The sequence below is a fragment of the Candidatus Bathyarchaeota archaeon genome, from assembly GCA_030739585.1.
Taxonomy (GTDB): Archaea; Thermoproteota; Bathyarchaeia; order TCS64; family TCS64.
Genome location: JASLYX010000001.1, coordinates 115343 through 173013 on the forward strand (window position 1 = coordinate 115343; position 57671 = coordinate 173013).

The following is a 57671-nucleotide window of genomic DNA, read 5'->3' on the forward strand; positions in this document are numbered from 1 at the left end:
GTTAACAGTGGTTTTCTATGTCGTAGGGTTATATAGAAAGCGATCTGATCTGGAGAGGTTTGGGGACCACGGCGTTAAGGCGTCATTTGCCCTCTTCACTTTAGCATCCATATACCTGCTCTATCTCCTCCTCACCAAAGATTTCAACAACCTCTATGTTTCCACTCACACTAATCGGAATCTCCCTACCGTGTATGTGGTCTCTGCGTTCTGGGCAGGGCAGGAGGGATCCCTCCTACTCTGGGGCTGGCTAACTTCCCTTACGGCTCTTATAGTGGCGAGGAAACAAATATCGGTTGATAAGTTCAAACCCTATGTCGCTACCATCCTCATTATCGTTCAGTTATTCTTCGTGCTAACTATGATCTTCGCATCAAACCCCTTTGAGAGACAGAGATCCACGCCGGCTGATGGACAGGGGCTTAACCCTCTACTCCAGGACCCTGGCATGGTTTTGCACCCGCCGACTTTGTTTGTCGGGTATGCTCTAATTGCTGTTCCATTCGCTTACGCTATGGCGGGGCTTATGACCAAGGATGAGGAGTGGCTTTCTAAAATTAGGACTTGGACCCTTCTATCTTGGTTGTTCTTGTCCTTGGGAATTGCCTTAGGCGGATGGTGGTCTTATCACGTTCTTGGATGGGGTGGTTACTGGGCGTGGGACCCTGTTGAGAACGCTTCCCTTATGCCATGGCTCATCATCACAGCTTTTCTCCACTCTGTTGTGATTCAAGAGGGTAAAAAGGGGATGAAGCTCTGGAATATGCTACTTATCACATTCAGTTTCCTCTTAGTCATCTACGCCGCTTTCCTCACTAGAAGTGGCATCATCCAATCGATCCACTCTTTTTCCGGGTCGTCTTTAGGCCAATACTTTGGGATCTTTCTTGGGATCTCGACCATCGCCACCGTTGCTCTCATCGCGAAACGATATGTATGGCTGAAGAGTAGGAACATCTTTGAGGCCTACCTCTCAAAGGAATCGGCGTTCCTGTTCAACAACCTCCTGTTCACCGTACTTACCCTCCTTATCATGCTGGGTACCATCTTCCCCCTTCTCTCCGAGGCCGTCCGGGGATACCAAGTCAGGGTAGGTCCTGGCTACTTCCAGCAGACTGCTTCACCCCTATCGGTGATGCTGATATTCCTCATGGGGCTGTGTCCCTTGATCGCTTGGAGGCAGGCATCAGTTGCAAGTCTCAAGAGGAATCTTACCTTCCCCTTCCTCATCACCATAGCCACGACAATTGTCCTCTATTCTTTAGGAGTGACTCAGCTGGGAGGGATGGTCGTCTCGGCTTCTATCGGCTTTTCCCTGGGATCTATCTTACAGGAGTTCTATAGGGCAACCGACCCCGAAGACTCTATGCCCTTAGGAAAGCGGTTTTTGACGCTGTTTAGTGCAGCGAAACAGCATCAGAGGAGATATGGAGGATACATCATCCATCTCTCGATGATCCTGATCATTGGGGGTATCGCAGGCTCTACTTTCTACGAGAACTCCAGCATGGTTACATTGGGTATTGATGAGCCTTTCGTTCTGGGGCCCTATACAATAGAGATGACTGATCTCTACTCGACTCAGGAAGCCGAGAGACAATTATACTTCGTTCTGCTCGACATCTACAAAGGAGGATCTAAGATCTATGAGGCGGACCCCTCCGTCGCGTATTTCTTTGATAGAGAGATGACGATTCGATATCCCTGGGTGAAATCGCAAGGTCTGTCTGACCTCTACCTTATTTACGAGAGCTCCGCTGAGGGCAGGGCCACTTTTACGTTCAAGATAATTCCCCAAGTAACGTTAATATGGATCGGCACAATTTTGGGCATCCTGGGATCTATTGTGACCATTTGGAAATTTAAACGGAAGTAACAAAAAGATGAAGATAAAAGTAGGAAAAGCCGCTTTTCTAACGCTCGTGATACTGAGCTGCTTATTCCTCGTAGGTGGGACTACTTCATACGCGAGGGACCCCGTTTCCAGCGTTACGAAGGAGCTTATCTGTACTTGCGGATGTGGAAAGGTAGCATACGATTGTTACTGTGACCTCGCGAAAGAGTGGAAAGAGCAGATTGCCGTGGATCTGGCTGCAGGGAAGACCAAGACCCCGATCATTGCCAGCTACGTGGAGGTTTACGGGGACGGTGTCCTAGCTACCCCGAAAAAATCTGGGCTCGAGCTTTCGATCTGGACGTTGCCGGTGATTGCCATTATTTTAGGCACTGCTGTAATCTACACTTATGCCCAGAGAAAGTCTCCCATCCCTGACTCTGAGGTTGACTCGGAGATTCTGGACTCTGGACATTCGAGTGGGAGGAAGAAAAAGAAAGACAATGATATTTCAAAATCCGTGGAACACTACGATAATCTACTCTGGAAGGATTACCAGAAAAAGAAAAATAAGAAAAAGTGTTAGATCCAGTGAACACCTTTGCTTTTCAGCTGTGACTTCCCCATGAAAGAAGTTTATTCGTTTTTCGATGATTAAGAGCGTCATTCCTGAGAGAACATCAAAACGCTGCAGCCAGGTGTCTCCGAGTTTTACGGTTATTACTTCTAAATCCGTTATATACAGCTCTCGCGCGCCCTAATGATGCTTCTCTTTTTCTTTTGTTACGCCATCTCCATCCTCGAGCTCAAAATCAACAAAAGCGGAAGGGCTTTTGTCATTCTTGGAAGACGTGCTCAAATAACAGGAACGATACACCACCGATCGCTAGTAGGAACGCTAGGAGGAGCTGGATCTCCGGTAAAACCTCTATTAACGTATAGCCCGAAAGTATCCGCCCAGCCGCTTGGGTGCTGGGAATCAGGACCGGGACAGAGACCGGGAAGAAGAGGAAAGAGAGTAGCAATGTCTTGCCCTCTGAGTACATAACAAGGGCCGAGACCAACGAACCTACCAGAGCTAGGTCCATCACCCCCATCACGAACAGAACTAGGATCGCAGGAATCACGGCAACATCTAGGTTAAGGAATATAATTGAGGATATAATGGTGGTCAGCAGAACTAGGAGAAGGACCACGAAGCTGTAGAGCACCTTCCCCATTAGCACCACGAAGGGTGACGTTGGAAGGCTCCGGAGCCCCGCGATAGTCCCCCTATCCACCTCCCTGGAGAAGCTCGTTGTAAGGGCGAGAATATTTGAGAAGTAGATCACGATCCAGAGGGCTGCCGAGAGGACCGCGGGATTCCGGATGAATAAGCCCCCCCAAGCAAAGCTGCTCATCAGGATGGAGGTCAGCGCGAAGGCGATTATGCTCAGGAGTTCGTGGGCACGCCTCAGCTCTACAGTGAGGTCCTTCACAGCTAAGGCAATGGCGAACCTCAGGTTTTCTCCCTCCCCCATCAGAATTTTACCTCTCTTTCGATTCTTCCATTCCTCAGGAAAATCCCTCTCCCGCAAAGTCTTTTTGCCCAGTCCAAGGAGTGGGATGAGATGAGGATCGAGGCGTCCCGATTCGACTTTAAATGCTTAACCAGGAGCTCGGAGGCGTCAATGTCCAGACCCGAGAAGAGCTCGTCGAGGATTAGGACCTTAGGATGACCTAGCATAGCCCTGGCTATATCTGCCCTTTTTCTCAGCCCAAAGGACAGGTGTCGAGCCTTGGTGTTCTTCCATCTTTGCATGTCTGTCATCTCGAGAACCCTTCCTAAATCCTCTGGGGAAGCGGAAAAGAACTTGCCGTAGAACCTAAGGTTCTCGTTCACGGTGAGCTCATCATACATAAAACTCCGGTGCCCCACGAGTCCCACTAAGCGTTTTACCCTCTCACGATTTTTTCGGACATCGCTACCCATTACCTGGACCCGGCCAGAGGAGGGGGAGATCTGCCCTGCAACGATTTTCAGAAGCGTTGATTTTCCTGCTCCGTTGGGTCCTAGGAACGCCACGAAGTCACCTAGGCCAACCTCGAGATCAATGCCCCGAAGGGCGGGTAGAAGATCGTAGGTTTTGGTCACCCCTCGAAGTTGCACAGCCTGGGACATCGTAGAACAAGCGGTGGGGGGTTATTTATCAACTTTATTTCGAGAACCAGGTAACTCCGATGTAACCTACCCCCACCACGCATAGAAGCATCGCTGCTATGAAGAAATTACTAATCTGAGGCGCCTTCTCCTCTGCAGACTCGTATTTAGACGGGCACTTTACGAGGAGTTGGTCTGACTCTATGTGACCGTCATTAGTGACACTTCCTATCACTACCACCTGCGTGCTATGGTCGAAGTTCTGAGGAAGGGACCCTTGGAAAACAACTGAGAGACGCTGACTTTGGTCGAAGATATCAAACTTGACGATGCCTCCCTCCTCCTGAACTAATGAGTCTAAATCAGCCACTCCAATCACCTGAATATCCCTTCCGACGTACCTTTCCGGGTTCGTCAGGATCTGAACCACTGAGATATATGGGTTCACATAGGTGTTCAATCCGTTGTAGGCGAGGAACGCGCTAGCGACAAGGAAGACCGCGACGACGCCGTACTTTGTGAGTACGTTCAATTTATCAATCCTCAATCTCTTCAAGGCTTTTTTCTATATCAATGCCCCGCTTTCGGAGCCACAGAGCTGTTACTATTAGGCTGACCCATGTGAGAGTCAGGACGAAAATAGGCTCAATCGGCATTCTGAATCGCCTCCACCCGTTTGAGTTGTAGCTCGTCGTTGCGCAATTGGACTTTGTAAGCCTTTCTCATTAACCAACCTGTGAAGAGTATCCCCGCGAATATATTCATGATCAGTGCCTGAATCATGGTACTCGTGAGCCCGAACTCGCCATCCGCAGAGAGTCTCGGGTGAAGTGATGGCCACAGGATAAAAGACAGGTAGCTGAGGGGAACTGTGAGCACTGCAAGAATGTTATAGACCGCGGATACCGATGCCCGCCTCTCCAAGTTCTCTACCGACATCCTGAGGAAGCAATAGCCCAAGTAGGCTAGCCATAGTATGAGAGTAGTCGTTTCCCTCGGGTCCCAGTTCCAGTAAACCCCCCAGGTTGCTTTAGCCCAGATAGACCCTCCAATGAGGGTGATCATCCCATAAACCAGCCCAAGGATGGCGCATGACTGGGAGAAAGCGTCTAGCCTACGGTCCTTCTTAATCAGATAAGCGATTGCCGTTGCTGCAGAAAGGACAAGCATAATATATGTCGTGATGGCTCCCGGCAGGTGGAAATAGAATACCCTTACAAGTTCTCCCAATTCAACCTCCGCCGGAGCGATAAACAAGGCAAAATATATTGCTAATAGGTTAGCTACTGCAGTGATCCAAATATAGATGTCGTCCCTAAACTTCACGTCACTACCTCACGAACCCTGAATTGTTAGTCGTTCCGTTCATTTTGGCTTTCCTTTCCATGCTCACGTTGACAGTCTTTTTCGTTGGCTCGAACAAACATAAAAGGATATCTCATTCGTTCCGGATGGTATTTATTCCTGCGATACTTTCAATATCGACATCCCCTCAGGATGGTAAACCTTTGGACGCATGGAGCTACGTAGAGATATCCAAGCTGAAGCTGGTCTTCCTCCTGGTAATAACATCACTGGGGGCAATGTTTGTGGCATCCATTAAAACTGATATCCCCCTCACATTATCCCAGATCGTGTTAGGGAGCCTTACGGCTATCCTTGGCAGCGCGGGATGCAATGTTCTTACCTCCTACATTGACAGGGACATTGATGCGATAATGGATAGAACCCGAAAGCGACCCCTACCATCCAAGAGAATAGACCCAGCAAGTAACGCTTTGATCTTTGGGATATTTCTATCAGGCGCTTCAATTGCTTTAGCTGCCTTTCAGAACGTCCTCGCTTTCGTGTTCATCCTCCTCGGTATCCTTGACAATGTCCTAGTCTACAGTTTATTGACAAAGAGGCGGAGTTCATGGAATATTATCCTCGGAAGCTTAAGCGGGGGATTTGCCCCTCTCTACGGCTGGGTCTTCGTCACTGGCACAATTGATATCACTGCATTCATCCTTGGATGCATTGTTGTCCTTTGGGTACCCAGCCATATCTGGTCCTTAGCGCTCTACTATCGATCTGACTACGAAAAAGCAGGTATCCCGATGCTTCCCGTAATCGTGGGGACAAAGACGGCTATCCGATGTATCGCCTTTACGGTAATCCTGATGATGGTGGCCTCATTCGCTCTATATCTATACGGGGGCTTTGGCATCATCTATCTATCGGTAGCGGTTATTACCGGCGCAGTTGTGCTGGGGGCATATCTGTACCTCTTTTTACGCCCAACCCAAAAGCTTGCGTGGACCCTGTTTAAGGTCTCGAGCCCCCAACTGTTTCTACTCTTCACCGCAGCCGTTCTTGATCTCTATTTGGCTTAGAACACCATCTGGCTAATCTGATGATGATTTATTAGAATCGCCAGATAACATCATAATGCCCAGATTGAAAGTGACTTTCTATACAAAGAACGAGTGCACTCTCTGCAACTTAGTCCTTGATATGTTAAGAGACCTCAGGGAAGAGCTCTCCTTCGAATTCTATATAGTAGATATCACCAGGTCATTAGATGCCTGGAGGCTTTACTGGGATAAGGTACCCGTGATCGAGGCCGGAGAGGAGTTTCTCTCAGGTAGGATCGATGAAAGCGAACTCAGGGGCTTTTTGTTGAGAAAAACATAAGAAAAAGGGAGTGTCTGACCTGAACAAATGGAGCAGGCTTCTCAGGACATAGACCCTGTTCTCGCAAGCATCAAAACCGATATATATTTCGGGTTGGAAGCTACTCTAATCTTCAGATGCACTTCGGGGAGATATTCAATGAATCTAATGGATAATATGCTGTCGAGAACCATCAAAGAACTTATGTTAAGTGTCGTGACCCGAGGAGCTGATAGCGCCCTCGAAACCGCGTTGGCGCGCATGATCGATTGACAAGGAGTACGTTAAAGATGTCTATTGTTGGAGACTCAAAAGAGAATACGAAGGAAAAGGCGATCGAAGAGGGATTTACCCGCAGGGTTTTTCTCACTTTCCTAATGGGAGTTTCCACGGTAATGACAGTCACTCCCTTTGCACCTATGATAGAGTACTTTTTCAAGAAACCGGAGAAGAGGGGGGAGAAAAAGAAAGTTGCCAACGTGAGTGATTTAGAGGAGGGTTCCACCACGATCGTCTTCTTTCCGGGGGAAGAGACTGAAGACCGCACGTTTCTGGTCCACTTGACCCCTGAAGAGGTGGATCAAGCGATCTCAGAGGGACGGGATGAGTTCATAACCGAAGGGTTTGTTGCTTTCAATAGCATATGTCCCCATCTCCAATGCCCAGTGGGACCCCCAGAAGGGACCCCTGAGGAAGAGGAGTTCGTCTGCCCCTGCCATGGTGGGGTATACAATAAATTCGATGGCACCGTTTTAGGAGGGCCCCCGCCCGCACCTCTCCCTGCCGTGACTCTTGAGGTTGATAAGACAACAGGTGATATCTACGCCACTGGGATGATCGGCAAAGTCGGAAGGGGAAGAGTATAGTCCAAGAAGGTTCATGAGTTGAATAAAACTGAATTCCTTGTAGAGAAATTAAAGGAAATTTTTCGGTGGATAGAAGACAGATACAAAGCCACCGTTTTGTCAAGCGTCAGGCTCAACTTCCCACTCACATTCTCTTCCATTCTCTCTAACTTGGGGATGGCGACTTTCATCAGCTTTATGATAGCATGTGGAACCGGTCTTTTCCTCCTTCTATATTACACACCGACCCCGTGGAACCTCGCGTATGATTCGATTAAATTCATCACGGAGGAGGTCATTTTCGGGCACCTTATTCGAGGCCTCCATTACCACGGTTCAAACGCTATGGTCCTGTTTTCTATCATCCATATCATCTACGTCTTCTTCAAGAGAATGTACAAAGGGAGATTCGACTTCCTATGGATTACCGGTGTCCTCTTAGGGGTTATCACGGTAATGGTGGCGTTTACGGGATACACTTTAATCTTCAACGAGTTGGCTGTTGAAGCACAGAATATAATGATGGGCATTGCTGAGGCTGTCCACCCCCTTGCGAAGCTTCTTATGGCGGGGACTAACCTCACGGACAGGTCCTTAAGGCTCTACGCTTTCCATATTGGTCTCATTCCCGCAATGATGCTCGCGCTTATGGGACTGCATTTTCCCAGGGCCCTCAAGATAAGCATACCTATGATCATTGGGATCCTCGCGGTTATCTTCCTCGCCACAGCAGTGTACCCCGCTGAGGTGGGCATAAAATTCGATCCGTCGATCTCGACGGAGTTTAAACCTCCTGAATGGTACTTACTCTGGGTGTTGACCCTCCTCAGGACCTGGGCTCCCGTGATCATCGTGGGGGTCCTAATCCCAGGAGCTCTGGTTATGGTCACTATGGGGGTTCCCTGGATCGACCGGGGACGTAAGCCCAAGCTTACTGACAGGCCGGCGTTTGCGGTGATGGGTATGACCTCTATTATCTACTGGATATACCTTACCTTGAGAGCGGGCTATGGGGTAGGCCCTCCAGCTCTCCAAATTCCAGTTCATGAAGTCGTAGGAGTCTTTCTGCTTTTCCTTGGCGGATCCGCATTCATCTTCAGATTGCTGACCCCCTGGCTCAAGAGTAGACCCAGGGCGAAAAGGAGACCGGCAACTGGTTATCTCAAGGGTAACCTATCCCTCGGGATATTGTCCCTAATTGTTCTTATCCAGGCAGCTCTCCTATGGGTTTTCTCCTCGGCATATATCCATAGCAACACGGAAATGATGGCCTTCTCCCTAGGATTCGTCATCCTGGGCTTTGGTATAGCACAACATGTCTATGCTGTGGCAAATCCAAAAACGTGATTCTACTTTTTCAACTTTTGAACATTTGGCGTAATCTTATAGTTATGTAGTATTGGATAGCGTTTCTTAGTTATCCCTAAAAATAAATTGATATTTCTTTAGCTCCACGTTGGGGACTACATTAAACTAGTTAATCTCTACGTGCTAATCATCATTTGATCTTGTAGTAATAGACCGCCACGATCACTGCTACAAGAACTATAAGTGCTCCTCCCCCGTATGCAACGTAGGTAATCAGTGTGGCCTTCCCCTTATCCTCTTCGAGCCCCTCTTGGAGCTCCTCTAAATCCGCTAGAATTTCTTGGTGCTTGTCCGCGGCCTCAAGTTTTTCGCCTTGGAGCGTGAGGATCATCCGTCTGTCGTGGATATCATCCTCTGTGTGACAGACTGCGCAGGCTTTCGACTCAATCTCAAAAGTATGACTCTTTTCGTATAGATGACAATCGCTACATTTGACTCCTGAGCTGGCATGAGTCCCATTCAGGAACCCCTCGTACCTATGTTCACCTTCTGAGCCCGTGTGGCATCCCCCACACAGCTCAGGGGATGTGTTCACCGTCATCGTCAATCCCGCCTCATGGCAGGCCTCACAGGTGACTCCCTCTGAGGCGTACTTCCCTGATGCGGCGTCGAATCCCGTGGTATGACACTCGAGGCATTCTGATGGGCTACCCTGTGATTGCCACTCACTTTGAAATGCCTCATTCGCGAAGGCATTAGCCATGGGCGAATCCTTCCACTGCTCGTATTCGACCTCGTGACACTCTTTGCAAGTCTCAGAGCCGACATACTCATCTATGCTCTGAGCTATCACTGTAAAATTCGCCCCCAGCAATAGGATACCTGAGAGCGATATTGCAATTAGACAGGCGCTGACCATGAATCTCATACGGTTTCTCTTGGTGCGCGCAGACATGAACATTAGATGTCATCCTCTGAATTCTAAGGAGTTATCGTGTTTCAGCATTTATGTATTTCTTTCCTTTCCCTTGTTTTTTTTTACTAAGATGAAAGAAATACTTCCTTAACCTTTCTTAAAATGAGATTTGATCCTTTGAATGATTTACAGATTGATCATAATTCATATCTTGACTAGAAGAAAAGGCATAACATCCCTAGTTCTCCTAAATCCCATGTTAACAGATAGATTCAAAAACTTGGGGTAATGTTCAAGGTATCGATCCGAATGCTGGAAACAAAAGGCAAACAGACTACCATTTATCTACTATTCTCACTTATGATTTTTATGTTAGTTACCAACTCATCTTCAACTACCGAGAGTAGAGCTATACCTGAATATGTGAGAGAACTCCCGAAGGCGTTAAAGGGGGTCTGTAAGGTCTGTCACGTAAGAGCCTCCGGGGGACCTTTGAACAGCTATGGGGACGATTTCGAATCGTCCGGTAGGCGCACCAGTGCTTTAAACGATCTTGACTCCGACGCCGATGGTTTCAGCAACGCGGAAGAGCTGGCGGCGGGGTCCCTTCCAGGAGATCAGGATTCTACGCCAACGAGTAAGAATAAAGGAATCAACTTATACCTGCTGATGGGCGGGGCAAGTGTGCTCCTCATAATAGCCAGTGTGGCGTTTAGGGCGAGAAACCCCCCTGACTCCTAGCCGAGAATACCACATAATGGACATTTTGTCTTAAGCAATCTTATTATTCTACTTCTCCGGGCTAGATAGTGGAATCCCCCCCTGAAAATAATCCCAACCTCGGTGAGTCATCTGGTTAAAACTAAAGGATTGGCGCTCCTCTCGGGCGGTCTCGACAGCACCCTCGCAGTCAAGGCAATGGTGGACCAGGGATTAGAGATCGAGGCGGTCCACTTTACGACCCCATTCTGTAACTGCGATAAATGCTCCGTGGATGATGTAAGCGAGCAGTTTGATGTCCCCGTTCACCACATCTTTATGGGGCAGGAGTTCCTGGACTTGGTGGCTGATCCCCCCCACGGATACGGGAGCCACATGAACATTTGCATCGACTGCCGGATCAACATGTTTCGGGGAGCTAAAAAGCTGGGGGATGAGATCGGGGCCGAGTTCTACGTGACCGGGGAGGTCCTAGGCCAGCGCCCCTTTAGCCAGAGGAGGAAGGCAATGGAGCTCATCGAAACTGAAGCTGGGCTCGACAGAAAGATCCTGAGACCCCTATCGGCCAAGCTCATGGGGAAAACCGAGGTAGAGGAGGAGGGGATCGTCGACCGGGACTCGCTCTATGCAATCCAGGGGCGTCGGAGGATCCCCCAAATGGAACTCGCAGAGGAACTTGGAGTCTACGATTATCCGTGCCCCAGCGGCGGTTGCCTTCTCACCGATCCCCAGTTCGCGATAAAGCTCAGGGATTATCTTCACTACAAAGGGAAGCTGAAGCTGGATGACATGATTCTTCTTCGCATCGGCAGATATTTCAGGATCGGCAAGGCCAGGGCCATCGTGGGACGGAATGAGAAGGAGAACAACGTTCTCAGCGCCCTAGCCGAGAGACGGGGATTCCTTCGTTTCGAGGTTAAAGGGCACATGGGACCAGTCTCGATCCTTCTTGGGGACGCCGAGGTGGGAGTTGTCGAGAAGGTTTCCGCCCTCACCGCGCGATACTCCGATGCTCCCAGGGATAAGGTCGTAGAAGTCGAGTGCATAGGTGGTGACACCGGTGTTCTAAGGGTCTCCTCTATGGGAGACGAGGAAATCAAGACCCTTAGGATTAAGGAGTAAACCCATTCGCGCGTGTAATCCAATGCATGGGGCCCTCAGCTTTTTTATTATCCTCTGACCCGAATTTTTCCAATTCTTGTAAATGATGAAAAGATAACCTGTTTGGCTGCAGGATCCCTCAAAAATGGGAATTGAACAGGCTACTTTGATCATTGGTTTTTTCTCTGACATAACGGGTTAATCTCATGATACCCGCCTACAGGGAGCCGAACATTATCTTTTTCTATCCACATAATCTCACTGAGCTCTGGAATAGGATCCCAGTATCTTGATGAAGTTGGTATGCCCCCCCAGCTCTTCGATAGCATCCCGCATCAACGGTTCATCCTTATGCGCCTCAATGTCTATGAAGAAGGTATACTCCCAAGGCCTTCCGGGGATAGGGCGGCTCTCGATCTTTGTTAGGTTGAGTCCTCGGCTTGCAAAGACTCTCAATGACTCGAGGAGGGTCCCCGGTCTGTGATCTACAATATAGGCAATGGTGCTGCAGTCTTTACCGGTAGCATAATTTTCACCGCTTCCGATCACGAAGAACCTTGTGTAGTTTTCGCTGTCGGTTTCTAAGCCCCGTGCAAGGACGGCCATATTGTAGACTTTTGCTGCCCTGGCACTAGCTATTGCAGCGGCATCGTGAAGACCCTTATCCCTGATCATTTTGACGCTCCCGGCAGTATCATACCAGGACACAGGATCAAGGTCGTGGCCTTCCAGGTAGGCCCTGCTCTGACCAAGGGCTTGGGGGTGGGAGTAGACTCGCTTCAGGTCCTCGAGGGTTACTCCCTTATTCGCGATGAGACAGTGAACCACCCTAAGGACCGCTTCTCCCTGGATCTTAAGGCCCCGCTCCAAGAGGAGGTCAAACGTGCGCACGATGCTCCCCTCAAGGGAGTTCTCTGCCGGGACTAGGCCCAAGTCAGCTTCACCGCCCTCCACGGTTTCGAAGACGTCCCTTAGGTATGGTCTGGGGACTGGCTGAGCTTTGTCCCCGAATTGCTGGATAATGGCCTCTTCACTGTAGGCGCCAAGCTCTCCTTGGAAGGCGACTCTCATTACTCCTGCTCCCGTTCAGCCCTAGTGCATAGCGCTATGATCTCCATGAAAACTCTCTCCACGCTCTCGGAGTCGATCCCCGCCTCCTCTGCGAGGCCTCGGACCTGCTGGTGGATTTTCTCCTCCCGGTTTCTATCCTCGATTGGCTTATTATGGCGGTGCTTTACTGCCCCAATCTCCATTGCGACCATAACTCTTTCTGCGATGTTTTTCACGATCTCGACGTTGAGCATATTGATCTTTTCTCGTAGGGCCCCAATCTCCTTTTCATAGGTCATTTTATGTCCCTTCCTAATACCTTAGGGATCATCCCCACCCTGATAGCGTGATCTGCGAGGATGAATGCAACCATCCCCTCTACGACCGGGACGGCCCGGGGTACTATGCAGGGATCATGTCTTCCCTTGATGAGCAGCTCAGTCTCTTCCATCTTGAATATATCTACCGTTTGCTGGGATTTCCTAATCGAGGGTGTAGGTTTGAACGTGACATTGCACGTGATGGGCATCCCTGTACTAATGCCGCCCAGCACCCCCCCGGCATTGTTAGTCTCCATTGTTATCTTACCCCTCTCGAGTTTGTACGCGTCGTTGACTTCATATCCTCTCGCCTTTGAGTAGGCTGTCCCGAGGCCGAACTCGATGGCTTTAACCGCAGGGATCGCGAAAAGAGCCTTAGAGATATCCCCCTCCAACGTGTTAAAGACTGGGCCGCCCACCCCAGGGGGCATATTCAAAGCGATGCACTGGATAGTCCCCCCAAGACTATCCCCCTCTTTGGCGGCCATTTGGATCGCCTCTACCATAAGGGCTACCGCCTCAGTGTCGGCGCATCTTACTGGGTTGCCCTCAGTATTTTCTTTGATCTCCTCAACGGTCCTATCACCCGCTACGACATTGCCTATCTCGATGGTATGGGCAAAGACCTCCACCCCAAGCGTCTTCCTTAGCAAAATTTTAGCGACCGTCCCGGTCATAACCAGTCCTGCAGTGATCCTCCCCGAGAACCGCCCCCCGCCCCGGTAGTCATTAAAGCCCCCATATCTTACGTGGGCTGTCCAGTCTGCATGGCCGGGCCTGGGGGTCCATCTTCTCTCCTCATATCCCGAGGAATCCCTGTCCTTGTTCCAAACCAGCATACAGATGGGCGCCCCCGTTGTGCGGCCCCTATGCATCCCTGAGATCACCTCTAGTCGGTCTCCTTCGTTCCTGCTCGTGGTTAGACCGCTTTGGCCAGGGCGCCTTCTGTCTAGGTCCCTCTGGATCTCCTCTGGATCGACCCTGAGTCCTGCTGGGCATCCGTCCAGCACTACGCCAATGCATCGTCCGTGGCTCTCTCCGAAGCTGGTCATCTTGAGTGTTTTTCCTATGCTGTTATCCATAGTTTCATCTCCCGATTCTTGCGCCGAGAACCTTGAGGTCATCCCAAAAATCCGGGTAGGACTTGGAGACGCATTCGGCGTTCTTGATCGTTGTTTCTCCTCCAGCTACGAGCCCTAGGACCCCAAAAGACATGGCGATTCTATGGTCATTATATGGGTTGATCGCGGCGCCTTGAGGCGACCCCCCGTTGATGGTAACTGCCTCGTCCGAGGTCTCCGTCTTCACACCCATCCGGTTTAATCCCTCCATCATGGATGTTATCCTGTCAGATTCTTTAAACCTGAGACGCCTTAAACCCTCAAGTTTGCTCTTTCCTCTCGCGACGGAGCAAAGGACGGCCACGATTGGGAAAAGATCAGGACTATCAGTGAGGTCCCAGTCAATCCCCTTCAACTCTGCGCACTTTATGGTAATCTCATGTTCATGGAATTGGAGCTCTGCCCCCATCTCTCCTAGGATTTTGGTAATCGTTGAATCTGGTTGCCTGCTCCCTTGGCGGAGGTTCTCAACGGACACTCTCCCTGCAAGAGCCCCTGCCGCCAGCATATAGGCACCAGAAGACCAATCGCCTTCCACCGCGAATGTGGTTGGCGTGTATACTTGTCGTCTGACCGTAATTTCTCTATATCCCTTGGAGACCTCCGCGTGGGCCCCAAAGGCTTCCATTGAGTCAAGTGTCATCCCGACATATGGCGCCGATTCCAATCTCGTAGTAACCTTCACCCTAAGCTGTTCCCGAGCGAATGGGGCTATGAGGAGAAGCGCCGAGACGAATTGTGAGCTAATATCCCCCTTTATGGTAACCTCACTCCCGTCGAATCCTCCCTTTCCATGAACCTTTACGGGGGGATTGCCGCCATGACTCTGGCAGAAAATACCCAGCTGCCTCAGCGCATCCAAGAGAGGCTCCACAGGTCTACCGGAGAGAGAAGGTCCCCCCTTTAGTATTATCTCCGCATTCAGTAGGGCACAAACTGCAGTCATAAGCCTGAGGGTAGTCCCTGATTCTCCGCAGTCCAGGGCCTCTGTAGGAGGGTTGAGTTCTCCCCCTGTGATGAACCAAGATTCTTTTTGCCTCTTGACGCCTGCCCCGAGGGCCTGGACGGCCCTAATGGTTGCCTCTGTGTCATCTGCAGAGAGGGGGTATTTCACCTGGCTCTCTCCCCGGGCGAGTGTGGAACAGATTACCGCTCGGTGAGTCATACTCTTTGATGATGGGGCTATGATCTTTCCATGGAGCTCGCTTCTCCTGATTGTGGCTCTTATTATTCATTTGCCCCCGCGATGTACTCAATGATTTCCCGGGCTACCAGTGCTTGGGTCTTTTCACTGGTATCCACGACTTTGTCGGCAGCCTCATAGTATCTGGTTTTCCTCTGGCGTAGTAGGCGGGTGATGGGCTCCACCTTTTCCTCTCCGCCAAGGAGGGGGCGCGTGTCCCCGTTGATCTCAACCCTTTCCAGTATGGTTTTGGGGTCGGCAGTGAGGAGGATCATCCTACAGTTCCCCCTGAGGGCTTCCAGGTTATCCTCGTCGAGAACGGTTCCCCCACCGCATGCGATCACGACATTCTTCAGAGCTGTTATCCTCCCGGTGACTTCCTTCTCGAGTTCCCTGAATCCTGCCTCACCTCGCTCCCTGAATATGGCAGGTATGCCCTTCCCGACTGCGGCGACAATGGTATCATCTAGGTCCACGAATTTCATGTTCAGAGCCTCAGCCACGAGCCTCCCTACCGAACTCTTCCCCACTCCCATGAATCCAAAGATTGCGATATTCAGGTCACTCCCCTCCAAGGGCCCCCAAGACCGCCGTTTTCATGGTTTCTACCGGGGGATCTATGCCTGTCCACATCTTGAATGCAACCACTCCCTGATAGACCAACATGTTGACTCCCGAGAGTATTGCGGCCCCAACCCGCTCCGCTTCTCTGAGGAGCCTCGTCCTTATGGGATTGTAGACAAGATCGAACACGAGGAGATCTGGGTGAAGCACCTCTATTGGTATGGGAGTTTCATCCGTTTTTGGATGCATCCCTAGGGGGGTCCCGTTGACCAGTATATCCGCATCCTCTATGGCAACTCGAAGGGAATCCCTCTCGAAGGGGATCGATCTCACGGTCCCCCGACACTCGGGGTTCGCTGAGAGGCTAACTGCTAGCTCCTCTGCTCTATCCATGGTCCTGTTGGTGATGGTGAGCTCCTGAACAACCGTTGAGAGCTGATAGCCGACGGCCCTAGCGGCCCCACCAGCACCGGCTATGACGACTCTTGCATCCTTGACATTTCCGTAGACCTCGGTTATCCCCCTTAGGGCTCCAATACCATCGGTGTTATACCCTTTCAGCCAGCCATCCTCGTTGACAATGGTGTTCACAGCCCCTATCCTTAACGCGGAGGAGTCGATTCCGTTGAGATGCTCCATAATGGCAAGCTTGTGGGGAATAGTAATGCTCCCCCCCGCATACTCGTTTCTCCGAAGCTCTGAGGCGACGAGGGCGCCCAGTTCATCCGGGGGCACGGATTTTAACTTGTATCTGTAGTCAAGTTCCAGTTCTTGGAAGGCGGCATTATGCATCACCGCGCTCATAGAGTGGCTCACGGGGTAACCCAAGAGAAAGCAGACTTTCAAATTAGACCCCCATGATCGTGTAGATCTCCCGCATCTCTGCTAGGGTGAGCTGCCCGGGGGCGCTCTCCTCTCCGGCATGGGAACTAGCATAGGTGAATTCTCCTCCGGCAAGAGGTGAGAGAATCCGCGATAGGATGCCATCCCGCCCCATTCCAAAGCAGGTGAGTCCGCACTCCCTTGGTTGTCTGAAAAGACTGAGGTATGTGAGATTGTCTCTAGGTCTCTGGGCTGTTCCTATGATCTTTGAGACATCGGCGCCGCTCTTCGCCATGTATCTCATTGTCTCTCGAAGCTCCTCTAATGATGGTGTATCCTTGAAATCGTGATGCGAGATAACAAGGATTCCCCCGAGGGTTTTCACCCGAGATCCCAGGTCCTTTAGGTCTGGGGTGTTAAGCTCGAGGTCAGCGTAATTAAACCCCGCCTCGACCGCATCGAGGATCAAGGTGGTTCTATCCGGTTCATTCATCCTTGATTGACCTCCCTGATCCCACCTCCGGTTTGTAACGATCAATGGGAGGTCTGTCTTATCCCTGATAATCCCCGGGTCACCCGGGGACTCCATGTAATCGAACCTGATCTCGATGAGATCCGGGCCCTGGTACTCCACCTTTTCGAGCCTCAGTATGGCCTCAGTCATATCCTTTGCCGTGATGACAACGCAGACCTTGGGGCTACTCGTATCCCATCATCTCCATCGTGTCGGTGATGAGGTCATCTGAAATGCTCCGTAGGACGGGGGTGCTCCCTATTCCGGTGGGCAACACAAAGTTGATTGTGCCCCCGACAGCCTTCTTGTCCTTGTGCATGGCAGCCATTATCTTCTCCATAGTCACCTTCGGCGGTTCCAAGTTGAAGCCCAGGGAGCAGAGGACTTCATGCTGTCTCTCAGCATCACCAGCTTTCAAGAGGTCCATACCGTTCGCTATTTCGGCTGCAACCTCCATACCTAGAGCAATGGCCTCGCCGTGCCTGAGCCCCCCTTCTGACTGTATCTCCAGAGCGTGACCAGCCGTGTGACCATAGTTAAGGATAGCCCTTGCGCCCTTTTCCCTTTCATCTTCCTCGATGAGCTTCCCCTTAACGGCAACGGAGCGTACCACAACCTCCGAGAGTGCGTCTGGATCAGCCTTCAGCAGCCTGCTCCCCTCAGCCTCTAACCGCCTGAACAGCTCATGGTCGGCGATTACCCCGTGCTTCACCACCTCCCCTAGCCCGGAGAGGAGTTCCTTCCTCGGTAGGGTCTTGAGTATCCTAGTGTCCGAGATGACGAGGCTAGGCTGGTAGAAGGACCCTATCAGGTTTTTTCCCTTAGGGTGGTTAACTGCCGTCTTGCCTCCGTAGCTGCTGTCCACCTGGGCTAGGAGGGTTGTCGGTGCCTGGACAAGGTGGATGCCCCTCATGTAGATAGCTGCAACAAAGCCGACCAGATCGCCAATAGCGCCCCCTCCCAATGCAATGACGGCTGATCTTCTGTCTAGACCCACATCGATGAGCTCTCCGAGCAGGGCTCCAGCAACATCCCATGACTTGGCTTTTTCCCCGTCCGGTACATTCACCAATTTGGCTTCAAACCCGGCAGATTTCAGGGCCGCCTCAAGTGCTTGAACATGATCACCCGGTATACCCTCACTGGTCACAATCGCACATGTCTTAACCAGGGGTAGCCTCTCCCTAATTAGTCGCCCAGATATTTTGATTACTCCATCACCTACATAGATGGTGTAGCTCCGCTCTTCGAGGTGAATATCCATCGTGCGGGCGCCGGTCCCGGAGCCCTTCAAAGTCATTCTTTCGCTACAGCTCCCTTCCCACTGAACTTGCCACTGATCTTAGCTCCCCCATGAGAGTCCTGAACTCTGGCGGTTGAATCGATTGTGGGCCGTCGCATAACGCCTCCTCAGGGTTCGGGTGAACCTCTACAATAAGGCCATCAGCTCCAACGGCAACCGCTGCCTTGGACATAGGTGAGATTAGGCTCCGTATTCCAGTGCCGTGACTCGGATCTGCAATGATTGGGAGATGACTAACCTCTTTTATGATGGCTATAGCGGAGAGATCCATAGTGAACCGGGTCAGCTTTCCGTGTGTCCTCAATCCCCTCTCGCATAGAATGACATCTGGGTTTCCACCATGGAGAATGTACTCTGCTGCGCTTAGCCATTCCTCTATGGTGTTGGCTAGACCCCGCTTCAGGAGCACGGGCTTTTTGGCCTTTCCCAGTTTCTTAAGGAGGGGGTAGTTCTGTGAGTTTCTGGCACCTACTTGGAGGACGTCGGCGTACGCTTCAACCAGCTCTACCTTGTCGGGTTCCATCACCTCCGTCACAATAGGTAGTCCCGTCTCATCGCGGGCTTCAGCTAGGATCTTCAACCCTTCTTCTCCGAGCCCTTGGAATCCATAGGGTCTAGTACGGGGCTTGAAGGCGCCTCCTCTCAGCATTGATGCCCCCGCAGCCTTGACGGCTCTGGCTGCATCCAGCAACTGCTCTCTGGTCTCGACAGAGCAGGGCCCAGCTATCACTGTCACTTTTCTTCCACCCACCTCTCTTCCTCTTACGTTGACAACGGTGTTGTCTCCGTCCGCAATCTTTACGGCGAGTTTTATTTTTGATGATATCTCTATTCCTACCATTTCTCATTCATTTCCTCTCGATTATTCTGCGGACGGCTTCCGCTATCGTATCTGAGGTTAGCCCCACGTGGGATAGGAGCTCGGGGTAGCTTCTGCTGGACTCCCCAAAATGGTCTTTTATTCCGATCCTTTCCATTGGCGTGGGAATAGTCTCCACGAGGATTTCGGCCACAGCACTCCCTAATCCCCCTATAATACTATGCTCCTCGGCCGTGACGATGGCCCCTGTCTCCCTAGCCGCCCTCTCAATAGCCCCCGCGTCTAGGGGCTTCACAGTGTGCATATCGATCACTCTGACGTCTATTTCTTCCCCTATGAGCCTTTCCGCGGCCGTCAATGCCAGGGAGAGCATGATCCCGTTTGCAACGATAGTCGCGTCGGAGCCATCCCGCAGGACATTGGCTCTCCCCATCTCGAAATCGATGTCTTCACCATATACTGTGGGCGTTAAGCCCCTCATCAGCCTAAGGTAAACTTGGCCCCTGTAATCTATGGCATCCTTGAGGGCCTCGACGGCGGATGGCGCGTCCCCCGGCACTACAACTCGAATGTTGGGGATCGTCCTCATAAGAGCGACGTCTCCGTACATCTGGTGGGACTCCCCGTCTGCGTGAGGGGAGAGGCCCGCATGGGTGCCTACAATTTTTGCGTTAAGCCCCTGGCGGGCGATGCTGTTGGCGATCTGCTCAAATCCCCTTCCGATGATGAACATCGCGAACCCGACGGCTACTGGGGTCTTTCCAGATGCGGCGAGGCCGGCAGCGATCCCTAGCATGTCCTGTTCGCTTATTCCCACCCGGATGAATCTCGAGGGGAAGGTCTCGGCGAAATATGTGGTTTTGGTAGAGGAGGCAACGTCGGGGTCTAGGACCACGATGTCTTCACGCTCCCGACCCAGTTCCACGAGGGTTCTCCCAAAGCTCTCGAGTTGTGACGACTGCTCCATCTGATTCACCTATGCGAGCTCTGCGAGGGCTCTGGCGAGTTCTAAAGCGTCGGGAACGGCCTTGCTGAACTTGTTTCCCTCCATGAATGAGACTCCTTTCCCTTTGGTTGTTCTAGCGATGATGACGTTGGGCTTCCCTTTTGTGAGGGCACAAACGTCGAGGGCGTCCAGGATGCTAGGGGGATCGTTTCCGTCAGCTTCCACGACCTCCCACCCGAAGGACTTCCATTTCTCCCCGACGGGCTCGATGGCCTTGATCTCCTCGGTCCTCCCTGAGAGCTGGAACTTATTTCTATCCACAATAGCAACGAGATTGTCGAGTTTATAGTGCCCACCTGTAAGGGCGGCTTCCCAGATCTGCCCTTCATTGAGTTCCCCGTCCCCGATGATGGTGTAGATCTTGTGGATAGCCCCATCCATCTTAGCCGCGAGAGCCATCCCTACTGCGATGGAGAGTCCCTGACCCAGTGATCCCGTGCTCGCGTCGACCCCTGGGATGGTTTTCTCGGGATGGCCCTGAAGGAGGCCACCTAGCTTCCTAAGAGAGTTCAGCTCATCAGGGGGAAAGTAACCTGCCTCGGCTAGGATGGCGTACAGAGCTGGGGCGGCGTGCCCTTTGCTGAGGACGAGGCGATCCCTCTCCTCCCATTCTGGGTTAGTAGGGTCGTGTCGCATCTTAACAAAATAGAGGACCGCGAGGATGTCGATGGTCGATAGGCTAGCCCCGAGATGTCCCGATCCCGCCTCTGCTACCATCCGGAGAACCTTTTGCCTGAGGCCCTTAAGGACAGAACCTAATGGCCTTAGTCCCGTCGCAGTCTTGACCATGTTCCCCAGAATGGAGGTCTCCTCCCCGTCCGTCAGGTTGGCAATGAATCGCCCGAGCTCCGTGAGCTCCACCCCGGAGAATTCGGACCCCTCCCCGTAGGTTATAAGGTTCATTTCTTTGAGGGTCTGGGCATTCATCCTGAGGGTTGAGAGAGAAATGTTGTATTTCTTGGAGATGTTACGGAGAACCGAAGTGATAGAGGTCGGAACCTGTGGTATGTGGGAGAGTATCAGGACCTGATTTTTGTTAACAGTCTTTAGAATAATTCGACGAAGGGCCTCTAGCTGGCCATTGGATATTGAAATTGGTGAATTTATGCCACCACCGGACATGAAAATCAACTCCAGATATTATTTAAGGTTAATGGGCAGCCGGAAATGACCAAGTCACTTCCAGCCTAAGGGCTCCACGTCAAAGGTAAATATATTGGCCATCTCCTCCGCCTTCTCCCGGAGCTCCTTAAGGGTTCCCACCACGAGGTTCCCATAACTTGTCCAGACGCCAGCAGATTCCTCGTGGTGTAACTCATCGAGGGCGTTGAGGTTCACCTGCGTCCCTATGAGCCCGGCGAGCTTGTTGAGGCTCCCGGGTACATCATTGAGCTTCGCGGTGATCTTCACAAGCTTTTCCCCTTCTGGGTAAAAGTCTATGAACAACGCCTGTATCCTGGGCCAAGCCTTAAGGATAACGTGGGATCTAGGCCCTGTGGTTCTCCCAGAGAGCTCCGGTAGGAGAAGATAGAGTTTCTCCTCCTTGCTCCCCTCGATCCGATACGTCTCAATGAGATCGAAGGCTCTGGGAAAGAGCTCGGTGATCTCTCTGGAGGCAACAAAACCCCCCATCTCTTCGATCTCTTTGGCTACAGAGTCTGGATCGGAGTCGACTCCTTGGAAGTCTGCGATAAACTCCGAGACCCAGATGTTCCCGAATCCAAAGGCCCCCCCGCTCAGAATGTTAACTCTCTTTTCTGAGAAAAGGGAAGTCATGGATGCAAGGGAGCCCCTAATGTCTTCGAGGAAGACCCTGTAGTAGATAGTCCGGGGGGTCAGTTTGAGAGAAGAGATGAATAGACGCTTTGAGCCCTTATCTTCTACACCAAACAATGTCTGTCCAGGGAAGAAGCTCAGGGCGTTGCCAACCCTCTCCTCTATGAGGACTCTCCAGCCCTCTTCGGTTGGCTCAACTGTAGAGTGACCACAAATAATCATAATAATTCCTCTGCGAGATGTATGAAGGATAGGGTTATTGATATTTTAGCGTTCCCAGTCCAGGCTGCAGTCCGATTTTTCTTCAGGGGAGATGGGTTAAAACAAATCTCTATTTTTCCATTTTCCTAAGGCCGTCCGGGGTACCAACATATGCCATGTCCGCAAAGCCCAGAAATAACCCGGTTTCAAGGACCCCTGGGATGGACTTTAACTCCCGCTCAAGCCAAGGCGGATCTTCTATCGGCCCGAAATCTGCATCCAGAAGAAAGTTGCCGTTGTCCGTAGTCATCTTTCCCCGCTTCCCTCTTCTTAGGGTTACTGAGGCCCCAAGTCTTCCGACTCGGTCAGCTGCTGGCGCCGCTGAGAATGGCAGGATTTCGAGGGGTAGCGGAAATCCCGTACCAAGTTGCTCCACGATCTTCCTTTCATCCGCGATGAGGATGTATGTTTTCGAGGCGGAAGCTACAATTTTCTCTCTAAGGAGCGCGCCTCCTCCGCCCTTAATGGCGTTGAGGTTTCCATCGATTAGGTCTGCACCGTCAATGCACAATGAGAGTTCCGGGTGGTCATCCAGGGTTGTCAGAGGGATTCCTACCTCTTTGGCGTCTGCGGACGTCTGAATGCTCGTAGGGACGCCTAGGATATCGGTGAGTCGACCTGAGTTTAGAAATGACCCAATGATCTCGATCATGTATTTGGCCGTGCTGCCTGTCCCAAGACCTATGACTGTTCCGCTTTCGACGTGTTGAGCCGCAGCTTCAGCTGCCCTTCGCTTAGCTCCGGCGATCCAGCTCAAAAAGTCACCTCAGACTTCAAGTTCAAGCCTATCGAGCTCCTCGAGCTCCTTGATAACCTCTCCCCTGAGTTTCTCCAGTCTAGCATCAACATCGGATCGAGGACTTCTGTGCTTGGGTTGATTTTCGTCTCCCGCTTCTCCAGCCTCGTTCTCTCCATCGGGCTCTGTTTCTTCCTTTTCCCTTTCAACAGATGTTCTCTGGATCCGAGTTTTAGCTTTCTCGGCCCTCCCCGTTATCTTGAGCTCCTCCATTATGGAGTCAATGCGGCTCTGAGTGCTGTTGAGTGTGGCCTCAAACTTTTTCACGATATCTTCCCTTATCAACTCGAGCTCATGGAGAGAGACGACGAGCTCTGCCTGCTCCAGCTCCTCGTTTACCTTCTTCAAATCGCCCTCGTATCCCTTTGAGAGGTCCGCTCTCTCATCCGCTGTGATCTCTCCGTCATCCTCTGCCTCGAACAGTCGTTTTAGGGTGAGACTGAGCAGCTCGCTCTGAAGCGTAAGGGTTCTGATTTTGCTCTGGGCGCTGTTGATGTCCCCCCTCTTTAGACTGCGTTTTGGCGTGGGGGTTCTATACCCTCTCGATCCGAGCCGTGGCTCTCTAAGGCTCGTCGACGCATACTCTCTCTTGGGGTGAGTTTGAGATCTCTCCCTTCGCAGGACGCTCTGGCCACCGTTGCTCGCTCTCAAAAAGAGGTAAACCGCTAAAACCGCAACTATTCCAGCTACTATACCCACGGAAATATCCCAGGTGCTGAAGAGCGGCTCCATTCTTACTCATTTTCCTTAAATAGCCGATTATATATAAGCCTGAGCCCGCGATGCCCCCTTTTTGGAGCTGTCTCTCCAGGAGGAAATGTTTTTGGGTACAGTAGAGGAGATCTCCATCGGAGGTTGCAGCCCTTGAGACTCCGGTGGATAAAACGTTATCCCTTCCAAAGATCATTCGTGATCGAGGCACTGATCCTGAGTGACGTTATTGAGTGATGCAGAAGAGAATCGGCCCCTAAGGCTCGGCAAAGTGAGCCGAGAGGTGCTGGAGCGATCGGTATTCCCTTACCTACCCCTGACCAATACCCCACGTCTGGACGGAGGAGTAATACGATGCAAGGACGGAATCGTCATCGCTCACAACCCCGCTATAGGTGTGCCGCTAGACTCCCTAGGTTTCTTTGCATTCCACTACGCTGCATCTAATGTCGCGGCCCGCTTCGCCCGTCCACAGCATCTAGTGACCGGCTTGTACCTTCCAGTGGGATCGGATGAAAAAGATCTTAAGACTATCGCTAGAGGCCTTGGAGACGAGGCGAGGAGATATGGCGTCACGGTTGTTGCAGGGCATACTGCGACCTACTCGGGGATCACGGCGCCTTTTGTGATGTCAACTTGTCTCGGGGAAAGCGTTGTGACTCCTGCTGACCCAGCTCCTGGAGATGCCGTCTATATCGTTGGTGAGATCGGGGGTGAGGCCATATGGCTCAAGGAGGTATCTTTATGTGCCAGCGGCGATGAATGGAAGTCCTTCACGCCGCTTCCAATCATACTAAGATTGCAGGGGGTTGACGGCGTGACTCTAATACATGACATATCAGAAGGCGGGGGGAAGAGAGCCCTGCTGGAGGTCTCCGAGGTCCTCGGCGTGAGGTTGGATTTGACGACCTATGATGTCCGTTTAGCAGAGGGTGTCCTGAGCCTAGGGGAGGACCCCTTGAGGTTACCAACATACGGAGCCCTGGTAGTCCTGAGCAGCTCGGGGGAGGCCGTCGAGGCATCTTGCGAGGCATTTGATGTGCCATGCTCTAAGATTGGTGTAGTTGAGGAGGGGAAGGGACTCGTCGTGAACGGCGAGACAGTTGGGCATTTAGATCGAGTGGGCCTCGATAGGTTATACGGAACCTTCCGGGATCAGTGAGTAGCTCAAGTATCTCGATGCCTTTTCACCTCTATCAGCGAGGGATTAACTTTTAAGTCCTTAACAATGTGAGACCACTTGAAGGGGGAGCTGGATAGTGGCCCGGCTGAGAGGACAGTAAATGTCGACCCTTTGAACCTGACCCGGGTAATACTGGCGGAGGAATGAAGAATGAGTGATAGCTTAAACACGAAGGTCCTCACAGAGGTCGCGATCCTTGTAGCCTTGGCAACTGTCTTGAGTTACATCCGGTTTGTGGTGTTCCCCCAAGGGGGTAGCGTCACTCTTGCGAGCATGGTTCCACTTTTAGTATTATCCTACAGGCGTGGCTGGAGAATAGGGACATTTGCCTGCCTTGTCTATGGCCTAATACAATTCTACCAAGATCCTTGGATGCTAAACTGGGCTCAGTTCATCCTAGAATATCCTATAGCCTTTAGCGTGATCGGTTTAGCTGGTATACTCAAAGGACATGAGCTGATCGGTGCAGTCATCGGCCTTGGATTGAGATTCCTAGCCCACCTCATTGCCGGCGTAGTATTCTGGAGCGAATATGCCCCTCCAGGTATATCTCCCCAACTGTATAGCATCATTTACAACGGCTCCTACATGCTGCCAGAGATCATCATAAGCATGGTCTTTGTATATATGCTGGTGAAACGCGGCATCCTAGAGATGAGCCTCTAATCTCTCTTTTTTCTTTAGATCTCCCAGCAAGTAGGTTTATGACACTCTTTTTATAGAATAACCATTTCCCAATAAATACACTTATGAAGGTATCCTCCGACGGTCCGTTCGACATTAATCTTTGGCTAATGGGTCTAGCTCTGCCGCCGGTCCATGGCATACCTAAGTGCGCTTGATCCTCGGTTAGGGATCAGCCCCCGTGGTGGCTTTCATGAACAAAGAGTACACTAATCGTTCTAGTTCACTGGAGAATACGAAGAGATTCGTCGTCAAGGTAGGCACCAGCAGCCTTACCGACAACAGCTCCAGGCTCGACATAGGGAAAGTGGCGAACTTGGTGAGCATGCTAATGAGAGAGAGGGAACAGGGAAGGACTCCTATCCTAGTCAGCTCGGGGGCCATCGGGGCAGGATTGGGTAAGCTGGGGCGACTGGAAAGGCCTGAGGTGATCCATGAGCTACAGGCAGCAGCAGCTGTGGGCCAGGCGACCCTGATGCAAACCTACGAGATATTTTTCAATAACTACGGACAGACCATTGCCCAGCTCCTCCTCACCATGGAGGATTTCACATTCAAGGAACGCAGGGAGAATCTTTCCAACACCTTGGAGACTCTCCTCAATTGGGGGGTTATACCCATCATCAACGAGAACGATACCGTGGCCACAGAGGAGATCAAGGTGGGGGATAATGATACTCTAGGCTCTTTCGTGGCCCTGGGGGCAAAGGCCGAGCTCATGGTGATCCTCACCGATGTGGACGGGTTATACACAGGCAACCCCTCTGACGATGAGGGTGAGCTCGTAGACATTGTGGAGGAGATCACTGAGGAGGTTGAGGGCTGGGCCAGCCACGCGGGGAAGGGATTCGGTGGCATGTATACTAAGGTTCAGGCAGCGAAGCGTCTCTCCCAGGGCGGAATCGCTACGGTCATTGCTAATACTAACACTCCCAATGCTTTGGCTAAGGTTCTCAAAGGGGAGATAGGCACCCTATTCCTGCCTAACCGAGGAGACAATGATGAGTGATATCACCCAGAAAGCGAAAATGGCACGAGAGGCCTCATATGCCCTCGCGAAGCTCCCGGGAGCCGTCAGGATCAATGAACTTGAAAAAGTGGCCGAAGGAATCTGGAGCCAAAGGGAGACCATCCTGAAGGCCAACGTCCGGGACCTCGAGGCTGCCGAGGAGATGCTTAAGAGAGGGGAGATCACGGGCGCTATGCTCAAGCGCCTCGAGTTAAACCCTGAAAAGATTCGTGGAATAGTCGAGATGGTACGGGGAGTTGCCTCCCAGGAGGACCCCCTGGGTAAGACTGACTATGCCATGGAGCTGGACGAAGGCCTAGAGCTCTTCCGTGTATCCTCCCCTATCGGGGTGATCGCCGTAATCTTCGAGTCTAGGCCTGATGCCTTGGTACAGATCGCAAGCCTCTGCCTAAAGTCCGGGAACTGCGTCCTACTGAAGGGAGGGAGCGAGGCCCAGAACACGAATCTGCGGCTATTCGAGATCATCCGGGAGTCTACTAACGTTGTGCCCGGGGGCTGGATTCACATCGTGGAAGAAAGAAGGGAGGTGGGTGAGATCCTAAAAATGGACGACCAGGTGGACCTTATCGTGCCCCGGGGGAGCAACAAGTTTGTCCGATATATCCAGAACAATACCCGGATACCCGTTATGGGACACGCAGAGGGAGTCTGCCACGTCTACGTGGACTCTGAGGCCGACGTCTCTATGGCCATTGACGTCTGCTACGACGCCAAGGTTCAGTACCCCTCAGTCTGTAATGCTGTGGACGCTATTCTGATCCACAAGGAGGTCGCTCCCCGCTTCCTACCGGGAATGGTGGACCGGTTCCTGCGTAGGGGTGTGGAGGTGAGGGGGGATGCAAGGGTTCGAGAGATCGTGACTGACGGGGTGCTCGATACGACCGACGAGGACTGGGGTGCGGAGTATCTCGATTACGTTGTCGCTATCAAGGTCGTAGATACCATGAAGGAAGCTGTTGACCACGTCAACACCTACGGCTCTCACCACACCGACGCCATCATCACCTCCAACGAGAATACTGCTCTCGAATTCCTAGAGTCCGTGGACTCAGCAGGAGTTTTCTGGAATGCCTCAACCCGGTTCGCCGATGGATACAGGTACGGATTCGGCTCAGAGCTCGGGATAAGCACGGGGAAGATCCACGTCCGGGGGCCAACTGGCCTCGAGGGGCTCACCACCTATAAGTACTACCTCAGGGGCGGGGGACACACCGTAGTTAACTATGCCGCCGGGGGGAACAGAACGTTCACCCATAGGCCCCTGGGTCTTAAATGGAGGAAAAAGTGAGAATACGAGTCTCTACATCAAACTTTCGTCCAGCGACCATCCTTGGTGCATTCGCCGTCCCTGTAGAACTGACAGACCTCGCGGCAATATCTCGCCTCCGAGATGTTGTAGATCTCCTTATTGGTCTGGGCCCTCTCGCAGTCCTTGGCTATAAGCCTTGAAGGATCCATCACCATATTGTTCCCCCCGAGAGATCAACTTGAATGCCTCGCCTGGGGTACTGGAAATATCTGCAAAGGGGATAAAGAAGCTTCGGATAATGGTCTGAAAACGGTAGACGACGGAGTCAGATTATGTTTTTAAGGCCGAGAGTACGAGAAAAAAGGGAGAAAATTGAGTCCGGGGCAATTTGGACTAACCCTATCTACCCCCAAACCGTCTCCGCATCTGTTTTAGCTGTTCCTGGGAGATGTAGTACTTGCCTTGGTTTTCCACGAGGAGCCCCGACTGGCCTATATGATCTTGGAGCATCATCCAAAACTTGGGGGGGAGCCCCAGCTCCTCTGATGTCATCGCTGACTCGGGGGAGGTGGCTCCCTTTTTAATAAAGATATCCACGATCTCCAGTAATCTCTCGTGCCCCCTGACAGACTTTGGCCCATGCCCAATCATCTGGGGTTCGCTTTGATGGATATGGAGTCTCTGGGGCTCCGCGGGGGTGAGTCTGATGGGCTTTAGGTCACCACCATTGGTGCCCTTAAACTGACTCATATAGACTCTGTAGTAAAAACCCCTCATCTTCATGAGCTCTCCGTGGGTGCCCCGCTCGATAATCTCCCCGTCGTCGATGACAAGAACCCTGTCCGCACGGCGGATGGTACTCAGCCTATGGGCGATGACAAAGCTCGTCCTCCCCCTCATGAGGTTGCGGAATGCCTTCTGTATCTGGATCTCGGTACGGGTATCAACGCTGCTGGTGGCCTCATCTAGGATTAGTATCGCGGGGTCGGCGACGAGTGCCCGGGCGATGTTGATGAGTTGCCTCTGGCCCAGGCTCAGGTTACCGGCCCTCTCGTTGAGCTGTGTCTCGTAGCCCTTTGGGAGGCGTCGTATGAAGCTGTCCGCGTTTGCGAGTTCTGCTGCATGGATGCACTCCCCGTCGGAGGCATCTAACCTGCCATACCTAATGTTCTCCATCACCGTGCCGCTGAATAGGAAGACGTCTTGGAGCACGATGCCCAGCTGGCGCCGCAGGTCGCCTTTCCGCATCTCCCTAATATCGGTGCCGTCGATTTTGATGCTTCCACCCTTGATATCGTAGAACCGGGTAAGAAGGTTCACAATCGTGGTCTTTCCCGCCCCCGTGGGGCCCACAAGGGCAATGGTCTGCTCGGGATCAGCCCGGAGGCTAATGTTTTTGATCACAGGAACTCCCTTAACGTACTCGAAATCCACGTCCTGGAACTCGACAAGGCCTTGAAAGTCGTCCACTGTGATGGCATCTGGCGCATCCGTCAGATCTGGCACAGTGTCGATGACCTCGAAGATACGCTCGGCCCCTGCGAGGGCTGACTGGATGCTGTTGTAGATGTTGCTGAACTGGCGAAGGGGATCGGCGAAGCGCCTGCTGTAGGTGATGAATGTCGCGATGAGGCCTACCGTGGCCATCCCCTGGAGGGTCATCCAGGAGCCTATGCCTGCCACGATGGCGATGTTGGCGTTGCTCAGTATGCTCATCAGCGGGAACATAAGCATCGCGTAGGTGTTCGCCTTTACACTGATCTCCTTCACGGTCTCGTTGAATGAGTCGAACTTCCTGTTCACGGACTCTTGCTGCTCGAAGGCGATGACCACCCTCTGCCCTGTGATGGTCTCTTGCATGATGCTGTTGAGGGAGCCCATCTCGGCCATCAGGGCCCGGAACCCTGTACGGGTCCTCTTACCCACCACGGCAGTGAGGGTCACCATCACCGGGAAGACGACGAGGCTCGCTAATGCCAACCAGGCGTTGAGGGCAAACATCATCACAAGGATTCCTACAAGGGTGATGGCGCTGCTGATGAGTGCTGTCACGTTCTGGGAGATGGCCCTCCCGATCGCGTCCACGTCGTTGGTGAGCCGGCTCATAAGGTCCCCGGACATTCTCCCGTCGAAAAAGCTGATGCTTAGGGTCTGCATATGCTCGAAGAGCTCCCTCCTCAGCTTCCTGAGGCTTCTCTGGCTGATGATGGCCATGACCCACCCCGAGGCTATGGATACTAGGGAGCTAAACAGGTAGATCCCAGCGAGCTGTATGGAAATCCTGATAAGCCCCTGGAGGTCACCCGGGATAATTGTGGTATCAATGGCCACCCCGATGAGGTATGGCCCCGCTAGGGCAAGCAACGAGCTCACCGCGGTCAACACTGAGATGATCACCAGAAGGGCCCGGTAGTCACCTAGATATCTTACAAGCCTGTTGAAGGTTCCCCTCGAATCCTTGGCCTTCTCGATGGCGCCCCCTGAATGAGGGCCTCTACCCATCATTGATCTAGGGCGGGTCTGTAGCTTCCCGTCTCTGTCTCCCCGTCTCCCTTGGTCTCTCAATCCTCAGCACCCCCGTCGCCGAGCTGGCTCTCAAATATCTCCTGATATATGGAACTCGTGTCCATGAGCTCTGCGTGTCTCCCCTCGGCGGCGATCTTGCCGTCGTCCAGGACCAGTATCTTGTCGGCCTTGAGGACGGTGCTGATCCTCTGGGCAACTATAAAGCTGGTTGTGTCTCCTAGCAGAGACTCCAAGGCGTTCTCGATCTCAGCCTCCGTCTCGACGTCGACGGCGCTGGTGCTGTCGTCCAATATCAGTATCTTTGGCTTCACGAGGAGTACCCGGGCTATCGCGAGGCGCTGTTTCTGGCCTCCGCTTAGGTTGACCCCCCGCTGTTCCACTATGGTATCGTAGCCCTCGGGAAACGCCATGATGAAATCGTGGGCCTGGGCGATTTTGGCTACCTCGAGCATCTCTTCCTCTGAGGCGTCGGGCTTCCCATACTTTATGTTGTCCCTGATGGTGCCGCTGAAAAGGATTGCCTCCTGGAGGCTGATCCCTATATGGCCTCGGAGATTGTATATCTTAATGTCCTTAACGTCGACCCCGTCTACCGTGACGCGCCCTCCACTAGTATCGTAGAACCTGGGGATCAGATTGATGAGGCTGGATTTCCCAGAGCCAGTCTGGCCGAGGAGGGCCACCTTTTCTCCTGGCTCTGCTGTGAAGCTGATGCCGGTGAGGACGGGATCTCCCCCATCGTCCCTGTAGGAGAATGTCACGTTCTCGAATGCCACTCTCCCCCGGATATCGTCCAAGGACACGGCGTCTGGACTGTCCTGGACCTCCGACACAGAGTTAACGACTTCCATGATCCTGGTCGCCGATGCGCCGGCTCCTGAGAAGTGAGCCGCCATCATGGCGAGCATGAGGACGGGGAACATCGTTGCAAACAGGTAGTTGGTGAAGGCCATGATCTGGCCCACCGAGGTAGTGCCCGTGAATACTTGGAGTCCGCCATAGTAAATGATGGCGACGGTGCCCAAGTTCATCAGTGTTATGATAATGGGGAAGAATGTGCTGATGTACTGGGTCATCTTTAGGGAGATCTCAAAGAGCTCGGTGTTGGCCTTCTCGAACCGCTGGTTCTCATGGTCGCTCCTAACAAAGGCCTTAACAACCCGGATCCCCGTGAGATTCTCCTGGAGAACTTGGTTTAGGTAGTCCAGCCGCTCCTGGACCTTGGAGAAGAGGGGCCTCAAAAGCCTGATGAAAAACAAGAGTAGTACCAAGGTAACCGGCAGCAGGGCGAGGATCACTAATGCGAGGCTGGGGTTGGTGGCGAACATGATCCCGTAGCTCCCCAGGAACATGAGGGGAGCTCTGGTGAACATCCTGAGCCCCATTGAAACCACTGTCTGGATCATGTTAAGGTCGCTGGTGAGTCTCGTGAGGAGTTGCCCCGTGTTGAGGTCGTCCAGGTTGCCGAAGCTGAAGGTCTGAATCTTCTTGAATATCGCCTCCCGGAGGTCCGCCTCGAATCCCCGGGACGCCTTCACAGAGTAATAGGTGTTTGCAATGGATAGGGCTGCGCTAAGGACGCTCGCCCCGATCATGGATAGGCTCGTCCACAGGATGATGTTCATGTCTTGCTGGGCGACGCCGTTATCGATGATGGTTTGAACCATCCAGGGGATGGATAGGTCAGCTATGACGACGAAGGCTAACATTACCGATGCAATGATGGCTTCTTTCTTGTGAGGGTAGAGATACTTGAGAACTTTTCCAAAGTCCCCCATAGTCTAGGAGTCAATCTCCCTGATCTCGTTGACGGCGGAGTCCAGCGCGGCCTTTAACCCTTCGGATGCTTCGTCATTCCCCTTGTGCATCATATAGTTCTCCTCAACTGCGTCCAGCAGGGCTCCAAGGCTCTCGTAGAGTTCTCCAGGCATCCCCATGTGGATCCTCCAGTACATCTTCCGGAGGTTCAAGTTCCTGCTTTTCAGGTGATCTCCATGGGAGAGGACCTCCTTAACATACTCCCTGCCGGCATCAGTTATCTTAAACCGTTTCAGGTTGGGGTCTTCGTCCAGGTGAACCTTGATTAGCCCCTTCTCCTGCATATGGGAAAGCAGGGGATAGATGCTTCCTGGGCTGGGCCTCCAGTCCGCGAACTCCTCAATTTTGTCCGCAATCTCGCTCCCCGATATTGGTCCCTCCTTCAGGAACTGGAAGCTAAGATGTCTCAGGAGCCCCCTGGGTACGCCTATTCGTGGATACTTGCCTCTTGATGTACTGTTTATACAATATCACTTCCGATATCGGATACGTTATTATTCTTGAAATTGTATCTGATAAATCTATAAAAGCATACCTTAGAAGGATGCACCTATCTTTGATGGGAAAAAACCGTCTTCGAACCCCCGAAAAATAGGCTGAAATTTGATAGCCATCGTTGAAAATAACTAGGAGTCTTTCCTTATCAAGCAGCCGCATTTTAGGAGGCCTACAGACTTTTGTCCGTGCCTCCCAAGTTTGCGCTCGCCTTTAACGGCTAGTTTCCATAGATGATATGCCTCAAAGTTCTCTTGAAAGACGCGCGCCCAGGTCCGGCATACCATGAAAGTAAGCCTTTCGGAGTCTATATTCTCTTCAAACATATTCAGAGGGGGCGAGTGGGTCAACCCAAAAAGATAATGTTTTTGTGTGTTCTCGCTGTGAAATTTCAGCAATGGGCATCCCCGAGAAGATCAAGAAGATCGAAGAGGAGATTAGCCGTACCCCTGTCAACAAGGGGACCGAGCGGCATCTTGGGGTGCTCAAAGCGAGGCGGGCGAGGCTCCAGGAAGAGCTGGAGGCGATATCCCTTAGGAAATCCGGTGGGGGAGGGGCGGGATATACTGTTAGGAAGGACGGGGACGCCACCATCGTGCTCCTCGGGTTGCCTAGCGTGGGAAAGTCTACTCTCCTGAATCACCTCACCAATAGTAACTCAAAAGTTGGCGCTTATGACTTCACCACGCTAACAGTTATTCCTGGCATGCTCAGTCATAACAGCGCTAGGATCCAGATTCTTGACATCCCTGGGATCATCAGGGGGGCCAGCAAGGGGCGGGGGCTGGGGAAACGGATCCTTTCCACGACAAGGTCCGCTGATCTGATTCTTCTTATGGTTGATGTATTCAACCCTAACATGAGGGAGGTTCTCCTAGACGAGCTCAGAGCCATTGGGGTGAGGCCCGACGAGCATCTCCCTTATATCAGAATCCAGAAGCGGGGATCGGGAGGCGTCATCATCACCGACTTGGTTGGTATGACTCATATGGATTCTGAGGGGATCAAGGAGATCCTTCGAGAGTATAGATACCATAATGCCCGGGTTGTAGTGCGGGAGGATGCGACCTACGATCAGCTCATAGATGTGCTGCTCAGGAATAGGATCTACGTTCCGACCCTGACGGTTCTCAATAAGGTGGATATGGTAGAGGCCCATGACATCTCCAGAATCAGGGGGGAATTCGACTTCGATTTTCTACCTATCAGCGCAGACACAGATTATAACCTTGAACTGCTCAAGGACTGGGTCTTCAACAAGCTAGATCTAATAAAGTTATACATGAAGCCCCGAGGTGAGGCTCCCGACTTCGAGGAGCCCCTCATTATCAGAAACGGGTCGACCATTGGGGATGTGACAGACAAGATCCACCGGGGGCTTAAGGACGAGCTCCGTTATACCCGGATCTGGGGGAAGAGCGTCAAGCACGGCGGCCAGAAGGTGAGGCTCTCCCACCGCCCCATGGACGAGGATATCCTAACCTTCTTCACATAGATACGTTGACTCGCGTGCTATAGAAGTTGACAATTAATTCCTAAAGTCTGTTCAGTAACTTCTCGGTGTCCTGACGGACACGCGCGATGGAGCCCCGGGCGGGATTTGAACCCGCGATCTCCTCCTGTTTGGCCCCCTCATGAGAGATACCAAGGAGACGCTTTAGCCAGGCTAAGCCACCGGGGCATAGAACGGACAGAATAAGTGAACTTCTGACAGAGATTTTAATCTTCCCTTCAACCCATCCCTACGAGCCCCCGGGCCACATTCATATTTCCCAGGTTCCCCCGCGTATCATTGATAGGCGTCTCCATGATCATCGGCACACCCCCAAATCCACTATTCACCACCAGCCCCAGCCCCCTGAGCCCGATCTCCCCCAGCCCCAGGTGCTCATGGTGATCCCTCCCGCTCCTAAATCCCCCGACCGAATCGTTCAGATGCACCAACTCTAGACGGTCCAGCCCTATCTCCACCTCAAAAGAATTAACAGTCTCCTCAAACCCCTCCGCGGTTCTCAACTCGTACCCCGCCGCGAAGACATGACACGTGTCTAGACATATCCCCACTCGATCCGCATCGACGATACTGTTTAGAATCCGTCCCATTTCCTCAAAGCTGGAACCTACGCTATTCCTGGAGCCCGGTCCCGTCTCCAAAAGGACCATAACTTTTGAATCATCTCCCCCCAGGGCTATGTCTAGTGCATCCACAACCCTTTCCACCCCCAATTCTGAGCCCTTTCCCAAATGACTCCCAACATGAGTAACCAGCATGGGAATACCCAACATCTCGCACCGCGCAAGTCCCGTCCCGAGGGAAGCAACAGAACGCTCATACACCTTCCTCTCTGGGGAGGCCAAATTCAAGATGTACGGCATATGCCCGAAGACCGGCTCAATCCCCGCCTCAGCCCTCTTAGCCCTAAAAGCCTCAGGCTCTCCCTCCCCTAACTCCTTTGTAGCCCAGCTTCGGGGGTTCCGAGTAAAGATCTGAAACGAGTCACATCCCAGCTTCTGAGCTCTTTCCACAGCCTTGTCTATAGAGCTAGAGATGGAGACATGGAAACCAAACTTTACCACGGAGCCCATCTCCTCCGGAAGACAACCGAAACTAGCGTGATTCTCCCGGAAAAGGAGTGATTCCTCGGAACATAAAGCGCCCATCCTTCCAATATCATGGATTTCAGACAAGTCATATCCTCCCCTTATACTTTTTAAATTCTGACTTAACCATTCGCTGGAATAGAAAGATGCGTTTTGAAGAATTATTACTTTGGGACTCTGCAACCTATAATGAGCGAGGATCAAACCTCAATCTCCGCGCCGTACAGAACAGAATCAACACCAATAAGGTCACCAAAGCCGAAACGAAACACCTGGTTACTCTCGAGCCCATCAAAGTCACTCTAAGACGATTTTTCGGTCATCAAGAACAGGGTCCGGGTTTATCTCTATCTAGCAAGGTCTGGGACCTGAAAGGTCTAGGTGCTCGCAGAGGTCCTTCGTGATCATAGGCTAAAGAACTACCCGCGTGTCGAGCTGGACATCCTCAAATCTGGAGGACGATAAAGTCCTTAAACGCAATATGTAACCGTACTCTATTCTGTAGGATAGGTGTACACTTCTGAATTCCCTGGACACCATGAGGGTTCTCCTCAGCCTCACCATGTTGGGCTACTCGTCCTGGGTCGATTTAAAGACCAGAGAACTCTCCGACATGGTCTGGCTGGTGTTTGGGGGCCTCGGATTGATAATCGCCGTATACGAAGTCTATGCGGGTAGCCTATCCCTGGTCTGGTTCGTGGCTGTAGTTCTGCTCTCAGCCGCGCTCTCCCTCACCTTTAGTTTCATCGGTCTTTTTTGGGGAGCAGATGCGTTAGCTTTTATCACGCTCGCTATTCTCCACCCCTTTTACCCTAAGGGTTTGGAACCTCTCTTTGGCATAATTTCGCCCTTTTTCCCCTTAACTCTCTTCTCCAACTCGGTCTTAGCTGGGGCATCCTATTCTCTCATCCTTCTGGTCCGAAACCTAGCTTTGCCTCTTCAGGATAGGAGTCTATTTAGCGGACTTGAGCACGAGCCTATTTGGAGGAAACTTGTAGTTCTCGTCACCGGACTTAGGGTAGGGATTCGGTCTGTGAGGGGGCCCCCTTTCCAGTATCCCCTAGAGATGCTTATGACTGGGGAAAAACCTGGTAGGATGTTGATCCTTATGCCTGATATTCGAGATGACAGCTCAGCTGTGAAAGTCTTTAAAACGATTGAAGCCTCGGGCGTGCAGGATGTCTGGGTTTCCAACACCTTGCCTTTCATCGTCTATATTGCTATAGGATATATACTTGCGCTGGAGATGGGTGATGTCATCATCTCACTCGTGAAACCCTTTTTCCTCGGTTTGTTTTAACCTTTCATGTGATCAACTAAACGGCCAAGAGAGGGTTTACTTGAACGGGAGCCTTGTTATTGAGATCATGATCATCCGCTTGCGTCACGAGCTTCAGACTTTATCACTATGCATATAGCCGGTTATATCGGTCCTAGACGAATAAGATCATCAAGCGCCACAGGAATTTCCTCAGGGAGAATGAGGAAGCACGCGCCCAACAACTCCCTTAGATCCTCCTAAATAGACAAAGGGGAAAGGGTCAAGCACCATTTTTTTCCAACACTGAAACCCGATATCATATAGAACCGCTTACAACATTCAATACTTCCATAGGAAACTTATAATAACCGTCCAACGACACGACTAACTAGGTTTATGAAGTGACCCTATGAGCGGAATAATGATCGTTAGGGATATCATGTCCCGAAACGTAAAGACCGTGAGACCAGACGATACGGTTCGCGATGCAGTCCGGAAGATGAACAAGTTCCGAATCGGCTCCGTTGTAGTAGTTAATAGCGGAAGACCTACCGGAATTATTACTGAGCGCAACATCCACCAATCCATCGTTGAGCCCCGCCATGATCCCTCCTCCATTAGGGCTAAGGTCATCATGACCCAACCTCTCATCACAATTGATCCCAACACTGCTGTTGAGGAGGCTGCCCCGATCATGGCTAACAACACTATCAAGACCCTTCCCGTCATCGAGAAGAACAAGATCCTAGGCATCCTTACCAGCAGCGATATTGTCAAAAACAATCCTACCCCGCTGAGCATTCTTGACGAACTTCTACCAGTCGGATAACCTCTATTTTCTCTTTCAACCATCAAAAGATTATCCTCCGAACCAATAAACCTTAACCCTAGTGTTGAGAACTTCAACAACACCCTTAGATCCCAACCTACCGAGAGATCGGTTAAATACACTCTCGACCAAATCCTCCTGGATCTGCCATGGAGCTATTGGACGTCGTTATAATAGGGGCAGGTGCAGTGGGCCTAGCCATCGCCGCAGAGATAGCCCAGGAAGATAGAGAGTTGTATATTCTTGAGAGAGAGAGTTCATATGGTCAGGGAACCAGCAGCCGTAACAGCGAGGTCATCCATGCAGGCATCTATTATCCCCGATGCAGTCTAAAGGCACAGCTATGCGTCAAGGCCAACCCAATGATCTACGAGATCTGCGAGAAATACAATGTCCCCCACAGCCAGGTTGGCAAGATCATTATTGCCAACGGTGAGGAAGAGACCAAGCAACTTGAGGGGATCCTCGCTAAGGCAAAAGATTGCGGTGCCAGGGACTTGGAGCTCATCGACGCCGCCCGGATCCACAAACTAGAGCCCCAAGTCAAAGCCGACGCCGCAATTCTGAGTCCCACCACAGGCATCATAGATGCCCATGGCCTCATGGACCACTACCACCGGGAAGCACGCCTGAAGAGCGGAGGAGATCCACTCGTTCTAAACACCGAGGTTACAGGTCTCAAGCGGAAAGGGGACGGATATTTCATAGAGATGACCTCCGGTAGTGAGACCTTCGTTGTGCAGGCGCGGATGGTTATAAACTCCGCTGGGCTCTATGCTGACAAAATCGCCGGGATGACGGGAATAGACCTAGACGAAGCAGGTTACAGGCTCCACTGGTGCAAAGGAGACTACTTTAGCCTCACCGGCAAGCCCCCGGTCAGGATGCTGGTCTACCCTCCCCCGCCCCGAGATGCAGCAAGTCTCGGGATCCACACAGTCCCTGATCTCATGGGCCGCCTCAAGTTCGGCCCTAGCGCCTACTACGTAGACGAAATTATCTACAACGTCAAAGGGAGCAGGGACGAGTTCTGGGAGGACATTGTCACGTACCTTCCTAATATCAGGAAGGAGGACCTCAACCCCGACATGTCTGGCATCAGGGCCAAGCTCCAAGCATCCGGCGAACCTGCACGCGATTTCATCATCAGGCACGAGGAGGACAGGGGTTATTCTGGTCTCATCAACCTCATTGGTATAGAGTCTCCTGGTCTTACCTGTAGTCCCGCGATTGCTGAGATGGTCGGAGGAATGGTTGAGCAATACCTCTAACCCACCAAAAAAACGTTATTTGTCTCCACGGTCCTACCGCGGTAGGGATACTCCGAATAAATCTCAGCCAATATTATTCCTTAACATAAACGGCTAGATTAATCATAACGGTCAACTATGTTATTAAAGTGCCCGTAAAATCCCAAGTTTTATAACACTACGATCCGGGTACGCGGTAAAGAACATCCTAATCCCTGAGTAGACCCTAAACTGTTTTGCCAGTCCAAAAGAGAAATTAACGCATACACAAGATGCACAACTAACCTAATAATAATCAATAATATGGAAAAGGCATACGAAGCCCTTATTATGCCCCGATGAAGAATGAATTCCGTCGGGTGCAGAAAATGAACGCATCCAAAGTCCTTTTAGAGATGCTAAAAAGCTACAACGTGAGCCATGTATTCGGTCTCCCAGGGGAGACCACCCTCAACCTCTACGAGCAGTGGCATGATTATCCAGATGTCATCCATGTGATGGCTAGGGACGAGAGGAGCGCAGTGTTCATGGCCGACGGGTACGCCAAGGCCAGCTACAAACCCGGGGTCTGTGAGGGGCCTAGCGTGGGTGCCACCCATATGCTCCCGGGAGTTGCCGAGGCGTATAAGGCTAGTGTTCCCATGGTTGTCTTTACCTCCGATATTCCTTTACATCTCAAGAAACATAACATGCTTACGGAAATCGATCAAACAGCCCTCTTTAGTGGAGTAACAAAGGAGACAATCACTGTTTCTGATCCCTCTGAGATACCCCATGTGATCCGGAGGGCGTTCAGGCTTGCTACAGGGGGGAAGCCGGGGCCAGTTCACATCCGTCTCCCTATGGATATTCTGGGAGGGGAGATCGATAATCCTCAGATTTTAGCTCAGGAGGATTTCGCGAGTTATCCAGGCCACAGATCAACTGCGCAGGAAGATCGCATTCACTCAGCTGTGAAACTTCTAGCTTTATCATCACGACCCGTGATTGTCTGCGGACAGGGAGTCCTTTGGTCTCAGGCTTGGGATGAAGTCCAGATCCTAGCTGAGCTTTTCGACGCTCCAGTGGGCACCACGATCAGCGCCAAGGGGAGCATCTCCGAGAACCATCACCTCTCTATCGGTGTTGTCGGAGCCCGAGGAGGAACATCTCTATCCAACGGAGTCGTGGCAGGAGCCGACCTTATCATGTTTATCGGCTGCAACACCGATTCTGCCTCCACGGTCAAGTGGACTCTACCTCCCCTTTATTCAGCTGCTAAGGTTATCCATCTAGACATCAGCGAGGCCGAGGCGGGAAATAATTACCCCACGGACATCTTTTTGATAGGAGACGCTAAAGCCACGTTGAGAAAGATGATTAACATAGCTCCGAGCAAGAGCGACCCCGATAATACAACAAGACTGGAGGCCCTCAAAAAAGCGAAGGAGAGCTACGATAATCAGATATCTGAGCTATCGGCCACGGATGAGACTCCTATCCACCCCCTGAGGTTCGTGAAAGAGTTGACGGGAGCGATCCCTAACGAATATGTGATGGTTGTGGACGTCGGTGTGAGCGCCATTTATACATCCACCTTCTTCAAGGTCAGAAGAGCAGGGCGGAGCGTGCTCTATAACTATGCAATGGGCTCTTTGGGATACGCTCTCCCGGCATCCATCGGAGCCCAATTCGCGAGACCCAACAGCTGTATAGTTACGCTGATGGGAGATGGCAGCTTTGGGTTTACTGCAGGGGAGCTAGAGACCCTCTCTAGATTAGGGGGAAACAATAACGTGATCTTATTCAATAATTCGAGCTTCGGTTGGATAAAGGCGGCTGCTACGTTCTCTCACGGCCCTGAGTATGCGGGTTTCGCAACGGGGTTCTCCGACGTAGATTATCCAAAGATCGCTGAAGGATTCGGCTTACGAGCTTATAGCGTAGATGGCCCTGGAGAGTTGGGTCCCACTCTGAGGGAGGCATTCGCGCTGGATGAGCCAACTTTCATCGAGCTCAGGGTGATGCCTGAGGATGAGCTAGTGCCCCCGGTGCCATCATGGATTAGGAGGGCAGGGGGGCTAGGGCTCCGGTACGTGGGCTGAGCCTGTCCTAGGCGTTAACAGAAGCTTCCATGTAGTTTGTCCCTGAGCGCGCGGCTTGCATTCATGGACATCGATGTCTATTATCATCTTCTCTCATGGGTACCTATAACTAGGACATTAGACTCGTGAAGGGTTGCTATATCAACTGAAAAGCTCTGTGACCCCCGTATTTGTAGAAAGGTTAGATCGCTCCTCTCTCCCTGAGACAGGCAACCTCTTTTTGGGAGTAACCTGCGATCTCCTCAAGAATCTCATCAGTGTGGGCACCTAACCCCGGCGAGGGTAACCCTCCCTCACAACACATATCCGAAAACTTGAGCGCCGGCCCGATCTGTTTTATCCGCCCTGCTTTTGGATGATCAACCTCCACCAGCATACCTCTGTGGAGCACCTGCTCATCAGAGAAGACTTCATCTATAGAGTATACCGGGGCGCTGGGGAAGCCGATGTCCCTGAAAGTTTCAAGCCATTCGTCCCTGGGTTTCTTGCTTAACTCTTCCTGGAGTAGGGGTATCAGAGTCTCTCGGTTCTTCACCCGATCCTCGTTCCGCATGTAGAGCGGATCCCCGCTAAGACTCTCGAGCCCCAGCAAGCTGCAGAGTAAACCAAAGAGGGGGTCGTTCCCCGCTGCCACTAGGATATCTTTCCCGTCCGCAGCCCTGAATGCCTGATAAGGCACGATGCTGGGGTGAGCGGAACCCATCTTGGGCGCAGCCTTCCCAGTTGCGAAGTAGTAACCGGCCATATATGTCATCCACGAGACCGAGCCGTCGATCATGGCGACATCCAGATACTGGCCCTTCCCAGTCTTCTCCCTAGCTCTAAGAGCTGAGAGGATAGCGATCACGGCCCACATCCCTGCTCCGATATCTGTGATTGCAACCCCAATCTTTACTGGCGCCGCCCCGGGCTCTCCCGTGACCCCCATGAGCCCTCCCATCCCCTGGATGATAAGGTCGTATCCCGGCCTCTGGGCGTAGGGTCCCGTCTGACCAAAACTAGAGATACTGCAGTAGACGAGGCTGGGATTCACCTTTTTGAGGGTCGCGTAGTCCACCCCGAGTCGGGTTGTGACCCCTGGACGATAATTCTCAAGGAAGACATCGCATTTCTCAGCAATCTTGTAGAGGGCCTCCTGGGCCTCCGTGTTCTTGAGGTTGAGGGTGACGCTCTTTTTTCCCCTGTTGATGGACATAAAATAACTGCTCTCACCGTTCACGAAAGGAGGATAGGTCCGGGTGTCGTCTCCCCGATCTGGGATCTCCACCTTAATTACCTCGGCCCCCAGTTCTGAGAGTGTCATAGAACAGAAGGGGCCTGCAAGAACTCTGCTAAGGTCAAGGACCCGGATCCCCTTGAGGGGCGGCTCACCGACATTATCCGACATGAGGGAGTAATTGTGACAATGACGTTTTTAGCATTTTCAGGCCTTTAGGGATACCTTTTCGAGGCAGAATTCCTCTGCACTCCCCCGGATGACCCTCGACTCCATCCTGAGGCGCCTGTCAAACCTACTGAGGATGGCTTGAATTGCAGGAAGGGTAAGGTTGCCGCAGAGTCCCTCGAGGAAGTAGCCGCAGTTAATCCCTACGTCGAGGAAGGCCTCATAGAAGGGGCACCTGCCAACCCGATAAGTTACCGAGGAGTCATCCCTCTCGTGGACGACGACCTCGGCCCCAGCTTCTTCCATAAAAGTTCGGTATATGGCATCCCCTATATCCAGCGGATGGGAATCCATAGACTGTTCCCTAAAGAGCTCTTCCTGTATCACGTCTGCCTGATTCTCCACGGCAGCCTGGAGCATCTCAAGGCCCCTGTCGGTTCCAAGCTCCGCGATGACCTCTTCAAGGAACAGGATTAGCAGTGTATAGGATCTACGGACTCCTTTGAACATTCGGTTACCCTAAGGGTTCAGCCGTATAAGGGGTATGCGACTATATCTATGATATAATTAGTGAGAACTTTCATATAAATTCATTAATGGCGTCTTTGGCAGAGGTTGCCTGAGATGAACTGCCAATCGTGTGCTTGGGTTTCCCTTTTTCGCAGGGACTTATGCTTTGTGAAGGGTTTCTTTCTAGAGATATAACCCTAGCTCATTGTTTGATGATTTTACCCTTTTCGATCACTGTTTAGCTAAAAATGTAAAATAGGGATTTATTTTGTGCTTGTATACTTTACGTGTTCTAACTCTTTCCGAGTGACGGGTTTGTTAATCCCTCTTGATATTCGTGAGTTTTTGAGTAGGTTTGACCACATCTTTCATTATAGAGCTGTTGGTGGTTAATCTCTATTCTCTAAATCCCCAAAAGGGGCTGGATTTTTATGAGAGTTGCTCTCCTAAGATATATTAATCCGTCCTCCGTCTAACTCGCAGGCATTCAACATGAATTTGAGGCAGCCGATCGTTTGCATGCTGGGACATGTCGACACCGGGAAGACCAGCCTCCTGGACAAGATCAGGGGCTCTGCAGTCCAACTCAGGGAAGCGGGGGGGCTCACTCAGCAGATTGGTGCCAGCTTTTTCCCCACTGAGACCCTTATCGCGATCACCCGCCAGCAGATAAAGGACTTCGACGCCCAGGTGAAGATCCCCGGCCTCCTCGTTGTGGACACCCCTGGTCACGAAGCCTTCGCTAACCTTCGGCGGCGCGGGGGCTCTGTGGCCAATGTTGCAATTCTTGTTGTTGACGTGATGCACGGCTTCGAGAACCAAACTTATGAGAGCCTCGAGATCCTCAAGGCGCGGAAGACCCCGTTCATTATCGCCGCGAATAAGATCGACCGCATCGACGGCTGGAGGACCGAGGAGAACGCTCCTCTTCTCGTCTCTTACGACAAGCAGGTGCCCTTAGTCAAGGAGGACTTGGACAATCGTCTCTACATGATCATGGGCACCTTAAGCAGGCAAGGGATGGCCTCTGAGCGCTTTGACAGGGTCCGAGACTTCACCCGGAACATTGCAATCGTCCCAGTAAGCGCAAAAACGGGAGAGGGGCTCGGAGAGCTCCTTGCAGTTCTCATCGGTCTTACCCAGCAATATATGGCTGACAAGCTTGTGGTCTCTGAGGGACCCGCCTTAGGCACCGTACTGGAGGTGAAAGAGGAGTTAGGCTTCGGTACTACCCTCAACGCTATCATCTATGACGGTATCCTCAAGGCTGAGGACACCATCGTCATCGGCGGAAAGGAGGGGCCTATTATTAGCAGCATTCGGGCGATTCTCCTACCCCAGCCACTGGATGAGATAAGGGACCCTAGGAAAAAATTTAACACAGTCAATGAGGCCCCAGCAGCTGCGGGCGTCAAAATTGCCGCCCCCAATTTGGAGCAAGCTGTCCCCGGAGCCCCAATCGTGGCAGTGGGTGGCGAGAAGACCCTTGAGGATGCTATAAACGATGTATCATCGGAGCTCAAGAGACTGAAGGTGTCCACAGATAACCTCGGGATCATTTTAAAGACCGACACCTTGGGCAGCTTAGAGGCGCTGACAGAGAGCCTAAGGGCAAAGAATATTCCCATCAGGATCGCTGATATAGGTAACATCAGTCGCAGGGAGGTGAAAGAGGCCCTCTCGGTGAAGTATGAGGAACCCCTCTATGGAGTAGTTCTCGCGTTCAACGTCAAGCCCCTCCCCGATGCTGAGCAGGAGGCTCATTATCAGAAGGTCCCCATATTCACAGGAGACATAATCTACAACCTCATGGATGAGTACGTCTCTTGGATGGAAGCAGAAAAAGAGGCCAGGATCAGGAAGGAGTATGACACCCTGGTACAGCCCGGAAAGATCGAGGTTATGGACGGATTCATCTTCCGCAGGGCGAAACCCGCGATCTTTGGGGTTAAGGTGTTGAGAGGAAGCATCACGTCGAACACGCGAATGGTCAACTTAGAAGGGGATAGGCTGGGGCTTCTTACTCAGATCCAAGATTCCGGAGATCCTGTCTCCACAGCTGAGGAGGGAAAGGAGGTCGCCGTATCGATGCCCCGACCCATCGTCGGTAGACATATAAAAGAGCGCGATGTTCTCCTAGTGGAAGTTCCCGAAAAAGACGCGAAGCTGCTTAAGGACAAGTATGAGGAGCGGCTCACCGCAGGTGCCCTGGAGGCGCTCAGGGAGCTTATCGAGGTTAAACGCAAGAAGGACATGATCTGGGCCTTCTAGGTGAGAAAAATGCCTGTACTGATAATCGCTAACCCCGAGGCTGGGACAAACGAAAAGGTTGAACTAGAAGACGCGAGGATGCCCCCACTTGTGGGATTGAGGATAGGAGAGACAATTGATGGCACCATTGCGGATCTCACAGATTACATGCTTCAGCTCACAGGGGGCACCGACAAGGACGGGATACCAATGCGCCCGGACGTTCACGGAGGCGTCAAGGTCAGAGTCGTCCTGAGCGGCGGGGTTGGTTTTAAACCCAAGAATAAAGGGGAGAGGAAGAGGGTGGTTGTCCGGGGGAACACAGTGACCGCAGAGACGACTTTCCTAAACTTCAAAATGGTCAAAAAGCCCCAGGTCCAGAAAAAGTAGGCAAATTCCGGGCTAGAGGAGCCGACGGAAGAGGCTTTACATCCTAGGAAATTAAACGTCTTTTACATCTGGCTAAATTCCCCCGAGCACGACCGAGCGTTTGGTAGCTCGGTCAAGGTCATTCATGGGTGCCTTACGCTCGATTTCCCGGATAGGGATATTGAAGTAAATTGTACTCTCTCGATTTTACTCATAGATCAGATACTCCTAGGGAGAGGGGCGTCTGGACCAAACGTGTGCACTATAGACCGTCTATATCTTGCAATGAAACCTTCTATCCCTTTTTTGAAATGCTATTTCTGGCTCTTTTTCTTTAAACGCTTCAACGTCTTCAATAGGACAATAATGCTTTGCCTTCCATGTCCGCGGGAACCGGGATACCCATAACTTCCAGGAGAGTCGGGGCTACATCTATAATATTCATATCTACAACTTTGCCTTTATGATTCTCTCGGGGGTCATAATAGATAAAAAGCCCCATCTTGTCATGAACAGCGTCGTCAGGTCCCGTGTCGTTCTCAGGGAGATATAGATTAGGATGCCCCATGGTTCCAGCTGATCTCCAGTTAAGGTTGTCGAAGTAGACCATCAGATCTGGGGGGTCTCCACCGGTCTCGTTATAAATATCCTCAGGTTTTAGCACCCTCGTGTCCCATTTCTCGCCGTTGGGCCCTCTGATTTTCATGATCTTCTGGGCAATCTCATCACGCATAGCCTCATAGTCCTTGAAATCTATGACTCCCTGATCTTCCCTTTCCTTTAGGTTTAGGAATACCCGGGCATAATAGCCGCCCCACCCCCATGCGACCGTTTTCTGCCAGTCCACATCGGCATCGTTCAGCCTTACGACCTTCTCAACCGGCCGCTTCAGTTTCAGCAAGCCTTGTTCCTCAAGCCATTTGTTGATGCAAAATGCGCCCTTCATCGCCTTCCCACCATGATCAGAGGCGACAAAGATTACCGTATCATCTTCCACGATCTCCAAGAGCTCACCCAGTTTTCTATCCAGGAGCTCGTAATAGTCTCCCACGACATTTTCGAACCCGCTCCCGGGTTCGTAGAGTTTATGTTCCTCGTCGAAGTACTTCCAGAAGGCATGGTGGATCCGGTCTAGGCCGATTTCCACAAACATGAAAAAGTTCCAGTCCTTCGTTGTAGCAAGGTGCTTAATCGCCTCGAAGTGATTCTCAGTCATCTGATTGATCTCTCTAATGAGGCCTCTTTTGTCCTCGATACGGAACTCTACGTCTACAGCGTAGTCTCTGACTACACCTTTGATCTCCTCGCCGAGTTCAGGCGGATAGGTGAAATCCCTGCTCGTATCTGGGGTGATGAAGCCTCCGACCAACCAACCGTTAATTGGATATGGTGGGTAACTGGGAGGAATGCCAACCAAACAGGACTTTCCGCCAGCTTCGGAGACATAATCCCAGATCCTCTTGACTTGCACCCTCCGAGAGGACGCTATCCAAATGTCATTATATGAGTTGTTCAGCCTGTGCCGGAATCCATAAAGCCCTAGAGAACCCGGCGACCTACTGGAGGCCATCACAGTCCAGGCGGGTATAGTGATCGGCGGGTCGCTGCTCTCAAGTTTACCATAGATCCCCCTCTCCATGAGCCTGCGAAAGTTGGGGAGTCTATCGATGAACCTCTCGAAAAGAAGCAAAGGAGCCGCGCAGTCAAGCCCGACAATGATTGCCTTCCGCATATTCATCATCTCACGAACGGCTCAGGATGCTTTAATATGGCATCCACTACCTCGGGGCGCATCATCTCATTAGATGGTCTCTTCCCGCTCTTCAAGAGAGCCCGCATCTTGGTTCCGCTGAAGTTTACATGGTGTTCATCACCATGTGGACAGACTTTATCGTTCTCTACTCCCCCACATTTATTACAGTAAAAGAAGCTCCGGAAGAACATGGGGGCGATCCCCAGATCAGGGTACTCCTGGAACTTATCCTGGGCCTCATACGGGCCGTAATAGTTCCCGACTCCAGCATGGTCCCGTCCCACCACGAAGACGGTGCAACCGTAATTCTTCCTTACGATAGCGTGGAATATCGCCTCCCTAGGCCCCGCATACCTCATCTCCATCTCTAAGGTGACCATGACTGCTGAGTTCCTCAGATAATAGTTCTTTATGAGAGCCTCGTAAGAGTCGATGATCACTTCATCCTTAAAGTCTCCTGCTTTCTTTTTGCCAATCAAAGGGTTGATGAAAAGCCCATCCACGAAGGCAAGAGATGTTTTCTGAATATACTCATGGCCTATATGAGGGGCATTCCGTGTCTGGAAGCCAGCGACGTTCTTCCATCCCATCTCGTTGAAGAGGAAACGGGTCTCCTTGGGCTTTAACCGGTACCTCGGGAACTTTCCCGGGGAGTCCTCAAAAAGCTCGATATTCCCTCCTAGAAGCACTTCACCCATTTCCATTGTACGCGCAACCCCTGGATGGGCAGCCTCAACCGTGTTGAAAATTTCCTTCGCGTGAACTCGCTTATTGAGCGTGTATTTATCCTCCACGTGCAGAATAGAAAACGGCTCCCCGGATTGGGAAAGCATCACGTCATCTCCTTCACTTATCTCCGCTGCTACTTTCTCTGATATGTCTAGAACGATTGGGAAGGTCCATGGGACGCCATTTTCTAGTCGCCCGTTGGCAACTACAGACGCGTAGTCATTCGCCATCAGGGGGCCCTCTAACGGGCTGAAAAGTCCATATGATATGCTCTCATAATCTTTTCTAATCTCTGGCGAGACAGATACCTCGAAAAGTTCGGTAGCCTCTTCCCGGTGCCTCGCTTGGTCTTTCTCTGGAACGAGTCTGTTTATGAGCCTGCCGCCATGGGGAGGGAGCATATGATGATCCTCACTCAATGTATCCTAGTCGGCGGAGGCGTTCCCTGATGAGATCCTCCTCCTCTTTGGTGTATACTGGTTCAGCCGGGAACTCTTTCTCGAGCATGCTCACGATATACTCCTCAACTGAGGCAAAGCTCGTACCCGAGATTTTTTCCTTGACCTTCTTGTAGAGCTCATAAGGAATACTAATAAGGAAATCCGTTTCGTTGACCATTTATCACACCTGAGTCAGAACCGTTCATGGACGCCACTATAAAACTGTTTATACCCAATGAGAAGCATTTTGCTTTGTGGATTGTCCATAAATTTAATTTCACATTTATATTAATAGTGCATATACACTCACCAACTGGAGAAAAAAGACGAACGCCCTACCAGAATCGGAGAACACATCCTTAAACTAAACTTCGTAGAGCACGCGTCAGAAATTTTTAAGGATATCATTAAAAAAACATATCCCTCTCAGCTTCCCCCCCATTAAAGATCGAGAAGGACACGTGAGACACAGTCTAACACCTGAAGGAACTAGAAAAGATCTTCACTACAAGCATCCTATAAATTCAGTAACTTTCCGGTACCAAACAAACCCTGGAATAAACTAGAAAACACCTCAAAACCCCTAATTACCCCTCAAACAAAACAAAAACCCATTTCCCCCTAAAGGACAGGGTATTGACGCACTCAATTATGACCTATCGATTGGTCATCTTTCTCAAAGGGAACATTTAGCTGAACCCATGCCCATCACTCCAAACAAGGATACAATAGATGGTCCACACCACAGAAGCCCAGATGAAAGCACTTTTCGATACCATCTACCCGAACAGAGGCAGAGACCTCCTCATCTGCAGCGCCCCGGGAAGGGTTAATCTCATTGGGGAGCACACGGACTACAACGAAGGCTATGTTCTCCCTGTACCCTTAGACCTTAGAGTCTACGCAGCAGGGAGACCGAATTGGAGTAACTTTATCAACATTTACGCTGCAGACTATCACCAGAAGACATCCTACTCCTTGGACGATATCCAGTACGACCAACTGCACCCCTGGACAAACTACCTCAAAGGGACCACTCAGGCACTACTGGACCAAGGCCAACACCTCTCCGGATGCGATATACTCCTCAAAGGAGACCTCCCACAAGAAGCGGGGCTTAGCTCATCCGCCGCCGTCGAGATATCCACCGCTAGACTCCTCAAAGACCTCAACGGGCTCCATATTACCCCCCTTGAGATCGCATATATAGGCAAGAAGGCCGAAAACGAATTTGTCGGAGTCCAATGCGGCGTCATGGATCAATTCGTTGCCTCCTTGGGACGAGAGAACCATGCCCTCTTCTTAGACTGTAGGACTAACTACTATGAGAACATCCCTCTTTCCCTAGACCACTCCCTCGTGATTGTGAACACCATGATCAAACGAAAACTCGCTACCTCGGTTTACAATGAGAGGAGGAAGCAATGCCGGGAAGGCGTGAGACTGGTCAGACAGAGTATCCCGGAAATCAAGGCCCTCAGGGACTTATCTATCAACCAACTCCACGAGTTAGACGGACTCCCCGAACCAATCTGGAGCCGATGTTATCATGTCGTTACCGAGAACCAGAGAGTCCTCCAATCCACCAGAGCCCTCCAAAGGGGGGACTTGAAGCATCTCGGAACCCTTATGAACGCATCCCACGAAAGCCTGAGAGACCACTACCAGGTAAGCAGCCCTGAACTCGACACTCTCGTCGAGGCCGCCCGAAATACCCCCGGTATAAAAGGAGCCCGCATGACAGGCGCTGGATTCGGAGGATGTACGGTCAACCTCGTCGATAAAAAGGAAATCTCCTGTTTTATAAAAATCATCGTTAAACACTACCAAAATGCCACAGGCATCCAAGCAGACACCTACATCGTTTAACCCCTTCAATAATCCACCCTAAAAAGTAAAAACAGGCCCAGCTAGTAGCGTTATCCCCATGAACAAATCAGAGACCACTTACCTAATTCATAGGGCGAGATGCCCGGTCGCCGTTCCGATCCTAGATATATCAGATTAGCTTATGTGAATAATACTGTTGAAGATAAAGATCCTTCTCCAAGCGTTATTTCATTGTATTCTCATTCTGCCTATAATGTCCGCAAATAATTGTGTAAATATTTTATATTCCATTTTATCATTAATATGTCTCAAATATTTGTAATGATCTTAATTTTTCTTATTAATTTCATAATTGTTAAATAATCCAGCGGATAAATTATCCTTTGCCAGTCGTCACGGAGGATTTATATGACTATCGTCATTTGTCTCGTTGGGACGCATTTCCGTCGTCCCTTTAATGGTATACGATTTTGGAGTAAACGGCAGGGGATAACGCGACTATATCTACTTTTCAGCAATACTCAATCTGAGGATCAGACTGCCATTTTTTCTTACATGTCTCGGAGCAACGCTGAGAGCCTAAAAGAGAGGCTCGAAATCATGGATCCCATAATGGTGGGGTACGACCCCATGGATCATAGAGACGCGTTCCGAACTCTTTACGGTATTTTTTCTCAGGCTAGATCCGATGGAGAAGAGGTACTTATAGACATCACCTCTACAACCAACCTCACACAGGGTGTCGCTTTAACTATTACTTTGATGTTCCGAAATGCCCGTGTATATACCGTTCCGTCTAAACAGCCAGCTTGGTATATTAACGGTCGTATTGGAGACGACCGATTCGAGAATTGGTTTAAAACCGCCCGGAATCAGCCCAGCATGGATCCAATGGAGATCAGTCTACCCGGTTACCGGCTTGAGCCAAATACAAAACATGAGGAGAAAGAGTGGGAGGTTGAGAAGAAAATCCTGAAGCTACTTTACAGCCATGGTGGTGAGGCAAGATCAATCAGTAACATCATCAGGTGGTCGGGATATAAAGCCGCGAGTTCGACTCTGCGGAACAGGTATAGTCGGATTATAAACCGGTTGGAAATGAGGGGCTTGGTGGATGCTGATAAGGGATCCAAGATGAAAGTCATTAGTCTAACGGAGTTTGGGGATATCTTTGCCGAGGCTCTTTCGGACGTTGTCAATGAATGATTCTTCGCTTTTTCCCTAATAGATTTAGGTATGAACGTTTAGGTATCCTTCATTTTTCTTTTTTTTATGACGAACATCATGGACATACAATATTTTGTATAATATCTGATTATCAGCCTCTTTGAGTCTTTTTCAATGCTCTTGATCTCTTTTTGTTTTCATTGCGTGATGTGTTTTATGGGGTGCCTCTTTACTCCGCAGCATGATTTATACTAGCGTGTTCCTCTTTGGATGTGGATTCGTAATGGGTGTCGTTCCTACTTGGAAGTTGGAGAGATCGGTTGTCGTTAGGGCTGAGGAGGCTACTGATCCCTCTCTAGGAACTAATCCAATGGGGCGGCCCTTGGAGGAGTATGTCAAGTATGGGATTATCGTGATAGATAAGCAGTCTGGACCTACAAGCCACGAGATCGTGGCTTGGGTGAAGCGGCTGCTGGAGTTGGATAGGGCGGGGCATGGTGGGACCTTGGATCCTAAAGTGACGGGTGTTCTGCCGATTGGTCTCCAAGAGTCGACGAAGGTGGTTCAGGCGCTTCTGGAGTCTGGGAAGGAGTATGTGTGCATGATGCGGACTCATACTGATGTCAATGAGTCAAGGGTCATGGGTGCTCTCGGGCAGTTCGTGGGCGAGGTTTTTCAGAGACCTCCTGTGAGGTCATCGGTGAGGCGTAGGCTCCGGACCCGGATGGTTTATGGGATTGATTATCATGAGGGGAGCGGAAGGAACTGGCTTTTCCGGGTTGCTTGCCAAAGCGGGACATATATTCGAAAATTATGTTATGATGTTGGGGAGATCCTGGGGTGTGGTGCTCACATGCAGGAGTTGCGACGTACTAGGAGCGGACCTTTCACTGAGGAGGATCTTATGTCGATGTATGATCTATCAGAGGCTCTAGACCTCTTGAGGGAGGGGGATGATGGGGCCATGTTGAGGCAGGTGATCCGTCCCCTTGAGGATGCATTAGGATTGTTACCTAAGATCTGGGTGAGGGACTCTGCTGTGGAGGCTCTTTGTAATGGCGCCGCTTTGGCTATGCCCGGGGTGCTCCGTTTAAGCTCAGGAATTGAGCCGGGTTCAATGGTGGCCGTGATGACGCAAAAAGACGAAGCTGTAGCTCTCATGGTAGCCGAAGTGACGACGGAGAATATTACTGGCTCAGAAAAGGGGATCACTGCTAGGCCTCTCAGGGTGATCATGCGGAGGGGCGTTTATCCCCGCATGTGGTAATTAGGTTTAACTCGCTACGTTGGTTCATATTCCAGCCTGGAAGAGTTTCTTTTTTCCTTACACGTCCTGAATCTCTCTTTTCCGGTGGTGTGTTTATAGGTTTGGGTGCGTATTTGTTTGTGTGCCCTGGGGGTGGTGGTAATAGGAGAACACTATTTCTCTGAGAATCCGGTCTCACCTGAGAGACGGGGGCTGGTGAGAGGGAGGCTCCGGGGGATGGACTTGGAGTTTGTGACCTCATCTGGGACATTCTCCGTCCGCAAGATAGATCGCGGCACCCGTTTGCTTGTAGAGTCAATGATTTTGCCTGATGAGGGGCGGGTCCTAGATATGGGCTGCGGATATGGAGTTGTGGGAGTGGTAGCGAAAAGATTGGCTCCCGCTCTGGAGGTTTGGATGGCCGATATTAATGAGCGAGCGACCTCCTTGGCACGGCTTAATCTTGAGAGGAATGGGGTGGAGGGCATGGTGGTACAGGGTGATCTCTACGTACCGTTGGAGGGCATGCGTTTTAGTGCGGTGCTCTCAAATCCCCCGTTCTCCGCAGGGTTGAGGCAGGTGGTGAGACCCTTGGTGAAGGGGGCTGCAAATCACCTAAAGTTGGGGGGGAATCTGCAGGTGGTCGTTCAATCTCAGAAGGGCGGCCGGACTTTGGCATCAATGATGGAGGAAACCTTCGGAGGAGTTGAGGTGTTGGCCAGAGGCGGGGGTTATAGGGTGCTGATGTCAGTGAGGGACTAGGGTTTACCGGGTTTAATGCCTCTCTTGGAATAGTCAGCACTTCTGCGGTATAGGATAGCTGTGTTGCCGATTTCGTGGATTATATTGCTCCTTGTCTCCGCTGCGATCTTGGCTGTTATAATCTTCCTCTGGGCTTTGTGTTCCAGATATTTAATCTTGATGAGCTCGTGGTCTTTAAGGACCTTATCGATATTGGAAATTGTGGCCTCAGTGATGTCGTTTCTTCCAATTTGGACTCTGGGTTTGAGGCTGTGGGCTTGTTTCTTAAGGCTGCGTATCTGTCTGGGGGTGAGGGGGTACATGCCGAGTTCCGTATTCCCCGTTTCTTAAATTGGTTTCCATTTAGGGTTGTGAATGAGGCCGGGGAGAGGGAGTCCATTGTGACCTTTACTATATTAAACAAGGATTTTCCAGAAATCTGCGGTCTTGAGCATGACATGTCTAAAGGTATCCTTCTAGAGTATCTAAGTTGTGCTAGGATCTTGTATTTAGTTTGGATCGTTTGACGGTTGTTGGCATTTATCTTGTGCTGGGGGTTGGATTGTTTGTCTGTTATGATTTGCAGCATACGATAGTGTTTTTTTTTACTGTCCAAACATTTCAACTAGGATCGAATGGGGTGAGCGTTGTTTTCAGTTCTTTCCGTTGGCTGTCATGGTTTTCTTTTGGATTATAGACCCCTCGGTATATAGATCTGTGAATCACTGGTTGGGCCCATTAGCCCTGTTTTGTTTCAGAATTGGTTGGAGGCTTTTTCAAAGGGGGACGAGGTAATATTTTCTTTTGGTTGACACATATCTCCTAGCGCTTAGGGATAAAGACTTTTGTTGTATTACCGGGCGCATGTGGCACATTTACCCGCGCATGAGGAGCCAGCAACCATACGGTTAGTGTCGGAAAGGTTCCTCCAGCAGTTTTGACATACCATGATCCACCCGAGCTCTTTGTGGCTAGCGCCTAGGGTGCTGATGCCTTCGCCGCCACTCCCGCAAAGTGTACATATGCCCATACCTTTTAGGTAATGTGTTGGATGATTAATAAATCCTCTCTGGACAATCTGCTCGTGTTCCTGAATTCGGGGGTTCTGTGGGAGAGGATAAATCGGGTGTATTTATATCGAGACGTGGGTTGTATGGTTTCTGGAGCCCGGTCGTCTAGTGGACAAGGATAGAGGGCTTTGGACCCTCCGACGCGAGTTCGAATCTCGCCCGGGCTACCACTATTTTTTTTATCGCGCGTGATACGTTCCGTCAAGAAACTCCTTTATGGGGATGTGCGCGTAGTAAATATTAAATAAACTTGATTTAAACGTTGAAATAAGGGATTATAATGGAAGTTGATAAAACTAAAATTCAAGCAGTATGGGATAAAGGCAAACCTGTTGATGGGTATGATCCTCATAGATGGCGGAAAGATAAATGCGGAGCTTGGTTGTTTAAAATCCGTTATGGAGACAGAGATTCTGAATGGGGTTGGGTAATTCATAGTATTGACTCTAATAATGGTGATAAATTGTCAAACTTAATACCCCTCCATACGAAAAACAGTGTTGTCACAGGTGATGGTCCTCTCCAATGTCCAGTTAAAGCGTCTGAACCCGTCTATTCAGATCACCGGGTTTTGGTCAGTGGCGGTCGTAACACAGGAGTTTAAATCCTTCGGTAGCCAGGAAAAGGAGCGGAGTGAGGATAGGGTGGCGCATGCATTCGCGCGCGCGACTTTTGGACTCTCCCTAAAAACAATAATGTGTGGCTAAATCAGACGAGAGATGTCACATGGTCAAGCGGGTATATACTTTTAGGGAAGGCACCAAGGAGATGAAGGACCTCCTTGGTGGGAAGGGGGCAAACCTCTCAGAAATGACAAACCTAGGCCTCAAAGTCCCCCCTGGCTTCATTATTACTACGAACACATGCAACGATTTCCTCGAGGCAAAGGGGAAGTTTCCGGAGGGACTCTGGATGGAGACCCTCGAGCACGTGCTTCATCTACAGGAGAATACTGGAAAGCGCCTCAATGACTCTGAGAACCCTTTACTGGTCTCGGTGAGGAGCGGTGCCCCCATCTCAATGCCAGGGATGATGGATACTATCCTAAATTTAGGCCTCAACGACGGTGTTGCAAAAACCCTCGTCGAGCTTACTGGAGACGAGTGGTTCGTTTATGACTCCTACCGGAGGCTCATAACTATGTTCGGGAATGTTGTGATGAGAGCTGAGAGGGGAAATTTCGACGCAGTCCATGAACTCGAGAAAGAAAAAGAGGGCGTCAAGAATGACACCGACATAAGCATTAGGGGGCTTAAGCGCACAGTTGAGGGGATGAAGAAGGTCTACCAGAAAGTTGTAGGAAGTCCCTTCCCCACCGATCCTTATGAGCAGCTCAAGCTGGCCATTGCTGCAGTTTTCAACTCTTGGAACACTCCCAGGGCCATTACCTATCGCAAGGCGGAGGGCATCCCTGATGAGATAGGCACGGCCTGCAATGTGCAGACTATGGTCTTTGGGAATATGGGATGGGACTCGGGAAGCGGCGTCCTGTTCACCAGGGACCCCGGGAACGGAGAGAATGACCTGTTTGGGGAGTTCATCTTCAACGCCCAGGGAGAGGATGTCGTGGCTGGCATAAGAACCCCTATCAAGCTTGTTGATCTCAAACAAGAACATCCGCAGCACTATGAGGCTCTCAAAAACATCGCTGAGAAGCTGGAAGACCACTTCACTGACATGCAGGACGTGGAGTTCACAATTGAGAAGGGGGTCCTATACATCCTCCAGACCCGGACGGGTAAAAGGACGGCCCGGGCCCATATTAAAATCGCCGTGGACATGGCGAACGAAGGGATAATCGACAAGGAGACCGCGATTATGAGGATAACCCCCGATAACATAGACCAGATCCTTCATCCTCAGTTTGCTCCCTCCTCAAAGGAGGAGGCGAGGCAGAGGGGGGACCTTCTCACAGTGGGGCTCAGCGCATCCCCAGGGGCCGCAAGCGGGATGATCATATTCGATGCGGACAGGGCCGAAGAGAGTGGGAAGCAGGGAAATGCAGTCATCATGGTCCGTCCCGAGACAACACCCGACGACGTCAATGGGATGATCGTCTCCCAAGGATTTCTCACCCAGCACGGCGGGGGCACAAGCCATGCGGCGGTAGTCGCTAGGGGATGGGGAAAACCCTGCGTCGCGGGGGCCGAGGAAATCCGAATTAACACACACAACCGCCTTTTCACCGTGAAGGATAGGATATTCAAAGAGGGGGACATTATCAGCATCGACGGCGCCACGGGAGAAGTCTTTGCGGGGATCATTGAGACCATGATACCCCAATTTGAGGAGGAGGTAGAGCTCAGCTTGGCCTTGAAGTGGGCCGACGAAATCAGGAGACTCGGGGTCCAGGCTAACGCGGACACCCCAGAGGACGCAAGACGGGCTCGCCTATTCGGAGCTACTGGCATTGGCCTCGCGAGGACGGAGCACATGTTCTTCGACAAGGAGGGAGAGAAAGTTAGCCGGAGGGAGAACATCGTCAAGATGATTCTCCAATCTGATACCGCAGCTCCCATCCTCAGGAAGATCATTGACCTCGAGAACAGGCTGGAGGTCGACCCATGCAACAAGAATCTAGAGGCAGAGATCAAGGCGTACAAAGTCGACGCCGATGCTAACCCGGCTGTGCAGGAGTATCGGGCATCCCTAGAGACATTGCTTCCTTTTCAGAGGAAGGACTTTGAGGGGATCTTTGAGGAGATGGACGGTTACCCCGTCATCATCCGCCTCATTGACCCCCCAATGCATGAATTCTTGCCCCCTAGGGAGTCACTCATCGAAAAGGTCACCACACTCAGGTGCACCGGTGAGAACCCAGAGGAGCTCGCGGAGAGGGAGGCGATGCTCATGAAAGTGGAGAGTATGTGGGAGACCAACCCCATGCTGGGTCTCAGGGGGTGCCGCGCCGGGCTCATGTACCCCGGCCTCACAGAGATGCAGACCAGGGCCTTGTTCGAGGCCGCATGCAACAAGGCAAAGGAGGGATTCGACGTCCATCCCAAGGTGATGATACCTATCACCAGTCACGTCAACGAGCTCCAGATGGAGAGGGGGAAGCTTGAGAAAGAGGCAAAAAAGGTTATGGCGGAAAAGGGGATTAAGGTGGACTACATGTTCGGCACTATGATCGAGATACCCCGGGCCGCCCTCACCGCGGACAAGATCGCAAAATCAGCCGACTTTTTTAGCTTTGGAACCAATGACCTCACCCAAATGACCTACGGGCTCAGCAGGGACGATGCTGAGGGGAAGTTCCTCCTAAACTTTGTGGAAAGAGGCCTTCTCCCAGGGAACCCGTTTAAGCAGCTTGATTGGGACGGCGTCGGACAGCTAATGTCCATCTGCGTAGAGAAAGGGCGGGAGACCAAACCAGGTCTCGAGGTGGGGATCTGTGGCGAGCACG

General features: G+C 51.4%; 55 protein-coding genes, 2 tRNA genes, 1 pseudogene and 1 riboswitch (2 of these 59 running past the window's edge). Of the genes and pseudogenes, 27 read left to right on the top strand and 31 right to left on the bottom strand.

The genetic code is table 11. The annotated features are described in order from the left end of the window. Together QGG23_00560 and QGG23_00565 are read left to right on the top strand one after the other, a co-directional pair. Window positions 1–1876 carry the 3' portion of a cytochrome c-type biogenesis CcmF C-terminal domain-containing protein gene (locus tag QGG23_00560; protein MDP6047929.1) on the top strand. It extends 44 nt beyond the left edge of the window, so the window shows 1876 of its 1920 coding nt (coding positions 45–1920); its start codon lies off the left edge, out of view; the stop codon is at window positions 1874–1876. Between the two features lie 7 nt (window positions 1877–1883). Then, window positions 1884–2420 carry a cytochrome c-type biogenesis protein CcmH gene (locus QGG23_00565; GenBank protein ID MDP6047930.1) on the top strand — a complete coding sequence of 179 codons (537 nt, stop codon included), beginning with the start codon at window positions 1884–1886 and terminating at the stop codon, window positions 2418–2420. A gap of 250 nt (window positions 2421–2670) precedes the next feature. Here QGG23_00565 and QGG23_00570 read toward each other — a convergent pair whose 3' ends face one another. From QGG23_00570 to ccsA, 4 genes are all read right to left on the bottom strand, one after another. Next, window positions 2671–3354, bottom strand: a complete 684-nt coding sequence (locus QGG23_00570) for a heme exporter protein CcmB (GenBank protein MDP6047931.1) — start codon at window positions 3352–3354, stop codon at window positions 2671–2673. Further along, a complete protein-coding gene (locus QGG23_00575; GenBank protein ID MDP6047932.1) occupies window positions 3354–3995 on the bottom strand; it encodes an ABC transporter ATP-binding protein in 642 nt (213 codons plus the stop codon). The genes QGG23_00570 and QGG23_00575 overlap by 1 nt, the downstream gene beginning before the upstream one ends. 34 nt (window positions 3996–4029) lie before the next feature. Beyond that, window positions 4030–4506 (bottom strand): cytochrome c maturation protein CcmE, encoded by a 477-nt coding sequence (locus QGG23_00580; protein MDP6047933.1) that lies wholly within the window; start codon window positions 4504–4506, stop codon window positions 4030–4032. Window positions 4507–4619: 113 nt separating this feature from the next. Continuing rightward, complete coding sequence (gene ccsA, locus QGG23_00585; GenBank protein MDP6047934.1) at window positions 4620–5300, bottom strand: cytochrome c biogenesis protein CcsA; 681 nt, start codon at window positions 5298–5300, stop codon at window positions 4620–4622. 182 nt (window positions 5301–5482) lie between these two features. Between ccsA and cyoE the strand changes: the two genes are divergently transcribed. The 5 genes from cyoE to QGG23_00610 all read left to right on the top strand — a co-directional run bounded on the left by cyoE (window position 5483) and on the right by QGG23_00610 (window position 8821). Beyond that, window positions 5483–6349: a heme o synthase gene (gene cyoE / locus QGG23_00590; protein ID MDP6047935.1), complete on the top strand. Its 867-nt coding sequence runs from the start codon at window positions 5483–5485 to the stop codon at window positions 6347–6349. Between the two features lie 70 nt (window positions 6350–6419). Continuing rightward, entirely contained in the window at window positions 6420–6650 is a 231-nt protein-coding gene (locus tag QGG23_00595) for a glutaredoxin family protein (GenBank protein ID MDP6047936.1), read from the top strand. A gap of 27 nt (window positions 6651–6677) precedes the next feature. Further along, on the top strand, window positions 6678–6902 hold the full coding sequence (locus QGG23_00600; protein ID MDP6047937.1) for a hypothetical protein: 225 nt from the start codon (window positions 6678–6680) through the stop codon (window positions 6900–6902). A gap of 17 nt (window positions 6903–6919) precedes the next feature. Then, window positions 6920–7495, top strand: coding sequence for a ubiquinol-cytochrome c reductase iron-sulfur subunit (locus QGG23_00605; protein ID MDP6047938.1), 576 nt, complete (start codon window positions 6920–6922; stop codon window positions 7493–7495). Between the two features lie 18 nt (window positions 7496–7513). After that, complete coding sequence (locus QGG23_00610) at window positions 7514–8821, top strand: cytochrome b N-terminal domain-containing protein (protein ID MDP6047939.1); 1308 nt, start codon at window positions 7514–7516, stop codon at window positions 8819–8821. A gap of 151 nt (window positions 8822–8972) precedes the next feature. On the opposite strand, the gene QGG23_00615 is transcribed toward QGG23_00610, so the two are convergent. Then, on the bottom strand, window positions 8973–9710 hold the full coding sequence (locus QGG23_00615; protein ID MDP6047940.1) for a multiheme c-type cytochrome: 738 nt from the start codon (window positions 9708–9710) through the stop codon (window positions 8973–8975). A 357-nt stretch (window positions 9711–10067) separates the two neighbouring features. Here QGG23_00615 and QGG23_00620 point away from each other — a divergent pair, with 357 nt between their 5' ends. Both QGG23_00620 and QGG23_00625 read left to right on the top strand, forming a co-directional pair. Then, entirely contained in the window at window positions 10068–10439 is a 372-nt protein-coding gene (locus QGG23_00620; GenBank protein MDP6047941.1) for a hypothetical protein, read from the top strand. A gap of 102 nt (window positions 10440–10541) precedes the next feature. After that, window positions 10542–11540: a hypothetical protein gene (locus tag QGG23_00625; GenBank protein MDP6047942.1), complete on the top strand. Its 999-nt coding sequence runs from the start codon at window positions 10542–10544 to the stop codon at window positions 11538–11540. Between the two features lie 237 nt (window positions 11541–11777). Here QGG23_00625 and pheA read toward each other — a convergent pair whose 3' ends face one another. The 14 genes and pseudogenes from pheA to QGG23_00695 all read right to left on the bottom strand — a co-directional run bounded on the left by pheA (window position 11778) and on the right by QGG23_00695 (window position 23787). Then, window positions 11778–12590, bottom strand: a complete 813-nt coding sequence (pheA, locus tag QGG23_00630; GenBank protein ID MDP6047943.1) for a prephenate dehydratase — start codon at window positions 12588–12590, stop codon at window positions 11778–11780. Beyond that, window positions 12590–12868, bottom strand: a complete 279-nt coding sequence (locus tag QGG23_00635; protein MDP6047944.1) for a chorismate mutase — start codon at window positions 12866–12868, stop codon at window positions 12590–12592. The genes pheA and QGG23_00635 overlap by 1 nt, the downstream gene beginning before the upstream one ends. Beyond that, the gene (aroC, locus tag QGG23_00640) at window positions 12865–13971 is read right to left on the bottom strand and encodes a chorismate synthase (protein ID MDP6047945.1); all 1107 of its coding nucleotides are present in this window, start codon (window positions 13969–13971) and stop codon (window positions 12865–12867) included. The genes QGG23_00635 and aroC overlap by 4 nt, the downstream gene beginning before the upstream one ends. A 4-nt stretch (window positions 13972–13975) precedes the next feature. Continuing rightward, window positions 13976–15226, bottom strand: a complete 1251-nt coding sequence (gene aroA / locus QGG23_00645) for a 3-phosphoshikimate 1-carboxyvinyltransferase (protein ID MDP6047946.1) — start codon at window positions 15224–15226, stop codon at window positions 13976–13978. Between the two features lie 11 nt (window positions 15227–15237). Further along, entirely contained in the window at window positions 15238–15768 is a 531-nt protein-coding gene (locus tag QGG23_00650) for a shikimate kinase (GenBank protein MDP6047947.1), read from the bottom strand. Continuing rightward, entirely contained in the window at window positions 15755–16603 is an 849-nt protein-coding gene (locus QGG23_00655) for a shikimate dehydrogenase (protein MDP6047948.1), read from the bottom strand. Before QGG23_00655 ends, QGG23_00650 begins: the two co-directional genes overlap by 14 nt. Window position 16604: 1 nt before the next feature. Then, window positions 16605–17261: pseudogene (locus QGG23_00660) on the bottom strand (type I 3-dehydroquinate dehydratase). A 16-nt stretch (window positions 17262–17277) separates the two neighbouring features. After that, entirely contained in the window at window positions 17278–18393 is a 1116-nt protein-coding gene (gene aroB, locus QGG23_00665) for a 3-dehydroquinate synthase (protein MDP6047949.1), read from the bottom strand. Between the two features lie 7 nt (window positions 18394–18400). Beyond that, entirely contained in the window at window positions 18401–19237 is an 837-nt protein-coding gene (aroF, locus tag QGG23_00670) for a 3-deoxy-7-phosphoheptulonate synthase (GenBank protein ID MDP6047950.1), read from the bottom strand. Window positions 19238–19244: 7 nt separating this feature from the next. Beyond that, complete coding sequence (locus tag QGG23_00675) at window positions 19245–20183, bottom strand: transketolase family protein (protein ID MDP6047951.1); 939 nt, start codon at window positions 20181–20183, stop codon at window positions 19245–19247. Window positions 20184–20192: 9 nt separating this feature from the next. After that, window positions 20193–21011 (bottom strand): transketolase, encoded by an 819-nt coding sequence (locus QGG23_00680; protein ID MDP6047952.1) that lies wholly within the window; start codon window positions 21009–21011, stop codon window positions 20193–20195. A 387-nt stretch (window positions 21012–21398) separates the two neighbouring features. Beyond that, window positions 21399–22220, bottom strand: a complete 822-nt coding sequence (locus QGG23_00685) for a hypothetical protein (GenBank protein MDP6047953.1) — start codon at window positions 22218–22220, stop codon at window positions 21399–21401. A 109-nt stretch (window positions 22221–22329) separates the two neighbouring features. Continuing rightward, window positions 22330–23016 carry a ribose-5-phosphate isomerase RpiA gene (gene rpiA / locus QGG23_00690; GenBank protein MDP6047954.1) on the bottom strand — a complete coding sequence of 229 codons (687 nt, stop codon included), beginning with the start codon at window positions 23014–23016 and terminating at the stop codon, window positions 22330–22332. Window positions 23017–23025: 9 nt separating this feature from the next. After that, complete coding sequence (locus tag QGG23_00695; GenBank protein ID MDP6047955.1) at window positions 23026–23787, bottom strand: hypothetical protein; 762 nt, start codon at window positions 23785–23787, stop codon at window positions 23026–23028. A gap of 208 nt (window positions 23788–23995) precedes the next feature. Between QGG23_00695 and QGG23_00700 the strand changes: the two genes are divergently transcribed. The 4 genes from QGG23_00700 to QGG23_00715 all read left to right on the top strand — a co-directional run bounded on the left by QGG23_00700 (window position 23996) and on the right by QGG23_00715 (window position 27951). Continuing rightward, window positions 23996–24928 (top strand): AIR synthase related protein, encoded by a 933-nt coding sequence (locus QGG23_00700; GenBank protein MDP6047956.1) that lies wholly within the window; start codon window positions 23996–23998, stop codon window positions 24926–24928. A gap of 72 nt (window positions 24929–25000) precedes the next feature. Beyond that, window positions 25001–25110, top strand: a riboswitch (TPP riboswitch). Then, window positions 25100–25615: an energy-coupled thiamine transporter ThiT gene (gene thiT, locus QGG23_00705; protein MDP6047957.1), complete on the top strand. Its 516-nt coding sequence runs from the start codon at window positions 25100–25102 to the stop codon at window positions 25613–25615. Its footprint overlaps the riboswitch before it by 11 nt. Before the next feature lie 211 nt (window positions 25616–25826). Then, entirely contained in the window at window positions 25827–26642 is an 816-nt protein-coding gene (gene proB / locus QGG23_00710) for a glutamate 5-kinase (protein MDP6047958.1), read from the top strand. Next, entirely contained in the window at window positions 26632–27951 is a 1320-nt protein-coding gene (locus QGG23_00715) for a glutamate-5-semialdehyde dehydrogenase (protein ID MDP6047959.1), read from the top strand. Before proB ends, QGG23_00715 begins: the two co-directional genes overlap by 11 nt. A 17-nt stretch (window positions 27952–27968) precedes the next feature. Here QGG23_00715 and QGG23_00720 read toward each other — a convergent pair whose 3' ends face one another. The 4 genes from QGG23_00720 to QGG23_00735 form a co-directional block, all read right to left on the bottom strand. Continuing rightward, window positions 27969–28127 carry a hypothetical protein gene (locus QGG23_00720; GenBank protein ID MDP6047960.1) on the bottom strand — a complete coding sequence of 53 codons (159 nt, stop codon included), beginning with the start codon at window positions 28125–28127 and terminating at the stop codon, window positions 27969–27971. 184 nt (window positions 28128–28311) lie between these two features. Further along, on the bottom strand, window positions 28312–30477 hold the full coding sequence (locus tag QGG23_00725) for an ABC transporter ATP-binding protein (GenBank protein MDP6047961.1): 2166 nt from the start codon (window positions 30475–30477) through the stop codon (window positions 28312–28314). Next, window positions 30474–32216 carry an ABC transporter ATP-binding protein gene (locus tag QGG23_00730; protein MDP6047962.1) on the bottom strand — a complete coding sequence of 581 codons (1743 nt, stop codon included), beginning with the start codon at window positions 32214–32216 and terminating at the stop codon, window positions 30474–30476. Before QGG23_00730 ends, QGG23_00725 begins: the two co-directional genes overlap by 4 nt. Window positions 32217–32219: 3 nt before the next feature. Beyond that, the gene (locus tag QGG23_00735) at window positions 32220–32642 is read right to left on the bottom strand and encodes a PadR family transcriptional regulator (protein ID MDP6047963.1); all 423 of its coding nucleotides are present in this window, start codon (window positions 32640–32642) and stop codon (window positions 32220–32222) included. A gap of 506 nt (window positions 32643–33148) precedes the next feature. Between QGG23_00735 and QGG23_00740 the strand changes: the two genes are divergently transcribed. Further along, entirely contained in the window at window positions 33149–34246 is a 1098-nt protein-coding gene (locus QGG23_00740) for a GTP-binding protein (protein MDP6047964.1), read from the top strand. Window positions 34247–34333: 87 nt separating this feature from the next. Here the strand turns inward: QGG23_00740 and QGG23_00745 are convergent. Further along, window positions 34334–34432 (bottom strand) — tRNA-Thr (locus QGG23_00745). A 50-nt stretch (window positions 34433–34482) separates the two neighbouring features. After that, complete coding sequence (locus tag QGG23_00750; GenBank protein ID MDP6047965.1) at window positions 34483–35439, bottom strand: deoxyribonuclease IV; 957 nt, start codon at window positions 35437–35439, stop codon at window positions 34483–34485. A gap of 451 nt (window positions 35440–35890) precedes the next feature. On the opposite strand from QGG23_00750, the gene QGG23_00755 reads away from it, so the two are divergent. From QGG23_00755 to QGG23_00770, 4 genes are all read left to right on the top strand, one after another. Continuing rightward, window positions 35891–36652 carry an A24 family peptidase C-terminal domain-containing protein gene (locus QGG23_00755; protein ID MDP6047966.1) on the top strand — a complete coding sequence of 254 codons (762 nt, stop codon included), beginning with the start codon at window positions 35891–35893 and terminating at the stop codon, window positions 36650–36652. 370 nt (window positions 36653–37022) lie between these two features. Then, window positions 37023–37442 (top strand): CBS domain-containing protein, encoded by a 420-nt coding sequence (locus QGG23_00760; protein ID MDP6047967.1) that lies wholly within the window; start codon window positions 37023–37025, stop codon window positions 37440–37442. Between the two features lie 149 nt (window positions 37443–37591). Continuing rightward, window positions 37592–38713, top strand: a complete 1122-nt coding sequence (locus tag QGG23_00765; protein MDP6047968.1) for an NAD(P)/FAD-dependent oxidoreductase — start codon at window positions 37592–37594, stop codon at window positions 38711–38713. A 347-nt stretch (window positions 38714–39060) separates the two neighbouring features. Continuing rightward, entirely contained in the window at window positions 39061–40776 is a 1716-nt protein-coding gene (locus QGG23_00770) for a thiamine pyrophosphate-binding protein (GenBank protein MDP6047969.1), read from the top strand. 181 nt (window positions 40777–40957) lie between these two features. Here QGG23_00770 and QGG23_00775 read toward each other — a convergent pair whose 3' ends face one another. Both QGG23_00775 and QGG23_00780 read right to left on the bottom strand, forming a co-directional pair. Continuing rightward, entirely contained in the window at window positions 40958–42163 is a 1206-nt protein-coding gene (locus tag QGG23_00775) for a CaiB/BaiF CoA-transferase family protein (protein ID MDP6047970.1), read from the bottom strand. Window positions 42164–42199: 36 nt separating this feature from the next. Next, the gene (locus QGG23_00780; GenBank protein ID MDP6047971.1) at window positions 42200–42670 is read right to left on the bottom strand and encodes a hypothetical protein; all 471 of its coding nucleotides are present in this window, start codon (window positions 42668–42670) and stop codon (window positions 42200–42202) included. 492 nt (window positions 42671–43162) lie between these two features. Here QGG23_00780 and infB point away from each other — a divergent pair, with 492 nt between their 5' ends. Together infB and QGG23_00790 are read left to right on the top strand one after the other, a co-directional pair. Then, window positions 43163–44941 (top strand): translation initiation factor IF-2, encoded by a 1779-nt coding sequence (infB, locus tag QGG23_00785; GenBank protein MDP6047972.1) that lies wholly within the window; start codon window positions 43163–43165, stop codon window positions 44939–44941. 9 nt (window positions 44942–44950) lie between these two features. Then, window positions 44951–45310 (top strand): S6e family ribosomal protein, encoded by a 360-nt coding sequence (locus QGG23_00790; protein MDP6047973.1) that lies wholly within the window; start codon window positions 44951–44953, stop codon window positions 45308–45310. A gap of 331 nt (window positions 45311–45641) precedes the next feature. Here QGG23_00790 and QGG23_00795 read toward each other — a convergent pair whose 3' ends face one another. Genes QGG23_00795 through QGG23_00805 form a run of 3 tightly spaced genes read right to left on the bottom strand, consistent with a single transcriptional unit; the run spans window position 45642 to window position 48389 of the window. After that, entirely contained in the window at window positions 45642–47030 is a 1389-nt protein-coding gene (locus QGG23_00795; protein ID MDP6047974.1) for an alkaline phosphatase family protein, read from the bottom strand. Then, window positions 47027–48172: a sulfate adenylyltransferase gene (gene sat / locus QGG23_00800; protein ID MDP6047975.1), complete on the bottom strand. Its 1146-nt coding sequence runs from the start codon at window positions 48170–48172 to the stop codon at window positions 47027–47029. Before sat ends, QGG23_00795 begins: the two co-directional genes overlap by 4 nt. Window positions 48173–48182: 10 nt before the next feature. After that, window positions 48183–48389: a CopG family transcriptional regulator gene (locus tag QGG23_00805; GenBank protein MDP6047976.1), complete on the bottom strand. Its 207-nt coding sequence runs from the start codon at window positions 48387–48389 to the stop codon at window positions 48183–48185. A gap of 554 nt (window positions 48390–48943) precedes the next feature. Here QGG23_00805 and QGG23_00810 point away from each other — a divergent pair. The 4 genes from QGG23_00810 to QGG23_00825 all read left to right on the top strand — a co-directional run bounded on the left by QGG23_00810 (window position 48944) and on the right by QGG23_00825 (window position 53216). Next, the gene (locus QGG23_00810) at window positions 48944–50080 is read left to right on the top strand and encodes a galactokinase (GenBank protein MDP6047977.1); all 1137 of its coding nucleotides are present in this window, start codon (window positions 48944–48946) and stop codon (window positions 50078–50080) included. A 516-nt stretch (window positions 50081–50596) separates the two neighbouring features. Beyond that, complete coding sequence (locus tag QGG23_00815) at window positions 50597–51247, top strand: hypothetical protein (GenBank protein ID MDP6047978.1); 651 nt, start codon at window positions 50597–50599, stop codon at window positions 51245–51247. A gap of 244 nt (window positions 51248–51491) precedes the next feature. Beyond that, the gene (locus QGG23_00820; protein MDP6047979.1) at window positions 51492–52475 is read left to right on the top strand and encodes an RNA-guided pseudouridylation complex pseudouridine synthase subunit Cbf5; all 984 of its coding nucleotides are present in this window, start codon (window positions 51492–51494) and stop codon (window positions 52473–52475) included. A 132-nt stretch (window positions 52476–52607) separates the two neighbouring features. Further along, the gene (locus QGG23_00825; protein ID MDP6047980.1) at window positions 52608–53216 is read left to right on the top strand and encodes a methyltransferase; all 609 of its coding nucleotides are present in this window, start codon (window positions 52608–52610) and stop codon (window positions 53214–53216) included. Here QGG23_00825 and QGG23_00830 read toward each other — a convergent pair. Continuing rightward, window positions 53213–53518, bottom strand: a complete 306-nt coding sequence (locus QGG23_00830; GenBank protein MDP6047981.1) for a YhbY family RNA-binding protein — start codon at window positions 53516–53518, stop codon at window positions 53213–53215. The two genes, QGG23_00825 and QGG23_00830, sit on opposite strands and share 4 nt — an antisense overlap. 841 nt (window positions 53519–54359) lie before the next feature. Between QGG23_00830 and QGG23_00835 the strand changes: the two genes are divergently transcribed. From QGG23_00835 to QGG23_00845, 3 genes are all read left to right on the top strand, one after another. Then, a tRNA-Gln gene (locus QGG23_00835) sits at window positions 54360–54435 on the top strand. Between the two features lie 110 nt (window positions 54436–54545). Then, window positions 54546–54869, top strand: coding sequence for an HNH endonuclease (locus QGG23_00840; GenBank protein MDP6047982.1), 324 nt, complete (start codon window positions 54546–54548; stop codon window positions 54867–54869). 122 nt (window positions 54870–54991) lie between these two features. Further along, a protein-coding gene (locus QGG23_00845; GenBank protein MDP6047983.1) for a pyruvate, phosphate dikinase crosses the window boundary here: on the top strand, window positions 54992–57671 show its 5' portion. The gene runs 128 nt beyond the window's last position; the window shows 2680 of its 2808 coding nt (coding positions 1–2680); the start codon lies at window positions 54992–54994; the stop codon falls past the right edge of the window.

Excerpts from the sequence above, each read along its gene's own strand:
- QGG23_00565 (MDP6047930.1), top strand. The coding sequence starts at position 1,884 with ATGAAGATAAAAGTAGGAAAAGCCGCTTTTCTAACGCTCGTGATACTG.
- QGG23_00570 (MDP6047931.1), bottom strand. The coding sequence starts at position 3,354 with ATGGGGGAGGGAGAAAACCTGAGGTTCGCCATTGCCTTAGCTGTGAAG.
- QGG23_00575 (MDP6047932.1), bottom strand. The coding sequence starts at position 3,995 with ATGTCCCAGGCTGTGCAACTTCGAGGGGTGACCAAAACCTACGATCTT.
- QGG23_00600 (MDP6047937.1), top strand. The coding sequence starts at position 6,678 with ATGGAGCAGGCTTCTCAGGACATAGACCCTGTTCTCGCAAGCATCAAA.
- QGG23_00605 (MDP6047938.1), top strand. The coding sequence starts at position 6,920 with ATGTCTATTGTTGGAGACTCAAAAGAGAATACGAAGGAAAAGGCGATC.
- QGG23_00615 (MDP6047940.1), bottom strand. The coding sequence starts at position 9,710 with ATGAGATTCATGGTCAGCGCCTGTCTAATTGCAATATCGCTCTCAGGT.
- QGG23_00620 (MDP6047941.1), top strand. The coding sequence starts at position 10,068 with ATGTTAGTTACCAACTCATCTTCAACTACCGAGAGTAGAGCTATACCT.
- pheA (MDP6047943.1), bottom strand. The coding sequence starts at position 12,590 with ATGAGAGTCGCCTTCCAAGGAGAGCTTGGCGCCTACAGTGAAGAGGCC.
- QGG23_00635 (MDP6047944.1), bottom strand. The coding sequence starts at position 12,868 with ATGACCTATGAAAAGGAGATTGGGGCCCTACGAGAAAAGATCAATATG.
- aroC (MDP6047945.1), bottom strand. The coding sequence starts at position 13,971 with ATGGATAACAGCATAGGAAAAACACTCAAGATGACCAGCTTCGGAGAG.
- aroB (MDP6047949.1), bottom strand. The coding sequence starts at position 18,393 with ATGACTTTGAAGGGCTCCGGGACCGGCGCCCGCACGATGGATATTCAC.
- aroF (MDP6047950.1), bottom strand. The coding sequence starts at position 19,237 with ATGGTAGGAATAGAGATATCATCAAAAATAAAACTCGCCGTAAAGATT.
- QGG23_00675 (MDP6047951.1), bottom strand. The coding sequence starts at position 20,183 with ATGGAGCAGTCGTCACAACTCGAGAGCTTTGGGAGAACCCTCGTGGAA.
- QGG23_00680 (MDP6047952.1), bottom strand. The coding sequence starts at position 21,011 with ATGGTCAAGACTGCGACGGGACTAAGGCCATTAGGTTCTGTCCTTAAG.
- QGG23_00685 (MDP6047953.1), bottom strand. The coding sequence starts at position 22,220 with ATGATTATTTGTGGTCACTCTACAGTTGAGCCAACCGAAGAGGGCTGG.
- QGG23_00695 (MDP6047955.1), bottom strand. The coding sequence starts at position 23,787 with ATGGAGCCGCTCTTCAGCACCTGGGATATTTCCGTGGGTATAGTAGCT.
- thiT (MDP6047957.1), top strand. The coding sequence starts at position 25,100 with ATGAGTGATAGCTTAAACACGAAGGTCCTCACAGAGGTCGCGATCCTT.
- proB (MDP6047958.1), top strand. The coding sequence starts at position 25,827 with ATGAACAAAGAGTACACTAATCGTTCTAGTTCACTGGAGAATACGAAG.
- QGG23_00715 (MDP6047959.1), top strand. The coding sequence starts at position 26,632 with ATGATGAGTGATATCACCCAGAAAGCGAAAATGGCACGAGAGGCCTCA.
- QGG23_00720 (MDP6047960.1), bottom strand. The coding sequence starts at position 28,127 with ATGGTGATGGATCCTTCAAGGCTTATAGCCAAGGACTGCGAGAGGGCC.
- QGG23_00730 (MDP6047962.1), bottom strand. The coding sequence starts at position 32,216 with ATGGGGGACTTTGGAAAAGTTCTCAAGTATCTCTACCCTCACAAGAAA.
- QGG23_00740 (MDP6047964.1), top strand. The coding sequence starts at position 33,149 with ATGGGCATCCCCGAGAAGATCAAGAAGATCGAAGAGGAGATTAGCCGT.
- QGG23_00755 (MDP6047966.1), top strand. The coding sequence starts at position 35,891 with ATGAGGGTTCTCCTCAGCCTCACCATGTTGGGCTACTCGTCCTGGGTC.
- QGG23_00760 (MDP6047967.1), top strand. The coding sequence starts at position 37,023 with ATGAGCGGAATAATGATCGTTAGGGATATCATGTCCCGAAACGTAAAG.
- QGG23_00765 (MDP6047968.1), top strand. The coding sequence starts at position 37,592 with ATGGAGCTATTGGACGTCGTTATAATAGGGGCAGGTGCAGTGGGCCTA.
- QGG23_00770 (MDP6047969.1), top strand. The coding sequence starts at position 39,061 with ATGAACGCATCCAAAGTCCTTTTAGAGATGCTAAAAAGCTACAACGTG.
- QGG23_00775 (MDP6047970.1), bottom strand. The coding sequence starts at position 42,163 with ATGTCGGATAATGTCGGTGAGCCGCCCCTCAAGGGGATCCGGGTCCTT.
- QGG23_00780 (MDP6047971.1), bottom strand. The coding sequence starts at position 42,670 with ATGTTCAAAGGAGTCCGTAGATCCTATACACTGCTAATCCTGTTCCTT.
- infB (MDP6047972.1), top strand. The coding sequence starts at position 43,163 with ATGAATTTGAGGCAGCCGATCGTTTGCATGCTGGGACATGTCGACACC.
- QGG23_00790 (MDP6047973.1), top strand. The coding sequence starts at position 44,951 with ATGCCTGTACTGATAATCGCTAACCCCGAGGCTGGGACAAACGAAAAG.
- QGG23_00795 (MDP6047974.1), bottom strand. The coding sequence starts at position 47,030 with ATGATGAATATGCGGAAGGCAATCATTGTCGGGCTTGACTGCGCGGCT.
- sat (MDP6047975.1), bottom strand. The coding sequence starts at position 48,172 with ATGCTCCCTCCCCATGGCGGCAGGCTCATAAACAGACTCGTTCCAGAG.
- QGG23_00805 (MDP6047976.1), bottom strand. The coding sequence starts at position 48,389 with ATGGTCAACGAAACGGATTTCCTTATTAGTATTCCTTATGAGCTCTAC.
- QGG23_00810 (MDP6047977.1), top strand. The coding sequence starts at position 48,944 with ATGGTCCACACCACAGAAGCCCAGATGAAAGCACTTTTCGATACCATC.
- QGG23_00815 (MDP6047978.1), top strand. The coding sequence starts at position 50,597 with ATGTCTCGGAGCAACGCTGAGAGCCTAAAAGAGAGGCTCGAAATCATG.
- QGG23_00820 (MDP6047979.1), top strand. The coding sequence starts at position 51,492 with ATGGGTGTCGTTCCTACTTGGAAGTTGGAGAGATCGGTTGTCGTTAGG.
- QGG23_00830 (MDP6047981.1), bottom strand. The coding sequence starts at position 53,518 with ATGTACCCCCTCACCCCCAGACAGATACGCAGCCTTAAGAAACAAGCC.
- QGG23_00840 (MDP6047982.1), top strand. The coding sequence starts at position 54,546 with ATGGAAGTTGATAAAACTAAAATTCAAGCAGTATGGGATAAAGGCAAA.